This is a genomic window from Cellulomonas sp. (genome assembly GCF_015234515.1).
GTDB lineage: Bacteria > Actinomycetota > Actinomycetes > Actinomycetales > Cellulomonadaceae > Cellulomonas.
Window position 1 is genome coordinate 1 of sequence record NZ_JADGMY010000030.1, and the last position, 50,427, is coordinate 50,427.

Below are 50,427 nucleotides of genomic sequence, written 5' to 3' on the forward strand. Positions count from 1 at the left end.
CACGCGGCCTGAACACCCCTACCGAAACGGGTCAACCGAAGTCGGGGCAGTCCCGGTAGAAGCCCGGGAAGAGGTGGATGTCGTCGAGGCTGGCTGCAGTGTCCGACGCCGCCCCGTTGCGCCAGCCATAGAGCGTCTCCAGCTCCAGCGTCGTGGGCAGGCCGGCCGAGTCGAGCTTCGACCTCACGGCGTCCGCTGAGAGGCCACTCCGCAGCGACGTCATCAGCGCGTCTCGGCCGAGATTCCGTAGAGCCGTCTCGATGATGGCCAGCGAGTCCGAAAGGTTGTCAGTCATCACGGTCCAGACCTCACATCGAAGGGATCGCCTGGCACGATCCCACATCTCGGGAAGAACGAGCTCAACACGCCGCCGCGGACGGCCCGCCGTCGCCCGGCGCGGGGCCGGAGAATGTGCAGCGCTCGCAACCCTCTCGGCGTCATCGGCACGCCTGCCGCGTCAGCGCCTCCCGCGGAGCGTCCCGGGTGACGCCGTACCGGGCGGACGACCGCGCGGACCAAGCGTCGCACGCACGACGCCGACTGTCGGCGCGGCCCCGTAGGGTCCACCGCATGCAGCTCGCGACCTGGAACATCAACTCGATCCGAGCACGGGTGGACCGTGCGGTGGCCTTCCTGGAGCGGACGGGTGTCGACGTCCTCGCGCTCCAGGAGACGAAGGTGAAGGACGAGGCGTTCCCGCGCGAGCCGTTCGAGGCCCTCGGGTACGAGGTCGCCACGCACGGGTACTCGCAGTGGAACGGCGTCGCGATCGTCTCCCGCGTCGGCCTGGACGACGTCGAGCGCGGCTTCCCCGGGCAGCCGACGTGGGGCGACCCGGCGACCGCCGAGGCCCGCGCGATCGGCGCGACCTGCGGGGGCGTGCGCCTGTGGAGCCTGTACGTGCCGAACGGGCGGGAGATCGCCGACCCGCACTACACCTACAAGCTCGACTGGCTCGCCGCGCTGCGCGATGCCGCGCAGAGCTGGCTCACGGCCGACCCGCAGGCGCAGGTCGCGATGGTCGGCGACTGGAACATCGCCCCGCTCGACACCGACGTGTGGGACATCGAGCGGTTCGCCGGCCGCACGCACGTGACCCCCGCGGAGCGCGACGCGTTCGAGGCGATCGCGCACGCCGGCTACAGCGAGGTGTCGCGCGTCCACCTGCCCGGCGAGCACACGTACACGTACTGGGACTACCAGCAGCTGCGTTTCCCCCGCAACGAGGGGATGCGCATCGACCTCACGTACGCCAGCCCGGCCCTCGCGGCGCGCGTCAGCGGCGTGCGCATCGAGCGCGACGAGCGCAAGGGCAAGCAGCCGTCCGACCACGTGCCCGTGGTGCTCGAGATCGACGCACCGTGACCGTGCGGCACCGCAGATCGGGTGGTATCGCCGCACGGGCTCCGCGACGCGCCCGCGCTCGGCTAGGTTGCCGTCCATGACGTCGACGCCCGACGACCGCGCACCCGAGCCGACCGAGGGGTCGGGTACCGAGTCCGTGCCGGAACCGCCCGCTCCGGAGGGACAGGCGTCGGCACCCGGCCCCCAGGTCCCGCCACCCGGCGAGAACCCCGCACCGCCGACCGCACCCGATTCCGCGTCGTGGGGGACGCCCGCGTCCCCGGTCTACGGCGGCGGCACCCCGGCACCGGCGGCCGGTGACACCCAGCCCATCTCGACCGGGCTGAACGACACCCAGCCGCTCGCGTGGGGCGCGCCGGTCCCGCCCGCGCTCGTCCCCGGCGTCGCCGCGCCCTTCGCGGCACCGACCGGCACGTCGACGAGCACGTCGCCCTACGGCGCCCCCGTCGCCGCAGGACCGCCCGTCCCACCGGCGCCGTCCGGCCACGATCCGTACGCAGCGCCGGTACCCGTGTACGGGACGCCCCCGGCGCCCGGCGCGGGCCAGCCGCCCTACGGTGGCCAGCCGGGCTACGGTTCCCAGCCGCCGTACGGCGCCCAGCCGGGCTACGGTTCCCAGCCCTCGTACGGCGCACCCGCCTACGGCCCCCCGGGTCAGCCGCACGGCTACCCCCCGGCCGCCCCCACGGACGGGCTCGCGGTCGCGTCGCTGGTCACGTCGGTCGGCGGGCTGGTGCTCCTGGCCGGTGCACCCGGTCCCATCGGTGTCGGGCTCGGTATCGGGGCGCTCGCGCGCATCCGCCGCACCGGCGCGCGCGGCCGCGGCATGGCGATCGCGGGCATCGTCGTGGGCGTCGTCGGGACGATCGTCATCACCGCCGTCGTGCTGCTGCTCCTCGCGATCGCCCAGTGGGGTGCGACCACCGCGGAGCAGGCGAACGACGCCCTGGGCGGCCAGGACCTGGACCAGCTCATGGACGAGCTCGAAGGGCTCGAAGGGCTCGAGGGCGGCGGCAGCAGCGGCGGGTCGTCGTCCGAGGATCTCGACCAGCTTCTCGGCGAGCTCGAGAAGCAGCTCGAGGGCCTGGGCGAGGAGCAGCTCGACGTCCTGCCGTCGTACGCGCTCCCCCAGGACGTCGCCGCCGGCACGTGCTGGGAGTCCGTCCCGGAGTACTACGACCTGTCGGACGCCGTGGCCGTCCCGTGCACGCAGGAGCACGAGGCCGAGGTCGTGGCCGTGCTGACCGCGACCGGCGCACCGGCGACGGACCTCACGGCGGACGACCCCGTGGTCTCGGCCGCGTACGGCGAGTGCGAGACCGCCGTCGGCGCGATCGACCCTGGGCTCCTGGCGTGGGGCGTCCTCGACGTGTGGCTCCCCCACCCCGACCAGGTGGCCGCGGGCCAGGCCGTCGGGTACTGCGTCTACGAGGACGTGTCCGGCAGCGACGCGTCCCTCGTGGCACCGTCCGGGATGTCGTCCTGAGCTCCGCCGACGACGCGCGGACGCCCGCCACGGGTGCCGCGGACATCCCCGAGGACCCGAACCCGCCGACGCACTACGCGGCCGGCTGGGAGGCCGCGGGGGCTGAGCGCGTGCGCGCGCGTCGCCGGGTGGCCGTCGCGTCCGCCGCGGTCGGCGCCGTCGCCCTGCTCGCGGGCGGGACGGTCCTGGGGACGCGGGCCGTCACCGACGCCCGCAGCCGCCCGCTGCCCGCCGACGTCACCGCGGCGACCGAGGCCTACGCCGTGCAGCTCGTCACCGGGTCGTGCCTCGCGGACCTCCCGGGCGACGGCGAGGTCGAGCGGGTGGACGTCGTGCCGTGCGGCGACCCGCACGCGGCCCAGGTCGTCGCGCAGTACGGGTTCGACCCTGCCGCCGTGTGGCCGGGGCAGGAGGCCGCGCACGCGCGGGTCGCGCGGGCATGCGTCCTGAGCGACGACGAGGTCGCGGCCGGCGTGCGCGTGGTGACGTGGGCCCCGACGCCCGCCGGCTGGGCGGCCGGTGACCGTACGGGCCTGTGCCTCGCAGTGCCGCCGAGCCCGGTGACCGGCTCGTTCGTCACGGTGAGCGCGCCTCCCGGAGGGTGAGGGCCGTCAGCCCTCCGTGGTGAGGCGCGCCGCGCGGCGACGCTCGCCGCGGCTCCCCGTCCGCGTCCACACGAAGCGCAGGACCACCAGCGCGATGACGGCGTACACGACGGCGTTGAGCACGTCGCTGTAGCGGCCGATGTCGTCCCACTGCGAGCCCAGCACGTGCCCGGCCCACACCAGGCCGCCGTTCCACACCAGGGACCCCACCGACGTGTAGAGCACGAACCGCGCGAGGTTCATGCGCTCCACGCCCGCCGGTATCGAGATGAGGCTGCGGACGACCGGCACGCAGCGCCCGACCAGGACGGCGAGCCCACCGTGGCGCGCGAACCACTCCTCGGCGTGGTCCAGGTCCTCGACCTCCATGAGCGGGATCCGCTCCAGCCAGCGCCGCAGGCGCGCGCGTCCGAGCCACGCACCCAGCCCGTACAGCATCAGGGCACCGATGACGGCCCCGAGCGTCGCCGCGAAGATCGCCCAGCCCAGGGACATGCCGCCCTGCGACGCGACGTACCCCGCGACGGGCAGCACGACCTCGGACGGGATGGGCGGGAACAGGTTCTCGAGGGCGACGAGCATCCCGACGCCGACCGGCCCGAGCGTGTCGATGACCGACACCACCCATCCCGCGAGGCCCGTCAGCTCGGCGTCGGGCACGGGGGCAGCGGTGATGAGGTGCACGCCACCGGATGCTGCCACGACGTCGCCCGCCCCGCGCGCCGTGGTCGGCGTGCGGGGCGGGCCGTCGGTGCGGTGCGGACCGTCAGCGTTCCGCGCGGACCGTCAGCGCGCCGTCGCCGAGGTCGACGTGCAGGGTGTCGCCATCGTGGATCTCACCTGCGAGCAGGCCGCGGGCCAACCGGTCGCCGATCTCCTTCTGGACCAGGCGACGCAACGGGCGCGCGCCGTACGCGGGGTCGTAGCCCTCGATCGCGAGCCACTCGCGCGCGCCGTCGGACACGTCGAGCGTGAGCCGGCGGTCGGCGAGCCGACGCGCCAGCGACTCGACCTGCAGGTCGACGATCCGTCCGAGCTCCTCGAGGGTCAGCGCGTCGAAGAGCACGATGTCGTCGAGCCGGTTGAGGAACTCCGGCTTGAACGCCGCCCGCACAGCACCCATGACGGCCTCGCGCTTCGCGGTCTCGTCGAGCACCGGGTCCACGAGGAACTGCGAGCCGAGGTTCGACGTCAGCACGAGGATGACGTTGCGCATGTCCACGGTGCGGCCCTGGCCGTCGGTCAGGCGGCCGTCGTCGAGCACCTGCAGCAGGATGTCGAACACCTCGGGGTGCGCCTTCTCGACCTCGTCGAGCAGCACGACGGAGTACGGGCGACGGCGCACGGCCTCGGTGAGCTGCCCGCCCTCCTCGTAGCCGACGTACCCGGGGGGCGCGCCGACGAGCCGCGCGACCGAGTGCTTCTCGGAGTACTCGGACATGTCGATGCGCACCATCGCGCGCTCGTCGTCGAACAGGAAGTCCGCGAGCGCCTTGGCCAGCTCGGTCTTGCCGACGCCGGTGGGCCCGAGGAACAGGAACGAGCCGGTGGGCCGGTCGGGGTCGGAGACGCCGGCACGGGCGCGTCGGACCGCGTCGGACACGGCGGCGACGGCCGCGCGCTGCCCGATGAGGCGCTTGCCCAGCACCTCCTCCATGCGCAGCAGCTTGGCGGTCTCGCCCTCCAGCAGCCGGCCGGCGGGGATGCCGGTCCACGCGGCGACCACCTCGGCGACCTCGTCCGGGCCGACCTTCTCGGCGATCATCGGCGCCTCGGCGGGCTCGTCGTCCGAGACCTCGGAGGCCTCCGCGGCGGCGATCTCCTTCTCGACCGCGGGGATCTCGCCGTAGAGCAGGCGACCGGCGGTGGCGAGGTCCCCCTCGCGCTGGGCGCGGTCGGCGTCCGCCCGCAGCTGGTCGAGGCGCACGCGCAGGTCACCGACCCGGTTGCGGCCGCCCTTCTCCTTCTCCCAGCGGGCGTTGAGCGCGGCGAGCTCCTCGCGACGGTCCGCGAGGTCCGCGCGCAGCCGCGCGAGGCGGTCCTTCGACGCGGGGTCGTCCGCGGTGGCGAGGAACTGCTCCTCCATCTCCAGGCGCGTCACGGCGCGCTGCAGCTCGTCGATCTCGACGGGTGAGGAGTCGAGCTCCATGCGCAGGCGCGACGCGGCCTCGTCGATGAGGTCGATGGCCTTGTCGGGCAGCTGGCGCCCGGTGATGTACCGGTCGGAGAGGGTCGCCGCGGCGACGATCGCGCCGTCGGAGATCTCGACGCGGTGGTGCGCGGCGTACCGCTCGCGCAGGCCGCGCAGGATCGCGATCGTGTCCTCGACGGACGGCTCCCCGACGAAGACCTGCTGGAACCGGCGCTCCAGCGCGGGGTCCTTCTCGATGCGCTCGCGGTACTCGTCGAGCGTGGTGGCGCCGACGAGCCGCAGCTCGCCGCGCGCCAGCATCGGCTTGAGCATGTTGCCCGCGTCCATGGCGCCCTCGCCGCCCGCACCGGCGCCGACGACGGTGTGCAGCTCGTCGATGAAGGTGACGACCTGCCCGTCGGACGCGGTGATCTCGGCCAGGACGGCCTTGAGCCGCTCCTCGAACTCGCCGCGGTACTTGGCGCCCGCGACCATCGACGCGAGGTCGAGCGAGACGAGCGTCTTGCCGCGCAGGGACTCCGGGACGTCACCGGCGACGATGCGCTGGGCGAGGCCCTCGACCACGGCGGTCTTGCCGACGCCGGGCTCCCCGATGAGCACGGGGTTGTTCTTGGTGCGGCGGGACAGCACCTGCACGACGCGGCGGATCTCGGCGTCGCGGCCGATCACCGGGTCGAGCTTGCCCTCGGCGGCCAGCTTGGTCAGGTCGACGCCGTACTGCTCGAGCGCCTTGTAGGTGCCCTCCGGGTTGGGGCTGGTGACGCGCGCGGACCCGCGCACGTTGGGCAGCGCGGCGAGCAGCGCGTCGCGGGACGCACCGGCGGCGCGCAGCGCGTCGGCCACGCCCGACTGCCCGGCGGCCAGGCCGATGAGCAGGTGCTCGGTCGACACGTAGTCGTCGCCGAGAGCCCGTGCCTCGGCGTTCGCGGCCTCGAGCGCCGCGGCGGTCTGGCGTGACGCCGACGGCTGCGCGACGGACGCGCCGGACGACGAGGGCAGCTGGACGAGCATGCCGCGCACGGACCGCCCGAGCGCGGCGCGATCGGCGCCGACCGCGTCGAGGAGCCCGTTCGCCACCCCGCCCTCCTGCCGGAGCAGCGCGTCCAGGATGTGCGCGGGCTCGAGCTGGGGGTTGCCGGCTGCGGTGGCCGACTGGATGGCGTCGCCCAGCGCCTCCTGCGAGCGGGTGGTGAACTTCGCTTCCAACGAAACCTCCGGTGCGTGCGTGCGTGCGTCGCGCGTGATCTGGTCTGTCGATCACAACAAGATCCGAAGTTGAGTCTATTCCGCTCAACTTCATCGGCGCACGCGGCCGAACCGTCACCCACGCGTCACACCCGCGTCGCCGACAGGACACGTGCCGCTCCTAGCGTCGGTGCGACCACCGAGAGAGAGAGCAGGGCACCGATGACCCTCACCATGACGCTCGTCCGCCACGGCCGCACCCACTTCAACGCCCGCCGCATCCTGCAGGGCCGCTGCGACTCCCCGCTGACGCGCGACGGCCGCGCCGGCGTCCGTGCCACCGCCCGCCACCTGGCTCGCACCCCGTTCACCGCCGCGTGGGCGTCGCCGTCGGGGCGGGCCGTCGCCACCGCCGTCGAGCTGCTGCGCCCCCACCCCGACGTCCCCCTGCGCACTGACCCCGCTCTGCTGGAGTACGCCTTCGGCGTCTACGAGCAGCGGCCCGAGCGCGTCCTCGACGAGGTCGTCGCGTGGCCGGACCTCGTCACCGACGTCCTGGCGGGGACCCACCCCGGCCTTCCGGGCGGCGAGCCGGGGGCCGACTTCATGGACCGCACGCGCGACGTCTTCGCCCGCATCGCGGACACGCACCGCGACGGCCACGTGCTCGTCGTCGGCCACGGGCTCGCGCTCGGCGCGTACCTGGCGACCGTCGACGAGGTCGGGCTCGTGCCGCTGCCCAACGCGTCGGTCTCGACCGTCGAGGTCGCGCCGGACGGGACCGCGCGCATCACGAGCCTCGCGGTCGACGTCGCCGGTCAGGGCCACGTCGCGGCACGGCCGATGCGCACGCCGACGCCCGTGCCGTCCGTCGCCTGACCTCGGCCGTCCGGCGCCGACCCTCCCACCACCGCTCCGACGGCCCGGCCCTGGCACGATGGTCGGGTCGTCGGACGCGGGAGGTGCCATGGAGGTGCTCGACCACGCGGAGCGGGGCTGGTACCTGCTCGCGGACGACGGGCGGCTGCTGCTCGACGTCCACGTCAGCCACGGCCCCGTCAGCTCCTCGCTCGTCATCTCGCTCGACGACACCGAGCGCAACGCGTACCGCGCCGAGGGCCCCGCGTACCTCGACCGCCTCGCCGCGCAGATCCAGGACTCCGCGCCACTGGCGCCCGGGTCCGCCTCGCCGTACCGGGCACGGGACCTCACCGCCGAGGTCGGCGACGAGCTGACGCGCAAGGTCGTCGCGTGGCGGGAGCAGCACACGACGGACCCGGACGCCTCAGCCTGACGGTGGCTACGCTGCGTCCCATGCTGCGCGACCCCCGCCCCGGGACCCGTCCGACGACCTCCGACGACGGTCCGCACCGTCAGCTCGACCAGCGGGCGCCCGCCGCGGCGTGGGGCGAGCTCGTGGCGCGCGTGCTCGCGCTGCCGGGCGTCGTCGAGGGCCACAGCCAGGTCTCGCCCGCGTCGTCGCGCGCGGTGTTCCTCACCGACCTGCGCGACGAGCTCGCCCCGCAGACCTCGCTCGCACCGGGGCAGCGCCTCGAGCCCGTGCACCTGCACGGCGTCGAGGACACGAGCGTCCACCTGACGCTCCCGGCGGAGCGGTGCGACGAGCTCGTCCGGCTCGGCTGGGCGGAGCCGCACCAGTACGCCGACTTCGGCACCGAGGTCATGGTCTACGGCCCGCGCGACGCGCACGAGGTCGAGCAGGTCGTCTCCGTGGTCGAGGAGAGCCTGGCGTTCGCCCGCGCGGGCGTGCCCGGCGCCGCCTGACACCGCTCACCCGCCTGCGCTTCGGGGGCGGGGGGCGGCGTGCGAGGATCGGCGCGTGGCCGACGACGACGCCTCCACCAGGGCTTCCAGCACCGTGCGCGACCGGTGGGACGACGAGCGCGCCGACGTGCTCGGCGAGCGGTGGCGGGCCTGCACCCTGCACCTGCGGCCCGACGCGGTCACGCGCCGCACGGGCGTCGACCCGCAGGCCACGCTGGTGCGCCGGGTCCCCGACCCGGGCGCCCCGCCCACCCGCCGCGCGGTCCTGTACCTCCACGGGTTCGTGGACTACTTCTTCCACCCCCACGTCGGCGACGCGCTGGCCGCGGCCGGGTACGACACGTACGCCCTGGAGCTGCGGGACCACGGCCGGTCGATCCGGCCCGGCCGGCCCCCCAACGAGAGCACCGACCTGGGGGTCTACGCCGAGGAGATCGACGCCACCGTCCGGCTCCTGCGGGCCGACCACGACGTCGTCATCCTGCTCGGCCACTCCACGGGCGGGCTGATCGCGGCGCTGTGGGCGGACGCACGGCGCGGCCTCGGGCTCGTCGACGCCCTCGTGCTGAACTCGCCGTGGCTCGACGTGCGGGGCTCCCGCTACGAGCGGCAGCTGCTGGCGCGCGCCGTGCACGCCGCCGGTCGACCGCTGCCCCGGCTCAAGGTGCGCGAGATCGCGCCCCACTACGGGCAGGCCCTGCACCGCGACACCGGCGGCGAGTGGGACTTCGACCTCGCGTGGAAGCCGCACCGCGGGTTCCCGGTCCGCGCCGGGTTCGTCCGCGCCGTCCGCGCCGCGCAGGCCCGGGTGGTCCGCGGCCTGGCGGTCGACGTCCCGGTGCTCGTCCTCGCGTCGGACGCGGCCGGACCGCACAAGCGCGCGCACGACGCACTGCTCAGCACCGACTCCGTCCTCGACCCCGCGCAGATCGCGCGCCGCGCCCCGCTGCTGGGCCACGACGTGACCTACGTCGAGGTCGCGGGCGGCGCGCACGACCTCGCGCTGTCCGCCGCGCCGGTGCGCGAGCGGTACCTGCGGGAGGTCACGGACTTCCTCGCCGCGCGCGTGCCGGGCTGACGTCCGGCGGCACGAGGGACGGCTCCTCGGGCTCGGCGAGCGACAGCACCACCCCCACGACACCGGGGATGGCACGCACCTGGTCCTCGACGAGCGCGAGCTGGTGGGACGCCTCGACCTCGTCCGGCTCGCCCGCCAGGTCCACGGCACCCGTGAGGAACACGCGCCGGGCGCCGGCGATCTCCAGACGCAGCTTCGTCACGCGCGCCACCTGCGGCATCGCCAGCAGCCGGCGCAGGGCCGCCGCCTGCAGCGCGGGGTCGACGGCCTCCCCGACGATGAGCTGCAGGTTGCGCTGGATCAGCACGAACGCCACGAAGCCCAGCAGCAGGCCGACGAGGATCGACCCGACCGCGTCGGGCACCGTGGAACCCGTCACCTCGTGCGCCGCGATGCCCGCGCTCGCGATGACGATCCCGATGAGCGCTGCGGCGTCCTCGGCGAACACCGCGCGCACCGTGGGGTCGGACGTGGCCAGCACCTGCTCCAGGACGCCACGGTCCCGCCGCCGGGCCTCGGCGCGGCTCTGCCGCAGCGCCTGCAGGAACGACACCCCCTCGAGCACCAGCGAGATGCCCAGCACGGCGTACGCGACGACGAAGTCCGACGCGGGCTCGGGGTCCGCCAGCTCCTGGATGCCGTGCGTGACCGACACGCCGGCCCCGACCGCGAACAGCCCGATCGCCGCGAACATCGACCACACGTAGACCTCGCGCCCGTACCCGAAGGGGTGCGTCGCGTCGGGGGCGCGGGCCGCGCGGCGCTGCGCGACCAGCAGGAACACCTCGTTGCCCGTGTCGGCCCACGAGTGCGCGGCCTCCGCCAGCATGGACGCGGCGCCGGTGATCACCGCGGCCGCCGTCTTGGCCGCGGCGATGAGCACGTTCGCCCCGAGCGCGAGGACCACCGTGCGCGTCGACTCGCCGCCGCCCTCCGGCTCGTCCCCCGCGACGAGCGGGGCCAGCGCGTCGGGACCGTCGGCCGCGTCGGGTGCCATGGCACCGGACTAGCACGTGCGCCCGCTGTGCGCGACGCGGGCCGTGGTGGTTGGCTGTGCTCGCCCTGCCGCGGACGACGTCCGCACCTCGACCCTCCGGAGGACCTCCATGACCGTCACCCCGACCCCGTGGCCTGCCGGTGTCCCCGGCTGGGCGGACATCACGGTGACGGACCTCGGGCCGACGCAGCGGTTCTACGGCGGGCTGCTCGGCTGGCAGCTGAGCGCCGGGCCGCCCGAGTCCGACGGGTACGTCATGGCGACGGTCGACGGGTACGTCGTCGCGGGGATCCGGGTGTCGGACGTGCCGCAGCCCGCGGCGTGGTGCGTGTACCTCGCGACGGACGACGTCGCGGCGAGCGTCGCGCGGGCCGTCGACGCGGGGGCGACCGTCGCCCTGGGCCCGGTGTCCGTGCTGTCACTGGGCCGCATGGCCCTGCTGAGCGACCCGACGGGCGCGCTCGTGGGCCTCTGGGAGGCCGGCGACCACACCGGCTGGGAGCTCACCGACGCCCCCGGGTCCTTCGTGTGGGCCGAGCAGATGTCGCACGACCCGGCCGCGGCACGCCGCTTCTACACCGCGCTGTTCGGCTACGAGCAGCAGGACATGAGCGCACCGGACTTCACGTACACCTCGCTGTCGATCGGCGGGGCTCCCGCGGCGGGGATCGGCGGGTACGGACCGGGCGCGGGCGACGTCCCGGCGGCCTGGACCTGGTACCTCGCGGTGCAGGACGCGGACGCGATCGCACCGCGCGTCGCCGAGCTGGGCGGGGAGGTCGTCAGCGGGCCGGAGGACACCCCGTACGGGCGGATGCTCCTGGTCCGCGGCCCCGCCGGCGAGGTCCTGGCCCTGCTCCAGGCACCCGACGAGGACATCGTCGCCTGATCCGGTGCGTAGGGTGGACGCCGTGCAGTACCCGATCGACGTGTTCACCCACCGTGCGACGCGCGCCCACGACCCGGTGCGCACCTTCAAGTCCCGCCGGTCCCCGCTCGGGGTCGACCGGGTCGACGCGCTCGAACGACTGTTCCCGCGGTGGGGATTCTCGGTCGAGGACCCGAGCGCGCCACCGCCCCGCACGCCCGACGGCCTGCTCGACACCGTCACGCTGTTCGGGCGCGCGGCGCCGCTCGTCGTCGAGATCGGGTCCGGCATGGGCGACGCGACCGCCGCGATGGCCGCCGCCGACCCCGACCGCGACTGGCTGGCGGTCGAGGCGCACCTGCCCGGCCTGGCGGCGCTGCTGCTGCTCATCGAGCGCCACGGCCTGACCAACGTGCGCGTCGCGCACGGCGACGCCCTGCAGCTGCTGCGTGCCGACGTCGCGCCGGGCAGCCTCGACGCGGTGCACGCGTTCTTCCCCGACCCCTGGCCCAAGGTGCGCCACCACAAGCGTCGCCTCGTGCAGCCCGAGCACGTCGCGCTGCTGCGCGACCGGCTGCGCGTCGGTGGCACGCTGCACGTCGCGACCGACTGGGCGGAGTACGCCCAGCAGATGCGCGACGTGCTGACCGGCGACCCCGACCTGACCGGCGGCGTCGTCCCGCGTCCCGCGCACCGGCCCGTCACGCGGTTCGAGCAGCGTGGGCGGGACCTCGGCCACGAGGTCACCGACGTGATCGTGCGGCGCGTCCGATGAGGCTGCTCCTGGTCCCCGGCACCAGCCCCGACCGGTGGGCACGGGTGTGGCGTGAGCGCCTGCCCGACGACCCGCTGGAGGTCGTGCACGCCGGGGCGTCGGGCGCGGTCGACGCGGTGCTGCGTGGCGACGTCGACGCTGCCGTGCTGCGGCTGCCCCCGGCCGGCGTCGAGACGCCACCCTCGGGGCTGCCCACGACGACGCCGAGCACGGCGACCGGCTGGGCCGTGGTGCCGCTGTGGACCGAGCAGACCGTCGTCGTCGTGCGCAAGGACCACGTGCTCACCGTGGTCGGGGAGGTCGACGTCCCCGACCTCGCGGGCGAGACGCTGCTGGTCCCCGGTGACGACGTCCTCGGGTGGCAGCCCCCGGGCGTCGAGGTGCTCGACGTGCCCGACGTGCCCACGGCCGCGGACCTCGTCGCCAACGGCGCGGGCGTCCTGCTGGTGCCGCACTCTCTCGCGCGCCTGCACGACCGCCGCGGCACCGCCGTGCGCGTCGTCCCCGACGCCCCGGGCTCACCGGTCGTGCTCGTGTGGCGCACGGACGACGAGCACCCGCACGTGCAGGAGCTCGTCGGCATCGTGCGGGGCCGCACCGTCGGCAGCTCACGCGGGACCAGCACGCAGGCCCCGGCGCCGTCCCCCGCGAAGGCACCGGTGCAGGCCCGTCGCGAGCCCCGGAGCGGCCGCCCGGCGCCGCGCCGCACCCCGCCGCGCAAACGCCGCTGACCCGTCGGACGGCGCAGACGCGTGAGCTCCGTGACCGCCCGTCCACGAGCGTGGCGCACGAACGGGCGACGCCCGGCCGGTCACCTGGGTGACCGACCGGGCGTCGCGATGGTGCTGCTGCGTCAGCTCGCGAGGCGACGACGCGCCAGGACGAGCGCGCCCCCGGCTGCGACGAGCACGAGGCCGCCGAGGACGCCCACCCGGGGGTCGACACCGGTGACGGCCAGCTGCCCGGCGCCGGCCGCGAGGACCTCGACGTACTGCCAGCCCAGGAGCGTGCCGTCCGCGCGGTACAGCGCGACGCGGTGCGTACCGGCCGCGACGGACGCGGGGACCGTCAGGCGGAGCGTGCCGTCAGCGGCCACCGTCGCGACACCGAGGTCCGTCGGCACCGAGAACATGAAGCCGCGCAGGACCGCACCGGCCGGGAGGCCGGACAGGACGAGCCCGCCGCCCGCGGAGACGTTCGCCGGGCCCGTGAAGCCGCCGCGGGTGGCGTCCGTCAGCTGCCCGACGACCGGGCAGGTCCCCGCGAACGGGGTGATGGTGACCACCTGGTAGATGATGGTCTCCCACTCGGGGTCGATCAGCGCCCACGCACCGAGGTCCGTGAACTCATCGTCGCCCCCGGGGAACGCGAAGACGTGGTACTGGCCCGGCACGACGTCGACCAGGCCCGCGTCACCGGGGTTCTCGGAGGACCCCTCGACGTCCTCCTCGCTGAGCGCGTAGAGGGAGCCGCCCTCGTTGATGATGAGCCAGTCCACCGTGGCCGCCGGCGTGATGGCGATCCGGCCGGTGTTCACGACGTCGAGACCGGTGCAGGTGGGCTGCGTGACGGTCAGAGCCGGGACCGGGACCTTTCCGGCGCCGGGCGTGGCCGTCGGCTCGGCGGTCGGCGTGGCCGTCGGCTCAGCGGTCGGCGTGGCCGTCGGCTCAGCGGTCGGCGTGGCCGTCGGCTCGGCGGTCGGCGTGGCCGTCGGCTCGGCGGTCGGCGTGGCCGTCGGCTCAGCGGGGACCGCGGTCGTCGGCTCGGCGGTCGGCGTGGCCGTCGGCTCAGCGGTGGCCGACGGGCCGGGGTCGACCGTGTCGGCCTGGACTGCGACGGCGCTGCCGCCGAGGACGAGGACGGAGAGCGCGACGACGGCGGCCACTCTCCGCAGGGGGTTCGGGCTCACAAGGTTGCTCCTTCGTAGTCCGCCCGAGGGCGGACGAGTGGCGTGTGTCACGGCTCGGCGAACGCTACGGGTGCGCATCGACCCAGGTCATCCCGCAGAAAGCGCCCGTACCGCCCGATCCGGGAGGAGCCGGTCGGTTCACAGGAGTGAACTTCTCGGCCGACCACCCGTGACGTGCCTGCGGACACGACGCAACGGCCCCGCCGCCCGCGACGAGGTCGCGGGTGACGGGGCCGGGGCGGACGGGCGGGTCAGCGCGAGACGAGCGGCTGCGAGTGCCAGATCCGGTCGATGTAGTCCCACATCGCGCGGTCCGAGGAGAAGAACCCGGACCGGGCGACGTTGAGGATCGCGGACCGGGTCCACGCCTCGGTGTCCTGGTACGCCGCGTCGACGCGGGCCTGCGCGTCGAGGTACGACTGGAAGTCCGCCAGGACCAGGAACCGGTCCTCGTACAGCAGGTTCGACACGATGGGCTCGAAGACCGTGCGGTCGCCGCCGGCGAACGTGCCGGACGCGATGCGGTCGATCGCCCGGCGCAGCGTCGGGTTCTCCTCGTAGAACTTGGAGGGCTGGTAGCCCGCGGTGACGAGCTCCTCGACCTCCGGCTCGAGCAGCCCGAAGAGGAAGAAGTTCTCGTCTCCGACGAGCTCGCGGATCTCGACGTTCGCGCCGTCGTCCGTGCCGATCGTCAGGGCGCCGTTGAGCGCGAACTTCATGTTCCCCGTGCCCGACGCCTCCTTGCCCGCGAGCGAGATCTGCTCCGACAGGTCCGCCGCCGGGATCAGCGTCTCAGCCAGCGTGACGTTGTAGTTGGGCGGGAACACGACGGTGAGCGCGCCCTTGACGCGCGAGTCCTCGTTCACGGTGCGGCCGACGTGGTTGATCAGCGCGATCGTCTGCTTGGCCATCTTGTAGCCGGGCGCCGCCTTGGCACCGAACGCGAACACGCGCGGCGGGATCGACGTCGGGTCCAGCTCGCCGCTGATGATCTGCTCGTAGAGCGACACGATGTGCAGCACCTTGAGCGTCTGGCGCTTGTACTCGTGCAGGCGCTTGACCATGACGTCGAGCATCGCGTCGGCGGGCAGCGTGATGCCGTCACGACGCTGCAGCAGCACGCTCAGGCGCTGCTTGTTGTGCGCCTTCACCGCACGGAACTTCTCGCGGAACTCCTGGTCGTCGGCCAGCGGCTCCATCTCGCGCAGCCGCGCGAGGTCCGTGACCCAGCCGGGGCCGATCGCGTCGGTGATCAGGTCCGAGAGCGCGGGGTTCGCCAGGCGCACGAAGCGGCGGGGCGTGATGCCGTTGGTGACGTTGGTGAACTTGTCCGGCCAGTACTCCGAGAAGTCCGGCAGGACCTTGTCGCGCAGCAGCTGCGAGTGCAGCGCGGCGACCCCGTTGACCTTGGAGCCCGCGATCGTCGCGAGGTACGCCATGCGCACGGAGCGCTCCGGGTGCTCGGCGATGATCGACATGCGCCGCAGACGCAGCTCGTCGCCCGGGTAGCGCTGCGCGACCTCGGCGAGGAAGTCGTCGTTGATGCGGTAGATGATCTCGAGGTGGCGCGGCAGCAGCTTGCCCAGCAGCGCGACGGGCCAGACCTCCAGGGCCTCGGGCAGCAGCGTGTGACAGGTGTACGCGAAGCACTTCTGGGTCACGGCCCAGGCCTCGTCCCAGTCCCACTTCTTCTCGTCCACCAGGATGCGCATGAGCTCGGGGACCGCGATCACCGGGTGGGTGTCGTTGAGCTGGAAGATGATGCGCTCGGGCAGGCGGTGCAGGTCGAAGTCGCCGGGCAGGACGTTCTCGATGAAGTCGCGGATCGAGCAGGCGACGAAGAAGTACTGCTGCTGCAGGCGCAGCTCCTTGCCCTGGGGCGTGGAGTCCTCCGGGTACAGCACCTTGGAGATGTTCTCGGCGAACGTCTGCGAGCGCACCGCGTCGACGTACTCGCCGGAGTTGAAGATCGCGAGGTCGAACGCCTCGGTGGCCTGCGCGCTCCACAGCCGCAGCGTGTTGACCCGCCCGTTCTGGTAGCCCGGGACCATGTAGTTGTAGGGCACACCGAGCACGTCCCACGCCGGGATCCAGCGGCTGCGCTCGACCCCGTCGTCGTCCGTGTACCGCTCGGTCGACCCGCCGAAGTGCACGGTCACCGCCGACTCCGGGTGCGGGAACTCCCACGGCGCCCCGAGGGCCAGCCACGAGTCGGCCTGCTCGACCTGGAAGCCGTCGACGAACGTCTGGCGGAAGATCCCGTACTCGTAGCGGATGCCGTAGCCGATGCACGGGACGCTCATCGTCGCCAGGGAGTCGACGAAGCACGCGGCGAGGCGCCCGAGGCCGCCGTTGCCGAGGCCGGGCTCGACCTCCTGCTCGCGCAGCGTGGCCAGCTCGATGCCGAGGGAGGCGAGCCCCTCCTCGACGATCTCAGCCATGTCGGTGGCCAGGAGCGCGTTGTCGAGCTGACGCCCGAGCAGGTACTCCGCCGACAGGTACGCCACCGACTTGGCCTGCGCGTCACGCTGGCGACGCACGGTCTCGAGCCAGCGCGCCATGAGGTACTCACGGACGGTGCGAGCGAGTGCGAGGTACTGGTCGTTGACGCTGGCGCGCTCCATCGTCACGCCCTGCCCGTAGTGCAGCTCGCGGAGGAACTCCCTGACGAAGCCCTCGACGGAGTGCTGCGGGGCCGTCACCGGCGCGCTGCTGTTGGCACGGTTCTCAGTCACTTGCGCAACGGTAGTTCCCTGCTGCCGGTGAATCCAGGCGAGGGGCCGGCGCAATCCCCCACGTCGTGGGCCAACCGCGTGTCTCTCGGCGTGTCCATGTGCCCTGTCTCACGTGCTGCACCCCGGCACGGCGGGTCGATCCGGCAGGAAACGCCCGATCGGGCCATGCTGGGACGATGGGCGAGACCACCCAGCGGTCAGGCACGCTCCAGCTCCACGAGAGCGCGCTCGAGGCGGCGGCACGGCACGTCCGGGCGGACGAGGACGTCCTGCTCCTGGGGGACGTCGGCTCCGGACGCACCACGCTGCTCGCCGCGCTCGCCGAACGCCTCCGCGGCACCGGGACCGCTGTCGTCACCCTCGCGGGGCACCGCGGCGCTCGTGACCTCCCCCTCGCGGCCTTCGCCACCCATCCCACGATGCGCCCGCGCAGCGGCGCGCGGTGGGGCCTCCCCGAGGCCACGACCGTCCTGGCGGAGGCCGTGGGCAGCGGTCCGGCCGTCGTCCTCGTCGACGACGTCCACCTCCTCGACGGCGCCTCGGCCGCGGTGGTCGCCGCAGTCGCACGACGCCACGCCGGCCGGGTCGGCCTGGTCCTGACCGCACCCTCGGGGACCGACGTGGACGCCGCCGCCCCCGACCTGGCACGGGAGGCCGTCGTCGTCCGGCTCGGCCCCCTGGGGGTCAGCGCGACGTCCGCGCTCCTGGCCGACCGCCTCGGCGGCCAGGTCGAGGGGCACCTCGCGTCCGTCGTGGCCGGGCGCTCCGGTGGCAACCCGCGCGTGGCGGTCGCGCTGGTCCGCGCGGCGGTCGACGCGGGCGTCGTCGCACGCGTGAGCGGCCGGTGGGCGCAGACGGGGGCCCTCGAGCTGGTGCGCGCGGACGCCGTCCCCCTCGGGCTCCTCGCCGACCTGCCGGAGACCTCGCGGCGCGGTCTGGACGTCCTGGCCTGGTTCGGCCTGGTCGACCTCGCCACCGCACGGCGGCTCGTCGGTGCGGACACCCTTGCCGCGCTGGACGCCGCCGGGCGCGTCGCCGTCCACGAGGGCGGCCGCGAGCCGATGGTCACGGTCAGCCCGCCCGCGCTCGGGCAGGTGCTGCGCCTGCGCCTGTCGCCCCGTGCCCACGCCGACCTGCGGGCGCTCGCGGACGGGACGCTCGGGACCGGCGTGCTGCCCCCGCCCGCTCTCGCGCTGCCCGCCGCCGCCGACCTCGACGGGGAGGACGCGGCGGCAGGGGCCGCCCCGCAGCAGGTCGCGATCCTCACCGAGTCCGTGCGGACGCAGGCGTCCGCGCGGTACCGGACGTGGCTCGAGAAGCGTGACCTGGTGAACGCGCTCGCGCTCCTGCGGTTGCGACTGCTGGACAACTTCACGTCGATCGACGTGGACGAGATCCTCCAGGGGACGGTCCCCTCCCCCGCCGACGACCCCGACGACCTCGGCTCGTACGTGCTGCTGCGTGGCCAGTGGGCCGCAGCCACGGGCGGCACCCTGCGCGACGGCATGACGCGTGACCCCGGACCCACGGGGCGGCTGGTGCTGCCCGAGCTGGAGGACAGGGTCCTGCACGCCCTCGAGCGGCTCTACGCCCTCGAGCCGTCCACGGTGGGCGTCGCCGACCTCGAGGGCGCGCACGTGCCGGCGCCGCTGCGCGACTTCGTGCTCGTCCTGCAGGTGCAGGCGGCCGTCGAGACCGGCGCGCCGGACCGCGCGCTCGAGCTGCTGGACGGCTGGGGCGGCTCGCGGCGTCAGCACGCGATCGGTCACCAGCTCGACGCGCTGCGGGGCGACGCCCTGCTGCTCGCCGGGCAGGTCGACGACGCGATCGACTGGTGGCGCGAGCGGCTCAGCGCGGCGTACGACGACCTCAGCATGCTCGGGGTGCGGCTGGCCGCGCGCGGCCTCGCGACGGGCCTGTTCGTCCAGGGCGACCACGAGGGCGCGCGCCGGACGCTGAGCGTCGTGCTGCAGATGGGCCGGTGCGGTCCCGTCCAGAGCCCGTACGACGAGCGGATCCTCGCGCTCGCGGCGACGCTACGAGCGCGCCGCGGCGAGACCGACCTCGCGGCCGCCCTGCTCGACGAGCTGCGGGCGACCCCGCGCCCGTACCTGCCGGCGCTCGACTTCGCCCTGCCGTGGGCTACCGCGGAGGTCGCGTACTTCCGGTCCGGAGGCACCGAGCCGCCCGACGGCGAGCCGCTGTGGGCCGCCGGCGAGGAGCAGCTCGCGGTCGGGCGGCTCGCCAGCGCCGCACTGTGCTGGTCCTTCGCGCCCCTCGAGCTGCCCCCGGACCGGCTGGCCCGGCTGGAGGAGCTGTGCTCGCGGACCCGGCTCACGATCGTGCGGCCGCTCGTCCACCTGCACCGCGCGATCTCGCTGGGGACGAGCACCGAGGTGCTGGCGGCCGTGGCGATGATGCGCGTCCCCGGACCGCTGGTGCACGTCGCGCTCGACGTCGCCCGGCGGCGCGCCGTCGAGGAGGGGCGAGGCGACCTCACCGAGGAGCAGGTGCGTGCGGTCGCCGGGGCGACCGTCGCCGAGTCCCTGGGCCGCCCGCAGGCCCGGTCGGCGCCGCTGACGGGCCGGGAGGCGGAGATCGCGGCGCTGGCCCGCGAGGGGCTGAGCAACCGGCAGATCGCCTCCCGCCTCTACCTGTCCGTGCGGACGGTCGAGAGCCACCTCTACCGGGCGATGCAGAAGCTAGGGGTGTCGGACCGGGCGCTGCTCGGCGAGCTCGACGGGGCCGTGCGCGTCGCGGGCTGAGACGGCCGCCGCCCGGCGGCTGCGTCCCGAGCGGTACCAGAGGCTCGCCGCCCAGACGAAGAACCCGCCGGCCACCAGGACGACCCCGACGTGCCGGTCCTCGACGTTGACCGCCGAGTTCACGTGCCCGAGGTGGTGCACGACGTACCAGACGCGCGCGCGGACCTGGAAGTCCTGCACCGGCAGGTCCGGTGCGTCGTTCGCGTCGCCCTGCGTCGTGAACGTCACGCCCCCGTCGGTGCGGTGCGTGATCCCCGTGACGCGGTGCGTGATCGCCGTGGGGTCCTCGGGGTTCGGCAGGTAGGTGATCACGTCGCCGATCCGGACGTCGGCCGGGTCGACGGGACGGACGACGACGAGGGACCCGACCGGCAGCGTCGGCTCCATCGAGCCCGACAGCACGGTCAGCGGCACCGCACCGGCAAAGCGCGGGACGAGGATCGTGACGGCGGCGACCAGCAGGACCACGCCCAGCACGCCGTAGCCCAGGCCGACGCCGACGCTGCGCGCGGCGACGCGCCACCGGCTCTCGGGGCGCACGGCGACGGGCTGGTCGGGTGAGGCGGCGGGCTGGACGGGTGCGGTCACGGGCTGGTCGGCGACCGGCCGGGCCGGTGCGGCGACGTGCCGGGCGCCCGCGGTGACGGGCCGGACGGGTGCGGTGACGGTCATCGGTCCTTCTCCTCCTCGCGGAGCGCGACCGGAGGAGTCACGTCGGCGGTGTCGGCGTCCGGGCCCTCGTGGGGCTCCGGCAGGGTGGTGACGTCGGCCGTGGCCGGGTCGTCGGTGGCGTCGTCGGTGGCGGGCTCGTCGGTGGCGGGGTCCTCGGTGGCGGGGTCCTCGGTGACGTCGGAGCCGTCGTCGGTCGTGGGCTCGTCGCCGGCCAGCGGCTGGTCGTCGGTCGCGGGCTCGTCGCCCACCTCGTCCTGCGGCGCGGGGTCGTCGCCGACCACCGGGGCGTCGAGCACGGCGTCCGCGTCCAGCGCGGGACGGAACTTGGCGGGGATGAGGTAGGTGGTGAGGTTCGGGGCGTCGGCGTTGAAGCCGTCCCAGGCGGTCACGCGCCCGACGTCCCAGCCGGCCACGCTCTGGGCCATCGCCCGCGCACCGCGGAACATGTCGGTCATGTCCTCGACGTTCGAGGTGTTCCAGCCGCCGATCCAGGAGTTGAAGGACGTCGCGCCGTGGAACATCCCCGACATGTCCCGCACCTTGGCGGTGTCCCAGCCACCGACGTAGCCGTTGAAGGACGTGGCACCGGCGAACATGTGGGACATCGACTCCACGTTCGCGAAGGCTGGGCCGGCGAAGTCCTGCTTGAGGGAGCGGGCGTTGGAGAACATGTGGTCCGTGGTGCGCAGCGTCGACGGGAGGCCGTCGACCCGCAGCAGGTTGATCGCGTTGTGGAAGGCGTACGACGCGTCGACGGTCCCGACGCCCTCCTGCCAGTTCTGCACCTGCACGAGCTCCTGCATGTCCGCGACGGTCTGCGCCGGGGACCCCAGGCTGCCGACGCGGCCGTTGATCAGCACGGTCGCCTGCACGGTGCCCGGCGGGTAGGTGTGCGCGTTCCTGCCGGGGACGAGGCGCGTCGTGGCGGCGCCCTCGACCCACTGGACCGTCGCATCGACGTCGTCGACGTAGATGACGACGGTGCGGTCGACGCCCTTGGTCAGGTCGTAGCCCATGCGCAGCAGGCCACCGGCGGCGGGGCCGCGCGTCGTGAGCGTGCCGAGGTCGCGCGACGCCGTGTCCTGCCAGCCGTGGCCGTTGCCGAGCTGCAGGTCGAGGCGCAGGGAGAAGGAGCGGTCGCCCGACGGCAGGCTCGACCCGGCGGCGACGCGCACCGTGACGGGGACGCGCTGCGGCGTGGCGGAGCCGACGACCGGGACGTCGTCCGACGTGACGGTCACCCGCCCCGCGAGGTCGGCGGGCAGGGACGCGGCGACGTCGGTGCGCAGCGTCGCGCGCAGGTTCTCACCGGTCGCGGTGAGGTCGACGGTCGTGCGGTAGAGGACCACCCGGCCGGGCTCGAGGCGCCCGGTCGCGGGGTCGAACGCCGCGCCCGACTCGTGCTGCCACGAGCCCGGGCCGACGGCGTCGATCGTGAGGGCCCCGCTGGCCAGGGTGCCGTCGAGCGGCGCCTGTGCGCGCCACGCCGCGTACGTCGCCGTGCCCGGCAGTGCCAGGACGATCGCCGCCGCGGCGACGGCCGCGAGGAGCGCGGCGCGCAGCGGGCGCAGGGGACGGACGTGGTGTCGCACGGTGCTCAGCTCCTGGGTCGCGGGGATGGGTGGTGAGGTCGGGCGGTGGAGCCGCCGGCGGCAGGTGCGCGCGTTGGGGGGAACGGGCCTGCCGCCGACGGCGGTCGTGGGGGTCGCAGCCGGGCTCAGGCCGACGGCGCGACCTGCTGCAGGTTGATGCTCGTGGCGCCGAGGTCGAAGCCCAGGCCCATCTCGCCGGTCGCGGACTCGTCGAACGCGATCGTCACGGTCGCGTCGACGGACGTCGTGCCGGGGCGGAAGCCGTCCGCGGGCACCCCGTCGAGGGTGACGTCGACCGTGATGCTCTCGGAGAGCGAGTCGATCGGCAGGCCGGCCGGCCCGACGACCTGCGGGACGACGACGAGGTTCTCGCCCTCGGCGACCACCGCGATGGTCGAGGTCCCGACGATGACGTCGCCCGGGACCATCTGGAAGCCGTCGAGGTCCTCGATGAGGTTCTCGTGGCCGGGCGTCACGTCGTTCCACGTGATGTCGCCGAAGTCGGCGGTGAGCGAACCGGTCTGCAGGCTGCCCTCGCCCAGTGCGCCCTCGGCGTTCCAGAGTGCGAAGGTGCCCATCCCGCCGAGCAGGACAGCGACGCCGGCGGCGGCGGCGACGGCACCCTTGACGGCGCCGCGGTGGGTGGTGGTCGTGGAGGTCGTGGTCGCGTTCATGGCTCGTGCCCTTCGTGTCCGTGGTGCCGGGGCGGTTGCTTCCGACACCCAGAACACTGGCAAGGCAGGGGCCACGTAGTGCGGGCCGGGGGTGGCTTGAGTAGGTAGCCGCGGCGCCCTGACCAGCGGCGATGCCGAGAGCCGGGCGGCGATCGCCGTAGTGCGGCGGCTACTGGTGGGCTACGTGCGCCGCGTCAGCGCGAGGTCTGCCGGTACCGGGCGATCGCGAGCGGCGCGAACACCACGAGGATCACCACGACGCAGCCGAGCGTGTACAGCACCGGGTGCTGCATCGACCACGCGTCAGGCACCGGGGCACCGGGGTTGGTGTTGCCGAACAGCTCGCGGCACGCCTGCGTGAGCGTCGAGACGGGGTTCCACTCCACGACGCGCTGCAGCGGCTCGGGGAACGAGTCCAGGGGCACGAAGGCGTTGGAGACGAACGTCAGCGGCATGATGACGATGAACGACGCGTTGTTGATGACCTCGACGCTGGGCACCAGGACGCCGACGAGCGCCATGATCCAGCTCACGGCGTACGAGAACGCGAGCAGCAGCCCGAACGCCGCGGCCGCCTCCAGCACCGTGCCGTGCACGCGCCACCCGACGAGCAGGCCGGTGAGCGCCATGATCACCAGCGACAGCACGTTGTAGACCACGTCGGACGCCGTGCGCCCCGCGAGCACGGCCGACTGCGACATGGGCAGCGAGCGGAAGCGGTCGAGGATGCCCTTCTGCATGTCCTCGGCGATGCCGGCGCCGGTGAACGTGGCCCCGAACACGACGGTCTGCGCGAAGATCCCCGGGATGAGGAACTCGCGGTAGCTCACGCCGTCGCCGGGGTCGATCGCCCCGCCGAACACGTACGCGAAGAGCACCACGAACATGATCGGCGAGATGAGGACGGCCACGAGGATCTCGGGGACGCGCAGGATCTTCAGCAGGTTGCGCTTGGCGACGACGTGCGTGTCGACGACCGTGCGGGCGAGCGAGCTCATCGGACCTCCTGCGCGGTGTCGTCGACGTCGGCCGCCCGGCCGGTCAGCGTGAGGAACACGTCGTCGAGGGTCGGCCTGCGCACCCCGGCCTCGAGGACGACGACGCTCGCGGCGTCCAGCCGGTCCAGCGCCTCGCGCAGCGCCCGCGAGCCGTCGTCCACGGCCACCGACAGCGCGCGCCCGTCGCCGGCGACGTGGACCTCGTCGCCGGACGACACCGCCGCGAGGACCGTGCGGGCCGTCGCGGACCCGGCCGCGTCGGCCAGCAGCACCTCGACCCGCTGCCCGCCGACCTGCGCCTTGAGGTCGTCCGCGGTGCCGCGCGCGATCGCCCGCCCGTGGTCGATCACGACGATCGCGTCCGCGAGGCGGTCGGCCTCCTCGAGGTACTGCGTGGTGAGCAGGATCGTCGTGCCCGCGCGCACCAGGTCGGCGATGACGTCCCACATCTGCAACCGGCTGCGCGGGTCCAGGCCCGTCGTGGGTTCGTCGAGCACCACCACGGGCGGCTCGGCGACCAGCGCGCACGCCAGGTCCAGCCGCCGGCGCATGCCGCCGGAGTACGTCTTCGCGGGTCGACCGCCCGCCTCCGTCAGGTCGAACGCGTCCAGCAGGGCCCCGGCGCGGGCACGCGCCCGGCGGCGCGGGAAGCCGTAGAGGCGGCCGATCATCTCGAGGTTCTCGGCCCCCGTGAGGTTCTCGTCGACCGCGGCGTTCTGCCCCGACAGGCCGATGCGCCGCCGCACCTGCTCGGGCTCGCGCAGCACGTCCGCACCGGCGACGTGCGCCGTGCCGCCGTCGGGCCGCAGCAGCGTCGTGAGGATCCGCACGGCCGTCGTCTTGCCCGCGCCGTTGGGTCCCAGCAGCCCCATGACGGTGCCCTCGGGCACCTCCAGGTCCAGCCCGCGCAGCGCCTCGACCTGCCCGTACCGCTTCGTCAGCCCGGTCGCCGTGATCGTCGCCGTCATCGCGCTCCCCGTGGTGTCACCGTCGCCCGTCCCTACCGACCGACGTCGGCGCACGGACTCGTCGCCCTGGGGCAGATCGTCCACCCGACCACCGACAGACGCCCCACAACCCCATGACACCGGGCCACGGGCGCGACGAGCATGGGATCGTCCCGATGAGTCCGGCCCGCGCGCCCGGTCTATCCCGCGACACCCCCGGACCCACACACCCCGAGGCCGCCATGACCACCCCCACCGCACCGACCCGCTGGCGCCGCGACGTCACCGTCTTCCTCACGGGTCAGACGTTCTCGCTGCTCGGCTCGATGCTCGTGCAGTACGCGATCATGTGGCACCTCACGCTCGAGACGCGGTCGGGGACGGTGATGGCCGTGTACGCGGTCGTCGGGTTCCTGCCGCAGGCGGTCGTGTCGATCTTCGGTGGCGTGTGGGCCGACCGGCTCGACCGCCGCGCGCTGGTCATCGGCGCCGACGCGGCCATCGCCGCGACCACCCTGGCCCTCGCGATCCTCATGCTGTCCGGCTACGACGACCTGTGGATCCTGTACGTGGCCGCCGCGATCCGGTCCGCCGGCGCCGGCATCCAGACGCCCGCGGTGGGGGCGCTCCTGCCCCAGATCGTGCCGCCCGACAAGCTCATGCGCATCAACGGGGTCAACGCCACGATCCAGTCGGCCATGATGCTCGTCGCGCCCGCGCTCGCCGCCGGCCTGTACGCGTGGGCGTCGATCGAGGCGATCTTCTTCGTCGACGTCGTGACCGCGCTCATCGGCATCGGCCTGCTGCTGCTCGTCCCGGTGCCGCGCCTGGTGCGCGGCGACCAGCAGGCGGGCGTGCGCGGCTACCTCGCGGACCTGGCCGACGGCGTCCGGTACGTCGCGACGACGCCGTTCGTGCGGTGGGTCCTGGCGATGTGGGGCGTGGTGTTCGTGCTCATCGTGGCGCCGTCGTTCCTCACGCCGCTCATGGTGGTGCGCTCCTTCGGCGAGGAGGTCTGGAAGCTGACGGTCAACGAGCTCGCGTTCAGCGTCGGCATGACGCTCGGCGGCGTGGTGGTCGCGTGGTGGGGCGGCCTGCGCAACCGCGTCCACATGGTCATGGTGACGACCGCGCTGTTCGCGGTGCTCAACGTCGGCCTGGGCCTGTCGACGAACATGTGGGTGTTCTTCGGGTTCATGTTCCTCATCGGCCTGGGCGTGCCGTTCTTCTCGACGCCCACCATGACCGTGCTGCAGGAGCGCGTCGAGCCCGAGCGCCTGGGCCGGGTGTTCGGCTTCGTGGGCATCGTCATGGCCGTCGCGATGCCGCTCGGCATGGCGGTGTTCGGTCCGCTGGCCGACCGCTACTCGGTGGAGTCGCTGCTGGTGGCCGCGGGCGTCGCGCTGATGCTCGTCGTGGTCGTCGGCGTCGCGCTGCCGTCAGGACGGCGCGCGATGGCCGAGGCACAGGCCCCGGATCCCGAACCGGCGACCCCCCCGTCCGACGAGGAGCCGGCACGTCAGCTCTGACGTCGCCCCCCGGCGCCCTCCCTGACCCCCTCCCTGACCCCCCTCCCCGACCCCCTCCCTGACGGCGAACTCGACCTTCGGCGGCTTCTCGGCGTTCGAAAGCCGCCAAAGGTCGAGCTCGGCGGATGGGTTGGGGTGGGTGTGGATGGGTGGGGGGTGGGTGTGGGTGGGTTGGGGGGTGGGTGTGGGGGGTCGGTGAGTCGGCGGGTCAGCCGGCCAGGCGGGTGCGGACCAGGGCGCTGAGCGCCTTGCCGTCGGCGCGCCCCTGCGCGCGGGCGTTCGCCTCCTTCATGACCGTCCCCATGTCCTTGAGCGACGACGCCCCGGTGTCGGCGACGACCGCGTCGACCAGGGCGGCGAGCTCGTCGTCGCTCAGGCGCGTCGGCAGGTACTCGTCGACGATCTGCGCCTCCGCCGTCTCGGTCGCCGCCCGGTCGGCGGCTCCCGCGTCGGCGTAGATCTGCGCAGACTCACGGCGCTTCTTCGACTCGCGGGCCAGCACCTTGAGGATCTCGTCCTCGCTGAGCTCGCGCGCGACCGTGCCGGCCTTCTCCTCGTGCCGCACGGCTCCGATGAGCTGGCGCAGGGTGCTGGTGCGCAGGGTGTCGCGCGCCTTGAGGGAGGTGGTCAGGTCGGCGGTCAGTCGGTCGAGGGTGCTCATGGGCACATCCTCCCCGGTGTTCCGGTGCGGGCGCCCGCTGTTTCCTCCTGGCGGTGCGCTCACCAGGACGCGGCGACGACGTCCGCGAGCTCGGCCGCCGTCAGCGCGACGGGGTTGCCCCGCGTGGACGACGCGGCCAGGGCGTCGGCGACGACGGCAGGGACGTCGGCCGCGTCCAGGCCGAGCGCGCCGAGGCCGGGGACACCGATCGCCGCGGTGAGCTCCGCCAGCCACGCGACCGCGTCGTCCGCCCGGGCGCCGGCCCGGCCCGTCAGGGCCGCCGCCGCGTCGTCGTACCGCGCGAGGCCCGGCCCGCCCGCGTCCGTGCGCCGCAGCGCCGCGACGTTCGCCGCGGTCGTCGCGGCCAGCACCGCGGCGCACACCTGCCCGTGGGGCGCGCCGAGCCGCCCGCCCAGCGCGGCGGCCAGACCGTGGACGGCACCCAGCTTCGCGTTCGCGAGCGCCATGCCCGACAGCAGGGCCGCGACCGACAGGTCGGTGCGCGCGTCGACGTCGTCGCCGTGCTCGACGGCCCGTCGCAGGCTGCGTCCCGCACGCACGAGGCCCTCACGCGCGAGCGGGTCCGTCAGGGCCGTCGCGTACGGCGTCGTGAACGCCTCGAGGCACTGCGTCAGCGCGTCGGCACCCGACGACGCGGTGAGCGCGGGCGGGCACCCGAGCGTGAGCAGCGGGTCGACCACCGCGACGGCCGGCAGCATCGCACGCCCGCGCAGGCTGGCCTTCACGCCGCGGTCCGGGACGCGGACCGGCGCGTTGGCGGTGACCTCGGCGCCCGTCCCGGCCGTGGTGGGCACCGCGACGACGGGCAGCGCCACCTCCCCCAGGGGCAGCCCCCGCCCGACGACCTCCAGGTGGTCCAGCACGTCCGTGCCGCCGCGCGCCAGCACCGCGACGCACTTGGCGAGGTCGAGCACCGACCCGCCACCCCACCCGACGACGACGTCCGGGCGCACCTCGCGCGCGACGGCGACCGCGGCCCGCACGGCGTCGACGTCCGGCTCGCCGCGGTGCCGGTGGACGGCCGCGGCACCCAGCGCACCGACGTCGGCCGACCGTCCCGCGACGACCAGGACGCGGCTCCCCAGCGCGGTGACGAGGTCCGGCACCTGCGCCACCGCCCCGGCACCCAGGACGATGCGCCCCGCGGTGGCGAACGTGCTGGCTGCGGGCAGGCCGGGAACGGACGGTGCCGTGCTGGTCGACATGCTCCGAGGCTAGGGCCCGACGCGACGGGCGGTCACCGGTGCAGCTGCTGGCGCCAGTCCGGCGGGACGCGACCCTCGGGCCCGGGCGTCGGCTGGTCCAGGGGGTGCGCGAGCGGCGGCGCCAGCTCCGGGCCCTCGGCGTACGTGCCCGCCTCGTAGTCCCACCACCAGTCCTGCCCCGGCTCGTACGAGCGCATCAGCGGGTGCCCGGTGGCGCGCCAGTGCGCCGTCCCGTGCTGCCCCGGTGAGCTGTCGCAGCAGCCGACGTGCCCGCAGGCGGCGCACCGGCGCAACGCCACCCACCAGCCGGACTCCTGCTCGCACTCGACGCAGCCGGGGCCGCTGGGCGGGATGCTCGGGTCGATCGCGGGAACGCTCATGGTGGTCACCTCCGGGTGCCCGTCCAGTGTGCGCCTGCACGCCCGGTCCGCATCCGGTGCGCGTGGCGGCGGACCGCCGGTCCCGTACGCCGGTCACGAGCCGCACGTCATCCCGCAGGGGGACGGGACATCGCCCGACACCCCCGCCGTGGGTGGAGCAGCCCGCAGCGACGTGCCACCGTGGCCTGCGCACGTCGAGACCTCGGGGGGAGTTGCCCGCCCCACCCCCACGCCTAGCGTCGCTGCCGTGCCCTTGACCAGCAACGACGTCCTCCTGCACGACCCGCGTGTCGCGGCCGTGCCGCTCGCCGAGAGCGGCGAGCCCCTCGTCGGCACCTGCCTGCCCCGCCTGCCCGGCAGCGGTGGACCGCAAGGGTCCCGCGTCCGGGCGACGGTCGCCCGGCGCCTGGCCCTGGCGCGCGCCGCACTGCCCGCCGGCATGCACCTCGTCCTCGCCGAGGGGTGGCGCAGCCCTGCCGCCCAGGCCGAGATCATCGCCCGGTACCGGTCCCGCGTGCGGCTCGACCACCCCACCGCGACGGACGACGAGGTCGACCGGCTCACCAGCCGCTACGTCGCGCCCTTGGCCGTCGCGCCGCACGTCGCCGGCGCCGCCGTGGACGTGACCCTCGTCGACGACACCGGCCGGGAGCTGGACCTGGGGTGCCCGCTGGACGCCACGCCGGAGGAGAGCGACGGCCGCTGCTTCACCGACGCCCCCGTCCCGCCCGCCGCCCGCGCCCTGCGCACCGCGCTGTCCGCGGCCATGACCGGCGCAGGCTTCGTCAACTACCCCACGGAGTGGTGGCACTGGAGCTACGGGGACCGCTACTGGGCGCTCGTCACCGGCAGCCCGGCCGCCCTCTACGGGCCGGTGACGGCGTGAGCACGACGCTCTGCCCGCCGGGCGCCGCCCCCGTCGCCGTGGCCCGCACCCGGCCCGTCCTGACCGTGCGGCTCGACGCGGTCGCGCACAACACGCGCCTGCTGGCCGCGTCCGCACGGCGGCTCATGGCCGTCGTCAAGGCGGACGGGTTCGGGCTCGGCGCCGTCGACGTCGCGCGCACCGCGCTCGACAACGGCGCCCAGGCCCTGGGCGTCGCGACCCTGGCCGAGGCGGTCGAGCTGCGCCTGGCAGGTGTCGGCGCACCCCTCCTGAGCTGGCTCGACGCACCGGGCGCCGACATGTCGGACGCGGTGCTGCACGGTGTCGACGTCGCGGTGCCGAGCGCCGCGCACCTCGACGCCGCCGCGTGGGCGGCACGCCGGCTGGACCGCGTCGTCGACGTCCACCTGTTCCTCGACTGCGGCACCGCACGTGACGGCTGCCCACCCGAGCTGTGGCCCGCCCTGTGCGCGGCTGCCCGCCAGGCGGAGCGCGCCGGGACCGTGCGGGTCGTGGGCATCATGGGGCACCTGGCCTGCGCGGCGGGCCTCGACGCCGAGGCCAACGCGGCCGCCACGCGGCGGTTCGTGCGCGGCGTGGAGCACGCGCACGCCGCGGGGCTGCGTCCCGTGCTGCGCCACCTGGGCGCCACGGCCGCCGTGCTCGGGCTGCCGGGCACGGCCTTCGACCTGTCGCGCGTCGGCGCCGGCCTGGTGGGCATCGACACGACCGGACGGCACCCCGTGCTGCGCGGAGCCGCGCACGTGACCGCGCCCGTCGTGCAGGTGCGCGACGTCGGCGCCGGTATCGGCGTGGGGTACGACCACACGTACCGGACGTCGGCGCCCACGCGGCTGGCGCTGCTGCCCCTCGGGTACGCCGACGGGCTCCCGGTGAGCGCGTCGGGGCGTGCCGAGGTCCTCGTGCACGGTCGGCGTCGTCCGCTCGCCGGGCGCGTCTCGATGGACCAGGTCGTCGTCGACGTGGGCGACCTGCCCGTGCAGCCCGGGGACGTCGTGACCGTCATCGGCACCGACGGCCCGGCACCCACGCTCACCGACTGGGCCGGCTGGGCGGGCACCCTCCCCCACGAGCTGCTCACCGGCCTGGGGCGGCGGCTCGTGCGCCGCGTCGTCCCGGCACCCCCGACACCCCCACCGACCGTCCCCGAGGAGCACCCGTGACCACGTCCGACCTGCAGCACCGCGCCCCGACCCCGCCGCACGCGCCCGTGTGCCGCGTCGCCGTCGTGGGGGGCGGCGCCAACGCCGAGCACGACGTGTCGCTCGCGAGCGCCGCAGCGGTGCGCGACGCCCTGGCGCCCACGCACGACGTCGTCGCCCTCACCATCGGACGGGACGGCACGTGGTCGGGTGAGCACGGCACCCTGTCCTTCGCGGAGGCGGTCGCCGTCGTCGCGACGTGCGACGTGCTGCTGCCCGCGGTGCACGGCCCGCGCGGCGAGGACGGGACGCTCGCGGCCCTGGCCGACCTGGCGGGCGTCGCGTGCGTCGGATCCGGCGTGCGGGCCGGGGCCGTCGGCATGGACAAGTGGGTGACCAAGCTGGTCGCCGCCGCGGTCGGTGTCGCCGTCGCCGACGGCCGGGTCGTGCGGGACGTCGCCGAGGCGTGCGCGGACCCGCGCCTGCCCGCGGTCGTCAAGCCCGTGGCGTGCGGGTCCAGCCACGGGGTGCGTCGCGTCGACACGCTCACCGAGCTCCGCGAGGCCGTCGCGGCCGCCCTCGAGCTGGACGACCGCGCCCTCGTCGAGGAGGTCGTGGTCGGCCGGGAGATCGACGTCGCGGTCCTGCGCCGCGCGGACGGCACGACCGTGGTCTCCCCGCCGCTGGAGATCGGGCACGCCGGCGCCGTGTTCGACACGGCCACCAAGTACGACGGCACCGCCCGGTTCGTCGTCCCCGCCGTCCTCGACGCCGCGGACGCCGAGCGGCTCGCGGCGGACGCGCGCACCGTCGTCGACGCGCTCGGCTGCGAGGGCGTCGCCCGCGTCGACTTCTTCCTCACCGCGGACGGCCCGGTGCTCAACGAGGTCAACACGATGCCGGGGCTCACGGCGCACTCGCAGGTGCCGCAGATGTTCGCGGCGGTCGGCATGACGTATCCCGAGCTGGTGGCCGAGCTCGTGGCGCAGGCCCGGGCACGGCACGCGTCGCGCGCGTGGTGAGCGCACGCGTCGGCGCGTGGGACGCGCTGCGGGGCGCCGCCATCGCGCTGGTCATGCTGCGGCACGCGTGGCCCGACGTGTTCCCGGGGGCGGGCGTCGTCGGGGTGGTCATGTTCTTCGCGCTGTCCGGGCACCTGATCACGGGGCTGCTGGTGGACGAGGCCGCCGCCACGGGCCGGGTGGACCTGCGTCGCTTCTGGCTGCGGCGGGCGCGGCGCCTGGTGCCCGCGCTGCTCGTGCTCGTCGTCGGGTTCGTGCTGGTCACCCTCACGCTGGACCCGCTCGGGGACAGCGGGACCCTGCCGCGGACGGTCGCGGTGTCGCTCACCTACACCGCCAACCTGCCGTACGTCGGCCTCGTGGGTGTGAGCCCTGCGATCTACCACCTGTGGACGCTGGCGACCGAGGAGCAGTTCTACCTGCTGTGGCCGCTGGTGATCGTGCTGGCGGTGCGCGCGCGGCGGCTGCGGACGGGGCTGGTGCTGGCGGGGCTCGCGTCGGCCGCACTGTGCGTCCTGACGGTCGTGTGGTTCCGTGACGACCCCGACGCCGCGTACCCGCTGGCGACGTCGTGGATCGGGTGCTTCGTGATCGGTGCGGCGTCCCGCGTGACGCAGGACCGGTGGCCGGCGGCCTGGCGGGGCCGGCACGCGGTGGTCGCCGCCCTGACGCTGGTCGTCGCCCTGACGGCCACCGACCTGCGCGGGCACGCGGCGACGTACCTGGTGGCCGGGCCGGCGGTGGCGGTCGCGACCGTCGTGCTCATGCAGGCGTGGCGCGGCCACGTCACCCCGGCACCCGTGTGGCGTCCGCTCGTCGCGCTCGGCACGGTGTCCTACGCCGCGTACCTGTGGAACTACCCGCTGACGCTGTGGCTGCGCCCCGTCCTCGACGACGCCGCGGGCCTGGTCGCCCTGCCCGCGACCGTCCTGGCGGCGACGGCGAGCTGGTGGCTGGTGGAGCGACCGGTGCAGCGGCGCGGCCGGCCGGCCGTTCCCCGCGTCCACGTCGGGTAGCCCTGGACCACGACGTCCTCGATGCCGACGGCCGGTTGGTGTGCCGGATCCCCCGAGCATCCCGCGCCGGCGGAGTCCTCAGAATCACATGCCGGGGTGACATTCGTGTTTCCGGACAAGAATCGTCGGTATCGCGCGCGCGTCATTTGTTTCGAGCGCGTTAACCCCGGCCACAGTTGGATAACAACGCGTTGCATGCCCCCTGCAACTATTTCTCGCCACCGCCGGTTCACCTACTCTCACCGCGTCCACACCACGGACCGCGACGCGCCACCCCACCCCGCGGCGGGCGTCATCCGGCGGACACCGACACCGCCTTCGACCGGAGGAACTCATGACAAGCAGGCGCCTCGCAGCTCTCACCGCCCTCGGCCTGACCGGGGCGCTCGCCCTGACGGCCTGTGCGTCCGACGCGGACCCGCAAGCCGCGCCGAGCGACGCGAGCGGCGGCATCGTCACCGTCCACAACGGCGAGCCGCAGAACCCGCTGATCCCGACCATGACCAACGAGGTCAACGGCGCCCTCGCGGTGCAGAACCTGTTCGCCGGGCTCGTGTACTACGACGCCGAGGGGGGCGTGCACAACGAGGTCGCCGAGTCGATCGAGTCGCCGGACAACCAGACCTGGACGATCACGATCGCCGACGGGTGGACCTTCGGCGACGGCACCCCGGTGACCGCCGAGAGCTTCGCGAAGGCCTGGGACTACGGCGCCGCACTGGACAACAAGCAGAGCCTGTCGTACTTCTTCGAGCCCATCACCGGCTTCTCGTACGACGAGAACACCTCCCTGATCGAGGCCGGCGGCCTCGTGGTCGAGGACGACAGCACGCTGGTGGTGTCCCTGGCGCAGCCGGAGTCGGACTTCCCGATCCGCCTGGGCTACGCGGCGTTCTTCCCGCTCCCGGAGTCGTTCTTCGAGGACCCCGAGGCGTTCGGCGAGGCACCGGTGGGCAACGGCCCGTACGTGCTCGAGTCGTGGGAGCACGACTCGAGCATCTCGTTGGCGCCGAACCCGGACTACACCGGCAACCGCGCACCGCAGAACGCGGGCCTCGAGCTCGTCGCGTACACCGACGAGGACTCGGCGTACAACGACCTGCTGGCCGGCGAGCTCGACATCATCAAGAACGTGCCGTCGTCGGCGTTCGCGACGTTCGAGGACGAGCTCGAGGGCAGGTCGGTGAACCAGCCGGCGGCCGTCATCCAGGTGATGACCGTCCCCGAGTGGCTGCCGGAGTTCCAGGGCGACGCCGGCATGCTGCGCCGCCAGGCGGTGTCCCACGCGATCGACCGGGCGGCGGTCACCGAGACGATCTTCTCCGGGTCGCGCACCCCCGCCACGGACTTCACGTCCCCGGTGATCGACGGCTGGACCGAGGACATCCCGGGCAACGACGTGCTCGACTACGACGCCGACCTCGCCGCCGACCTGTGGGCACAGGCCGAGACGCTCGCGCCGCTGGGCGACTACACGCTGCAGATCGCCTCGAACGCCGACTCCGACCACCAGACCTGGGTCGACGCGGTGTGCAACAACATCCGCACGGTGCTGGAGATCGGCTGCGAGTTCTTCCCGTACCCGACCTTCGACGAGTACCTCGACGCGCGCGACTCCGGCACCGTGCCGGGGCTGTTCCGGGGTGGCTGGCAGGCCGACTACCCGGCCATGAGCAACTTCCTCGGCCCGATCTACGGCACCGGGGCGGGCTCGAACGACGGCCAGTGGTCCAACGCGGCCTTCGACGCCAAGCTCGCCGAGGCGAGCGGGGCCACCGAGCCGGACGACGCGGTCGAGCTCTACATGGAGGCCGAGGCCATCCTGTTCGAGAACCTGCCCGGCATCCCGCTCTGGTACAACAACGCCACCGGCGGCTGGGCCGACACGGTCGACGACGTCGCGTTCGGCTGGGACTCCGACCCGATCCTCTACCAGGTCACCAAGAGCGAGTGACGCCGCGCGGCCCCGGTGCCCGTCCCCTTCGGACGGCACCGGGGCCGCCCTCGGTACCGGGTCGGACGCGACGGAAGCGACATCACCCATGCGCTGGTACATCGGCCGCAGGCTCCTGCAGGTCATCCCCGTCTTCCTGGGAGCGACGCTCCTGCTCTACGCCTTGGTCTTCCTGCGCCCGGGTGACCCCGTCCTGGCCCTCGGCGGCGAGCGCGGGCTCCCCGAGTCGGTGCAGGAGCAGATCCGCGCGGAGTTCCACCTCGACGAGCCGTTCCTCGTGCAGTACCTGCTGTACCTCAAGGGCATCGTCACGTTCGACCTGGGCGTGACGTTCACGGGCCGCGAGGTCTCGGAGGTCATCGCCCAGGCGCTGCCCGTGACGTTCCAGCTGGCGGTCATGGCCCTGGCCATCGAGGCCGTCTTCGGCATCGGGTTCGGCCTGGTCGCCGGGATGCGCAAGGGCGGGCTGTTCGACTCCGGCGTGCTGGTGCTCAGCCTGCTGCTCATCGCCGTCCCGACCTTCGTCGTGGGCTTCGTCCTGCAGATCGTCGTCGGTGTGAACCTCGGCTGGCTGCCGGTCACGGCAGGACGCGATCCGGACTTCGTCAGCCTGCTGATGCCGGCGACCGTGCTCGCGGCGACGTCGTTCGCGTACGTGCTCCGGCTGACCCGGACGTCCGTGCAGGAGAACCTGTCGGCGGACTTCGTGCGCACCGCCCGCGCCAAGGGTCTGTCCCGCTCGCAGGTGACCGGGAAGCACGTCCTGCGCAACTCCCTGATCCCCGTCGTCACGTTCCTCGGCGCCGACCTCGGCCAGCTCATGAGCGGCGCCATCGTCACGGAGGGCATCTTCAACATCCACGGGGTCGGCGGCACCCTCTTCGACGCGATCACGCGCGGCGAGAGCGTCACCGTCGTGGCCCTCACCACCGTGCTGGTGCTCGTCTACATCGTCGCCAACCTCGTGGTCGACCTGCTCTACGCCGCCCTCGACCCGAGGATCCGCTATGCCTGACACCCCCGTGCCCACCGGTGTCGTCCGCACCGCCCGCACCGCCCCGCGCCCGGGCCAGGAGCACGTCGCGCAGCCGCTCGACGACGGCGACCTCGGCGCCGTCGACGCGGTCGTCACGACGAGCGCGCCCGTCGGCTTCTGGCACGAGGCGTGGCGGGACATGCGGCGCCGACCCCTGTTCTGGGCGTCGGCCGTGCTGATCACCACGGCACTGCTGGTCGCCGCGTTCCCCGGCATGTTCACGTCGATCGGCCCGCGCACGTGCGCACTGTCCGACGCCCTCGCCGCACCGCGTGGCGGGCACCCGTTCGGGTTCGACCGGCAGGGCTGCGACATCTACTCGCGCACGATCCACGGCGCCCGCGCGTCGGTGACCGTGGCGCTGCTCACGACCGGCCTCGTCGTGGTCGTCGGGACCCTGACGGGCGCCGTCGCGGGGTACGTCGGCGGCTGGGCCGACACGGTGCTGGCCCGGCTGACCGACATCTTCTTCGCGATCCCGCTGGTGCTCGCCGCGATCGTCATCATGAGCCTGGCGAGCGACCGCACGGCGCTGACCGTGGCGCTCGTGCTCGCGTCCTTCGGTTGGCCGCCGATCGCGCGCATCGCGCGCGGCACCGTCATGTCGGTGAAGAACAACGAGTTCGTGACCGCCGCCCGGTCCCTGGGGATGGGCCGCGGCGGGATCCTGTTCCGGCACGTGCTGCCCAACTCGGCGGCGCCGATCATCGTGTACGCGACCGTCGCGCTGGGCACGTTCATCGTCGCGGAGGCGACGTTGAGCTTCCTCGGCATCGGGCTGCCGCCGTCCACCGTGTCGTGGGGCGGCGACATCTCCCAGGCGCAGGGCGCCATCCGCACCGACCCCGGGATCCTGCTGTACCCGGCCGGGGCCCTGGCCCTGACGGTCCTCGGCTTCGTCATGATGGGCGACGTCGTGCGCGACGCCCTCGACCCGAAGGCACGAACACGATGAGCACCCCCACGCCCCGCACCCCCGCCGACCCGACGGTGCCGCTGCTCGAGATCCGCGGGCTGGAGGTGACGTTCTCGACGTCCGGCGGCCCGGTGCAGGCCGCGCGCGGCGTGGACCTCACCGTCTACCCCGGGCAGTCCGTCGCCATCGTCGGCGAGTCCGGCTCCGGCAAGTCCACGACCGCGCACGCGGTCATCGACCTGCTGCCTGGCACCGGCCGGGTCACCGCCGGCAGCATCCGGTTCGCGGGTCGCGAGCTGGTCGGGCTCGCGCGCCGCGACGTCGAGGCCCTGCGCGGCGACCAGATCGGTCTCGTCCCGCAGGACCCCATGTCGAACCTCAACCCGGTGTGGAAGGTCAGCTCCCAGGTCGACGAGGCGCTGCGGGCCAACGGGTTCCGCGGGTCACGGGCCGAGCGGCGGGCGCGCGTCACCGAGCTGCTCGCCGAGGCCGGCCTGCCCGACGCCGAGCAGCGCGCGGACCTGTACCCGCACGAGTTCTCCGGCGGCATGCGCCAGCGTGCCCTCATCGCGATCGGCCTCGCCGCGCGCCCGCGCCTGCTCATCGCCGACGAGCCGACGTCCGCGCTCGACGTGACGGTGCAGCGCCAGATCCTCGACCACCTCGACGTGCTCACCTCCGAGCTCGGCACCGCGGTCCTGTTCATCACGCACGACCTCGCGCTGGCCGCCGAGCGCGCCGAGCACCTCGTCGTCATGTACCGCGGGCAGGTCGTGGAGTCCGGCCCGGCGCGGCAGATCATCGCCGAGCCGCAGCACCCGTACACGCGGCGGCTCGTGGCGTCCGCGCCCTCGCTGTCGTCGCGCCGCATCCAGGTCGCGCACGAGCGCGGCGAGCAGGCCACCGACGACCTGCTGGCGCGGCACGCCGACGAGCCCGAGCCGCAGCGCGACGAGATCGTGGTGGCGTCGCACCTGACGAAGGTCTTCCGGATGCGTGGGCGGGCGGCGCAGGGCTTCACCGCGGTCGACGACGTGAGCTTCTCGCTCGCGCGCGGGCGCACGCTCGCCCTGGTCGGCGAGTCCGGCTCGGGCAAGTCGACCGCGGCGAACATGGTGCTCGGCCTGCTGGAGCCGACGTCGGGGACCGTCCAGTTCGACGGGGAGGACGTCGCTCGGCTGAGCGGGCGGCGCGCGCTCGCGTTCCGCCGCCGGATCCAGCCGGTGTTCCAGAACCCGTACGGGTCGCTCGACCCGCAGTACTCGGTCTACCGGAGCCTGGAGGAGCCGCTGCGGCTGCACAGGGTCGGCGACCGCCGCTCGCGCGAGGCGCGCGTGCGCGAGCTGCTCGACATGGTCGCGCTGCCCGCGGCCACGATGCGCCGGTTCCCCAACGAGCTGTCCGGCGGGCAGCGCCAACGCGTCGCGGTCGCCCGCGCGCTGGCCCTGCAACCCGAGGTCGTCGTGCTGGACGAGGCCGTCTCCGCGCTCGACGTGCTGGTGCAGGCGCAGGTCCTCGAGCTGCTGGCCGGGCTGCAGCGCGAGCTCGGCCTGGCCTACCTGTTCATCACGCACGACCTGGCCGTGGTGCGGCAGATCGCCGACTCGGTCGTCGTCATGCGCGCCGGGAAGATCGTCGAGCACGCGCCGACCGACGAGGTGTTCGACTCCCCGCGCGAGGAGTACACCCGCGACCTGCTCGCGGCGATCCCCGGGGCAGGGCTGGCGGTGCCGACGGCCGGCTGAGCGCTGTCGACACGGTCGGGGTCGTCCGGGACTCCCACGCGACCCGCGTCCGCGCCATGCTGGTCACCCGGCCGCCAGGCGCGCGGCCCCATCGGAGGGCAGGACGATGAGGACGATCCGAGGCACGGCACTGACGATCCTGCTGGGCGTGGCGCTGGCCGGGTGCGCCGGCAGCAGCGGGAGCACGGGCAGCACCGATCCGGGCGACGTCGCACCCACACCCGCACCGTCACCGTCCGCGACGGCGGACGCGGTCCCGTCCGTCGCCGAGACCACGTTCCCGGGCGCACCCGGGGACGTCACCGAGGGCGAGACCGCCGTCGTCGCCGGCGACGACGCCCGCCACCTGCAGGTGGTGACGTACGGCAGCAGCACGTGCCCCGTCCTGCCGACGGCCGTCACGTGGGACGACAGCACCGAGGTGCTGAGCATCACGCTGAGCGGGCCCGAGATGTACGACCGCCCGTGCACCATGGACTTCGTCCCCACGACGAGCGTCGTCGCCCTGCCCGACGACGCGCCGGACGCCGCCGGGCTGACCGTGGAGGTGGCAGGGCGCAGCCTCGTCGTGGAGTGAGAGACGCCGCGGCGCGGGGGTCGCGGCCGGGGTGGTCGACGGTCAGGCGAGCACGATGCGCGCCCGGCGGACCGTGATCTCCTCCTCGCACGCCGTCGCCCACTCGCGGCGCGGGCCCCGCATGGTCGGTACGGGAGCGAGGAACAGCGCCACCACCGTGCCGCGCGCGTACGCGCCGCGCGGGGGGACGTCGTGCGCACGCGCCTTGGCGTACGTCTTGCCGAACGCCGCGAGGTGCGCCTCGAGGAGCGCGCTCAGCGCCCGACGGGCAGGCCCGGGCAGCAACGACATGTCGACCTCTCTTCCGTCCCCGTCCTCGCGACGGCCCGCTGGTGGAAGCGGCGAGTGTCCCGCTGGCCGCTGTGCACCGGGCGCGTGGGGCCCGCCGAGGGCGCCGAACTGGTCCACGACTTCGTCCGGGGCCCCCTCTCCCCGACGGGTGGCAGCGGGCGACCCGCAGTCCGCGCGGGAACGACGAAGGCCCAGCACCGTGGGGTGCTGGGCCTTCGATCGATCTGCGCGCCCGAAGGGACTCGAACCCCCAACCTTCTGATCCGTAGTTATGGGGCGATCGAAACGGCTCATCCCAGACCGGTCGAAGCGGTCCCGTCTCTGCAGGTCAGCCGACTGTCGCCGCGTCGCCGCAGCCCGCCTGATGTCGCCCTGAGCCATCGCAGGTACGCACACCGAACGCACACCCCGGGCGTGGCCAGTCGCGTGGATCGACCTCACTAGCCCGGCGGATCCGGGATCAGCCGGGACCGCCCTCGGCCATCTCGTCCTCGGCTTCGCACCAGTGGTCCCCGGCGTGGTCTGGCTCCAGGCGGCAATGAACACCGCCCAACTTGCGTCGCCCGTACGGGAAGTACAACGCATCGCACCAGTTGTTGTCGGTCAACAGTTCACAGTCCCTTCGTTGGGATGCGTTGGCACGGACCAGCAGTCATGGGCAGTCCGAGTCGCAACTGGTGCAGTGCCATCCGTTGCGGTTCTCGCACCAGACGAAGGTCTTCGCGCCACAGTCCACACACTTGCCGTGTGGGACGTGTTCGAGGTCCACGGGTCGCACTACTTCTTCTTCGCTGCTTCCTTCTTGAGCTTCGCCATTCTCTCCAAGAGGTTGGCCTTCTCGGTAAGGCGCTTGGCTTCAGCCCGGAGCTCCCGGGGGGTGCGGTTCTTGGCTCCTGGAGTACGTCCCATGTCTCCTCCTGTGTGGGTAAGCATATGATTTATCTGTAATTCTTCCTTCACCGATTCACTGTAATGCTCACGCCGGTCCGGCACCAGGGCCTGCTCGGTGATCTACCGCCGCGGATCGGGCGATGCGAGTGCGTCACCGAAGGGTCCGGGGAGGTCCAGGACGTGACGTCACCAGTTACGCCGGAGTCGGAGTCGGTAGGCGCTACGGCAACGGTGAGGCGCCGCCCGGAGGGCATCTCCCCCTCCGCGAGCAGGAAGCCATCCGCCCTGCCGACGCCCGCAGTCACCTGAGCTTGTGCTCGTCCCTACGGGCACAGACGGGCCGGACCGAAGCGGGCACGCAGCGGCGGGTACCCGCCTCGGGCGCCGGCATCGCGACCGGGATCGCCAGATCTCACCGCGGGCTAGCGTGCCGTGGCGACCTCGCGGTCAACGGGATCGTGAACGCCCCCGGCATCACCGTCGGGCAGTTCTTGTAGTCGTGGATCGACCAGGACGCCCACCTCGCGTCCCTGCGTCCGTCGACGCGCTCGGAGTACGTGCGCTACACCCGCAAGTTCCTGATCCCGCGACTCGGGCGCCACCGACTCACGAAGCTGACCGGCCGCGAAATCCGGGCTCTGCTGGACACCATGGCGAAGGACGGGGCGGGCGAGGCGACCCGACGGCTGACCCTGGCCTCACTGCGATGTGCACTGGATGCCGCCGTCCACGCCAACCTCATCCCGTCGAGCCCAGCCATCGGCGTCAAGGCTCCGAAGCCCTCGGGCAAGGGCGGTGCCGGCCTGTGGCCGCTCGAGCAGTTCGACATGTTCCTCAGTGCGACCTCCGACCACCGGCTCCGGCCCCTGTTCGAGCTCACGGCGCGGCTCGGCCTGCGTCGAGGCGAGGTCTGCGGCTGCGGTGGGAGGACGTCGACCTCCTAGCGCGGATCGTGACGGTCCGGCGCAGCCTCGTCATGGTGGGCAGCACAGTCCGCGAGGGCGACCCCAAGACGAGTTCCGGCTCCGACCGCGAGATTCCATTCGGCGAGCACGTCGCAGACGTCCTGGAGCAGTGGAAGGCCACGCAGGACGCCGACCGACAGCAGTGGGGGACGCCTGGCGAGGAACCGGCCGGCTCTTCACCCGGGAGGACGGGTCCGACCTCCGACCCGACGTCGTCGGGAAGCTCTTCACGAGGCTTTCGAAGGAAGCCTTCCTACCCCCGATGAGGTTCCACGACCTCCGTCACCTCAGCGCGTCCGCGATGATCGCGGCGGGAGTCGCGCTCGAGATCGTCAGCAAGCTGCTGGGCCACTCGTCCATCGGCGTGACGAGCGGCATCTACTCGCACCTGCTCCGGCCCGCGGGCGTCGACGCGGCCGCCCGAACGACGCCTTCTGGGCCTCGAATCGAGCCTCCAACGGTGGTGCCGCCCCTGACCGGCGCGCGAGTGCTCCTGCGTAGGCATCTCCGACGCGCCCGTCATCACGTCAGGGACAGGCGCCGCCGGTCCACGGGCAGATCGACGGGTCATACCAGCCGCCAAGACGCACCCGGATGAACTCAACGTTCGGCGCCCAGTCCGGATTCAGGACTCGTGCCACCGTCAGGATCGAGACGTCGGCTACACCGGCGAGTTTCAGCGCCGCAGCCGCCGACTGTGCGTGCCCGCCGCGGACCCACGAGTCGTCGATGAGGATGACGTGTGGCCGATACGGAGGCGGCGTCACGACGAGGAAGTTCTCAGGGCGGAGCTCGCGGACGCTTACGGGGTTCGGTGACGGCGCCAGCACGATCTCATGCCCCGGTTTCGCAAGCGCCTGCAAGAGCACCCGAAGCGGCTGAGGTCTGTCTGGACGTCGGGTCGACGGAACCACAGCCCATCCGATGTCGGCCGGATTCCCGGCCAACTTGGCGTCGCATGCGCCATGACCCTGGAGCCCGATGGCCAGCAATGAGCTCATCATGTCCGACAGCGACGGCCCCGGGTTGTCAGCCTTGTAGCCCCTCACGAGCTTGTACGCCTGCGAGTCATACTCGACGGCGTACACGAGCGAAGCGACGCGGTCAGCGGTCCGGTGGGCACTGCTGGCGTGGCCCGAGCAGGGGATGCACCGCTCGTACCCATCAACCGGCGCCGCGCACACTGCGCAGGTGACCCTGTGCTCGCGAATCGTGTTGCGCAGGTATCCACCCGCCTGGCTGACCACCAGGTCTGCGACGCGCTGGACCCGCGGCGGCAGGACGCGAGTCATGCAGCGGACGGAGCCAAGTCCCGCAGGGCGGCCCTCAGGGCCTCCTGCTCACCCAGAACCTGCTCGATCGCGGACTGCAGCTCACCGGTGCCCGCCACGACGTACACGCCACGACGTTCCGCCAGCGCCGCTCCCCATTGGGTCGTCTCAGCGACCGCTCTGGCGAGGATCACCGGGCGCCCGTGCTGAGTCGCGAGCCGAGCCTGGATTCGGGTCCCGCTCGTCTCCCCGGCCTCTACAACGATCGTCGCGTGGCCGTACCCGGACATCGTCGCGTTGCGCATCGGGAAGTTGTACTTGGTAGGTGGTGCGTCTGGGAGGAACTGCGAGAGCACGAGCCCACGTTCCTCGATCTCGCGCTGAAGGGCACGGTTCTCGGCCGGGTACGACTTCCGGATGCCTGTACCGATGAACGCGACGGTCCGTCCACCGGCAGCAAGGGCTGCTCGATGGGCCGCGGAGTCGATGCCGGCTGCGAGACCGGCGATGACAGTGAGGCCCTTCTCGACGAGGAGCTCTGCGGCGGCCGCCGCCATGCTCAGCCCGAGAGGCGATGCATGCCTTGAGCCGACCACCGACATGCCCCGGTCGTCAGACAAGAGGTGACCGGACGCAAACAGGAACGGTGGCGTCTCGCGGATGTCCAGCAACCGACGCGGGTAGTCGGGGTCCATGACGGTGACGAGCCGGAGACCCATGCGTTCCCACTCGACCAGATCAGCTTCCGCAGACTCGAGTGCCGCAACCACCTCGGGATCGGGCAGCAGGCTCTGCGACGTCCGCTCTTCCAGCAGGCACGTCGCGCTCCCGAGGAAGGCGACCTCCGTCGCTAACTCGGGCCACGTCGACTTCCCAGGCCGGATCTTGAGCAACGCGAGGAGAGCGGCTCGCTCAGCGTGGACGTCGTGGGCCATGCCGCCAGAGTATGCCTCCAGGCACCGACACCCCCGTCGAGGGGGCCAGGTGTTGGAGACGACATGCGCCGGTCGTCCTACCAGGCGACGAGGGACCACCCCGCCGCGCCGAAGCGGCGCGCCCGGCTACTGCTTGTTCGCCGGTGCAGGTACGCACACCTAACGCACACCGGCCGCCCCAGTTGGGACGGCCGGTGAGCGTTACTGCAGGTCAAGCACTGCGCGCCCGAAGGGACTCGAACCCCCAACCTTCTGATCCGTAGTCAGATGCTCTATCCATTGAGCTACGGGCGCACGGCCCTCGCGGGCCGACCAGAACGATACAGGCACGAGGGCCGGACCCAAAACGCGAATGGTGCGTCGTCGGCCACATCCGGGCTCCGCCGGGCCCGCCACGCTTCCGCTACCGGACGGTAAGGGGCCGTTCGGGCCGCGTTTCACCCGCGCACGCTCGGCCGACCGGGTGGCTCGTCACGGTCGCGGGGCGCGGGAGTGCACATGTGTGTCACCGTGACGGCTCGCCGCGGGTCCGACGACGTCCCCGCACGTCACGAGCATGCAGGAGGGCACGGTGGTCGGTCGCCATGACCGCAGCGGGGTACGGGAGGCGCGCGCAGAACCGCTCACGAGGGCCTGGGCTGTGACTGGCGTCGAGGCCGGGCCGTGAGCGCACGGGAGGTGCACGACGCCCTGCACGGCTGGGCGGCCCGGCTGGTCTCGCTCGGCGCGATCGTCGTCACACGCCTGCGCCCCGGCCTCACGTGGGTCGAGGCCCAGGACCTGGCGCACGAGCACGGCTACGACCTCACGGAGGAGGTCGCGGCGCTGTGGACGTGGCGCGACGGCGTGGGAGCGCGCCCAGGGCGTCCTGCCGCCCACCTCGCGCCCGGGCAGGACTTCGCGTCGCTGGACGAGAGCCTGCGTCACTCCGGCGACTACCTGCGCGCCTCACAGGCCGAGGAGCGCGCCGGGACCGCGGTCGGGACACCGTGGCAGCCGCACTGGGTCGTCGCCGTGCACGGCCACGCGATGCCGCTCGTCCTCGACGGGTCACGTCCTGGCCCGGACACCTTCCGCCACGACCCTGCGGCCGACCCGCTCGTCGTCGCCCACTCCACGCTCCCCCAGCGCATCGCCCGGTGGCACGACATGCTCGACACCGGCACGTGGCGCATCGCCCGCGACGGCACGTGGGACGTCGACCTGTCCCACCTGACCGAGTCGCCGCACACACCCCGGACCGACGTCACGTAGGGGTGTCAGCCGCCCGGGCCGTCAACTGCTGGGGCGCAGCTGCGACGCGGGGACGATCTCCTGCACCTGTGAGCTGCTCGACCAGCGCAGCTGGATCGTGGCGTTGCGCAGACCGTCGAAGTACTCGAGCCGGATCGGCACGGCCTGACCGGCCTGCAGCGCGATCCTCCCGGTGTCCACCCGTTCGGCGTGGTTGCTCCACTGGTTGATGACGAGCGTCCCGTCGACCCAGAGGCGGACGCCGTCGTCGCTCGTCGTGGAGAACGTGTACGTCTGCGAGTAGCGCGGCACGATCGACCCCGTCCACCGCACGGAGAACGTGTCGGCCCCGATGCCGGCGATCGGGGCCGCGGTCCCCCACGTGAAGGCGATGGTCGGGTCGACGCGCGTGACGCTGGTCCCCGTCAGGTCGGAGTTGTCGAAGTACGTGCCGCTCAGCCCGCCCCCCTGGGACGGCGACAGCGACGCCGTGAGGGTCGTCGCGCTGGTGGGGGTGGTCCACGTGCGGGTCGCGGCCGTCGAGCCGTCGGACCACCGGTCGAACACGTAGGGGACGCCCTGCGCGTCGCTCTGCGCCGGCACCCCGAGCTGCAGGTCGAAGCCCGCCCACGAGGTCACGGTCGTCGGTCCGGTGACGGTCTGGCCGTTGACCGTGAGGGTGCGGCCGGCGGGCGACGTGCCGAGCGTGACGGCGACCTTGCGCGGCTGGAGGTCGCGCGTGACGGTCGTCGAGACGCCCTGCGAGTCGGTCGCGGTCAGGCTGACCCGCAGGTAGCTGTTGGCCGCCGCGGCGAGGTCCTCCGGGCCGGGCGCGGTGAACGTCGTGCCCGTGCCGGTGACCGGGCCGAGGAACGGGTGCGTGTGGGCGTCGTGGACGCGGATGACGGTCCAGCTCAGGCGCGTGCCGGGCAGGGTGCCGTCCTGCGCGTCCGTCGCGGAGCCCGACAGCTGGATCGTCTGGCCGACGCTGAACGTCGCCCCCGCGGCCGGTGACGTGATGGTCGCCACGGGCGCGGTGTTGCCCGAGCTGATGCGCACCGTCACCGGTGAGGACGTCGCGCCCGCGGCGTCGCGGACCCGCAGCGTCGCCGTCCACGACCCGGCCGCGTACGTGTGGCGGACCGTGGGGGTCGTCGTCGTCGCGTCTGCCGTGCCGTCGCCGAAGCTCCACAGGTACGTCAGCGCGCCGCCGTCGGGGTCGCTGCTGCCCGAGCCGTCGAGCGTGGTGGTGAGCGGCGCGGCCCCGGTCGCCGGGCTCGCGGTGACCGCGGCCGTCGGCGGGCGGTTGGCGGTGCCCGTGTACGCGATCCGCCGGATCTCGCCGCCGTTCGCGTACGTCGTGTAGTAGAGCGCCTGGCTCCCGGCGTACGGACCGAACTCCAGGTGCACGGCGCCGCCCAGACCCGAGGCCAGGTCGGTGCGCGTGCCGCCGGACAGCATCATGATCCGGCCGCACACGTAGTCGGCGAAGAGGTACCCGTTCTCGTACGCGGCGGGCCACACGCCGTTCGGCACGAACGCCCCGCCGGTGATCGAGCCGCAGCCGGTGGACCGGGTGTAGTCGTGGATCGGGTCGGTCATCCCCGCCGGCAGCGAGGCCCCGCAGTTCGTCGCGGACCCCGTCTGGGCGCAGTGCCCCTCCCGCACGGGCCAGCCGTAGTCCGCGCCCGCGGTCCCGAGGTCGATCTCCTCCCACGCGTTCTGCCCCACGTCGTTCACGTGGAACACGGTGCCCGCGGCGTCGGGGTCGAACGCGAACCGGAACGGGTTGCGCAGTCCCCACGCGTAGGTCTCGCGGCAGATCGTCCCGGCGGCCACCGGGGCCAGCCGGCAGCTCGCGGTCCCGGCACCCAGGAACGGGTTGTTAGGAGCCGGGGCGCCCGTCGTCCGCTCGACGCGCAGCACCTTGCCGTTGAGCGTGTGGCGGTCCCGCGACGCGTCGTTGTTGCCGGCGCAGCCGCTGTCGCCCGCGTAGTCGCAGCCGCTGTCGCCCGTGGTGACGTACAGGTAGCCGTCCTTGCCGACGTGCAGGTCACCGGCGTTGTGGTTGCCTGCCGAGGAGTAGATGCCGTCCAGCAGGATGGTCTCGCTCGCCGGGTCCACCGTGTTGTCGTCGCGCAGCACGAAGCGCGAGACCCGGTTGGTCGGTGCACCCGCCGGGTTGGCGCCCTGGCTCGTCGGGCACGACGAGCTCGTGCCGCGCGCCGTGTAGAACAGGTAGATCGCACGCGTCGCCGGGTCCGGGTCGACAGCGACACCGAGCAGGCCGCGCTCCGAGTTGGTGCACAGGCGCCCGGCGAGGTCGAGCGCCGGGGTCGAGAGCAGCGAGCCCGCCGCGGTGCGTACCCGGAGGCGTCCGGCCTGCTGCGCCACGAGCATCCGCCCGTCCGCGGTGAACGCGATCGCCGTCGGGTTGTCGACGTCCGCGACCAGCGCGTCCGTGAATCCCGTGGGAACCGTGGCGGCGGACGCCGGCGGCGACACCACCGCCGTCACGCCCGCTGCGAGCAGCGCGGCCACCAGCACCTGCACGACCCGACCCCTGCTGCGCATCGCGACCCCCGTCTTCGTCGACGCTCCTCGTGCGACGAGCATGCATGCGCGCGGGTCGGGACGCAACGGGGCAATTCGGATGACGCCGACGATCCCCGCGCCCCCGCAGGTGGGCGCTCATGGGCGACCCTGGGGCCGTGGACACCCCCGACCTGCGCGTCCGCTTCGACGTGGACGACGCCGCCCTGACCCGACTGCACGCCCGCGCCTTCGGCAGCGCGGTGCCGACGGACGCGACGCCGTGGTCGGCACGCCTTGAGCGGTACGGCGTGAGCTGGGTGGGGGCGTTCGTCGACGACCGGCTCGTGGGGTTCGTCCACGCCTGCTGGGACGGCGGTGCGCACGCGTTCCTGCTGGACGCCGTGGTCGAGCCGGCGCACCAGGGGCAGGGCACCGGGCGCCGGCTCGTCGAACGGCTCGTCGTCGAGGTGCGCGCCGCGGGCTGCGCGTGGCTGCACGTCGACTTCGAGCCGCACCTCGAGGGGTTCTACCGGACGTGCGGGTTCGGTCCGACGGCTGCGGGCCTCCTGCGGCTGTGACCGTGGGACGACGAAGGCCCGGTCCCAGAGGACCGGGCCTTCGCGATGCGGAGACGGTGGGATTTGAACCCACGGAAGGGTTGACCCCTTCACGGCCTTAGCAGGGCCGCGCACTAGACCTGGCTATGCGACGTCTCCAGGACGTGGGCCAATGTACCGGCCGGGGGTCGCGGGACCAAAGCGTGAGGTGGGACGACGCGCGGCCCGCGAGCTCAGTGCTCGAAGCCCCACTCGCGGTCGGTGCACATCCGGGCCACGGCGAGCCCCACGGCGAGCGCCGTGACGACGAGCGCGGCCGACACCCCGTACGTCAGGGCCTCGCTCACCTCGCCGTTGCTCAGGTAGTACACGGCCCGGTACGCGGGCACGCCCGGGACCATGATCGTGACCGCCGGGACGTACACGGTGATGCGCGGGATGTTCAGGCGCGGCGCGATCCACGCGGCGAGCAGCCCCACGAGGAACGCGGCGACCGCGGCCGCGGCCTGCGGCGGCCAGTCGAACTGGGCGACGGCCTCGATGCGCAGGACGTTGGGCAGGGTCGCGACACCTGCGGCGACGAACGCCATGCGCCACGGGCTGTTGAACATCAGAGCGAAGCCCAGGACGCCGACGAACGACGCGAGCAGCCGCAGCAGCGTCATCGACGCGGGGTCGAGGGCCAGCGCGAGCGGCGGGTCGGGGCTCAGGCCGACGACGATCGACACCGCCCAGACGGCGAAGGCCGCCGACACGAAGATCATGAGCGCCCAGGTCAGGCGCGCGACCCCCGCCGAGAAGTCGAGCTTGGCGAGGTCGAGCGCACCCGTCGCCAGCGGGAACCCCGGGACGAGGAACAGGGCCGCGGCCACGTACCCGGCCTCGTGGACCCCGCCGGTGAGGCCGAGCAGGTGCAGCGCCTGCACGAACCCCAGGTACGACAGGCTCGCGAGGGTCGCCGCGAGCATCGTGACGCCGAACTGGTTGAAGCCGCGGTGCAGCATGACCCGCCGCAGCGCCTGGCCCAGCCCGGCACCGACGAACGCACCGAGGACCTCGATCACGCCGCCGTTGTTGAGGAAGGCGAACGCCGCGCACGCGACCGCCGCCCACAGCGCGTTGAGCGCGACGGGGTACAGCGGCGGCTTGGCGGTGATCCGGTCGATCTCGGTGGTGAGCTCGTCGACCGTGACGGGCGCACGGGCCTCGACGCGCTGCGCGAGCAGCTCGAGCTCGGCCAGCCGGTCGGTGTTGACGCCGACGGCGCGGACCTCGGTCACCTCGGTGCGGAACGAGCGGCCACGGTGCGACGTCGTCGTGATCTCCGTGAGCGTGACGTGCGCCTGGTGCCGGTCGATGCCCAGTGCCGCCGCGACGCGCGCCATCGACGCCTTCACGCGGTACGACCCGGTCCCCGACGCGAGGCTGAGCCGCCCCACGCGCAGCACCGCCCCCGAGCGGCGGATCAGCTCGAGCTCGTCGTCGTCAGGTTCGGTCGGCACGAGGCCATCATGACCGGACGCGTCGGTCGGCTGCGGGACGTCCGCCCCAGGGAGGTGCCGGGACGAGGGGGTTCGTGGCGACGGTCACACGCCCGCCGGCGGGCCACCCGCAGCGGGTGAGGCGGTCAGGGCAGCTCGTCGGACGCGCGTCGCTCCTGGTCGCGGGCCCGGTCGGCCGCCTTCGTCGCGCGCTCCAGCTCCCGGGCGGCCGCGCGCACCACCTTCTCGTGCTCGCGGGCCCGCGCGCGTGCCGTGACCAGCGCCTCGTCGACGCGGGGCAGTGCGGCGCGGGCGTCGGCGAGGCGTCGGCGGACGTCGGCGAGCGCGCGGACGAGCTCCTCCTCCGCGGCGTACGCGGCCGTCGACGCGGTCTGGGCGTCCTCCAGGGCGACGACCGCCTGCTGCTCGGCCGCCGCGCTGTCCTCGTGCCGGGTACGCGCACGCTCGAGGTCCGCGTCCGCCGCCTCGCGCGCTGCGACGGCCTGCTCGTGCCGCCGCCGCAGCCGTTCGCGCTCACGCTCCTGCCGCTCGCCCTCGCGCGCCTCGGACGTCGTCCGGGCCGACGCGCGGTCCGGTGACGTGGTGGCGCCGTCGGCGTCGGCGTCGCGACCTCCGCCAGAGGCGTCACCGCCGGGAACCCCCGCTCCGGCGTCACCACCGCGACCCCGGGCACCTGGCGCAGCGGCGCGACCGCGCGCCGCTCCGGCACGGCTGCTCCCCCCCGACGCACCCTCCGCACCGGTACCCCCGTCGACCGGCTCCCCCGCGCGCCCGCTCCCGCGCGCAGAGGAGTGTGAAGCGTTGGTGCCGGAATCCGGCAACAACGCTTCACGGTCTGGTGCGTCGGCCGGGCCGGCGGAGCCGAAGCCGACGTGCTCGGTGCCGTGCGTGAGGGTGCCGGCGGCGACGGCGTCGGCGACGCGCGGGTCCGCGAGCGCCGCCGTGAGCGTCTGCTCGACCTCCTGCGCGGCGGCGGTCGACACCTTCTGCCCCGCGTCAGCGGCGAGCCGGCGGGCCCGCGTGACCAGGCCGGACACCAGCGCGCGACGCTGCTTGCCCAGCTCGCGCAGCGCCGGCCCGTCGAGCGACCGTTCGGCGTCCCGCATGCCCTCACCCAGGTCGCGCAGCGCGTCGGCGAGGGAGGCGTCGTCCCGGACCAGCAGGTTCACCGCCCAGGCGGCGACCGTCGGCTTGCGGAGGGACGCGATGCGCCCGGCGAGCTCCTTGTCCTTCGCCGCCTTCGCGGCCCGGACGGCGGCGTCCCGACGCGCGACGAAGTCGTCCAGCGTCCCCCCGTACAGCTCGTCGACGACGTCGTCCATCCCGGCCACACCCCCAGCCTGCCGTGCGGCGACGCCCCCGCCCACCACCCGGGGGCGCGAGAGTGCAATCCAGCGCACCCCCGGTCACTGGATCGCACTCTCACCACCAGGGACGGACCACCGCGGAGCGCCACCGCCCACCACCCGGGGGCGCGAGAGTGCAATCCAGCACACCCCCGGTCACTGGATCGCACTCTCACCACCAGGGACGGACCACCGCGGAGCG

Annotated in this window: 46 protein-coding genes and 2 tRNA genes; 25 read left to right on the forward strand and 23 right to left on the reverse strand. The window is 73.7% G+C overall.

What is annotated here, in order from left to right; all coding sequences use genetic code 11:
- Nucleotides 1–31 precede the first annotated feature (31 nt).
- Entirely contained in the window at nt 32–295 is a 264-nt protein-coding gene (locus IR158_RS16545; protein WP_291814773.1) for a hypothetical protein, read from the reverse strand.
- Between the two features lie 275 nt (nt 296–570).
- Here IR158_RS16545 and IR158_RS16550 point away from each other — a divergent pair, with 275 nt between their 5' ends.
- The 3 genes from IR158_RS16550 (at nt 571) to IR158_RS16560 (ending at nt 3,456) form a co-directional block, all read left to right on the forward strand.
- The gene (locus tag IR158_RS16550; RefSeq protein ID WP_291814776.1) at nt 571–1,365 is read left to right on the forward strand and encodes an exodeoxyribonuclease III; all 795 of its coding nucleotides are present in this window, start codon (nt 571–573) and stop codon (nt 1,363–1,365) included.
- Between the two features lie 76 nt (nt 1,366–1,441).
- A complete protein-coding gene (locus tag IR158_RS16555) occupies nt 1,442–2,851 on the forward strand; it encodes a DUF4190 domain-containing protein (protein WP_291814779.1) in 1,410 nt (469 codons plus the stop codon).
- A gap of 110 nt (nt 2,852–2,961) precedes the next feature.
- The gene (locus tag IR158_RS16560) at nt 2,962–3,456 is read left to right on the forward strand and encodes a hypothetical protein (RefSeq protein WP_291814782.1); all 495 of its coding nucleotides are present in this window, start codon (nt 2,962–2,964) and stop codon (nt 3,454–3,456) included.
- 6 nt (nt 3,457–3,462) lie between these two features.
- On the opposite strand, the gene IR158_RS16565 is transcribed toward IR158_RS16560, so the two are convergent.
- Both IR158_RS16565 and clpB read right to left on the reverse strand, forming a co-directional pair.
- Nucleotides 3,463–4,140 carry a DedA family protein gene (locus tag IR158_RS16565; protein ID WP_291814784.1) on the reverse strand — a complete coding sequence of 226 codons (678 nt, stop codon included), beginning with the start codon at nt 4,138–4,140 and terminating at the stop codon, nt 3,463–3,465.
- Between the two features lie 82 nt (nt 4,141–4,222).
- Nucleotides 4,223–6,814 carry an ATP-dependent chaperone ClpB gene (clpB, locus tag IR158_RS16570; protein WP_291814786.1) on the reverse strand — a complete coding sequence of 864 codons (2,592 nt, stop codon included), beginning with the start codon at nt 6,812–6,814 and terminating at the stop codon, nt 4,223–4,225.
- Between the two features lie 201 nt (nt 6,815–7,015).
- On the opposite strand from clpB, the gene IR158_RS16575 reads away from it, so the two are divergent.
- The 4 genes from IR158_RS16575 to IR158_RS16590 all read left to right on the forward strand — a co-directional run bounded on the left by IR158_RS16575 (nt 7,016) and on the right by IR158_RS16590 (nt 9,656).
- Nucleotides 7,016–7,672: a histidine phosphatase family protein gene (locus IR158_RS16575; protein WP_291814789.1), complete on the forward strand. Its 657-nt coding sequence runs from the start codon at nt 7,016–7,018 to the stop codon at nt 7,670–7,672.
- Nucleotides 7,673–7,760: 88 nt separating this feature from the next.
- Nucleotides 7,761–8,087 (forward strand): hypothetical protein, encoded by a 327-nt coding sequence (locus tag IR158_RS16580; RefSeq protein WP_291814793.1) that lies wholly within the window; start codon nt 7,761–7,763, stop codon nt 8,085–8,087.
- Between the two features lie 20 nt (nt 8,088–8,107).
- A complete protein-coding gene (locus IR158_RS16585; RefSeq protein WP_291814796.1) occupies nt 8,108–8,578 on the forward strand; it encodes a luciferase family protein in 471 nt (156 codons plus the stop codon).
- A 94-nt stretch (nt 8,579–8,672) separates the two neighbouring features.
- On the forward strand, nt 8,673–9,656 hold the full coding sequence (locus tag IR158_RS16590; protein ID WP_291815034.1) for an alpha/beta hydrolase: 984 nt from the start codon (nt 8,673–8,675) through the stop codon (nt 9,654–9,656).
- Here the strand turns inward: IR158_RS16590 and IR158_RS16595 are convergent.
- Entirely contained in the window at nt 9,622–10,653 is a 1,032-nt protein-coding gene (locus tag IR158_RS16595) for a cation diffusion facilitator family transporter (RefSeq protein WP_291814799.1), read from the reverse strand. The genes IR158_RS16590 and IR158_RS16595 overlap by 35 nt on opposite strands.
- A 109-nt stretch (nt 10,654–10,762) precedes the next feature.
- On the opposite strand from IR158_RS16595, the gene IR158_RS16600 reads away from it, so the two are divergent.
- From IR158_RS16600 to IR158_RS16610, 3 genes are read left to right on the forward strand one after another with little or no spacing between them, the layout of a single operon-like run.
- On the forward strand, nt 10,763–11,542 hold the full coding sequence (locus IR158_RS16600; protein ID WP_291814801.1) for a VOC family protein: 780 nt from the start codon (nt 10,763–10,765) through the stop codon (nt 11,540–11,542).
- 22 nt (nt 11,543–11,564) lie between these two features.
- Nucleotides 11,565–12,296, forward strand: a complete 732-nt coding sequence (gene trmB / locus IR158_RS16605; RefSeq protein ID WP_291814804.1) for a tRNA (guanosine(46)-N7)-methyltransferase TrmB — start codon at nt 11,565–11,567, stop codon at nt 12,294–12,296.
- Complete coding sequence (locus tag IR158_RS16610) at nt 12,293–13,027, forward strand: LysR substrate-binding domain-containing protein (protein WP_291814807.1); 735 nt, start codon at nt 12,293–12,295, stop codon at nt 13,025–13,027. Before trmB ends, IR158_RS16610 begins: the two co-directional genes overlap by 4 nt.
- A gap of 122 nt (nt 13,028–13,149) precedes the next feature.
- Here IR158_RS16610 and IR158_RS16615 read toward each other — a convergent pair whose 3' ends face one another.
- Both IR158_RS16615 and IR158_RS16620 read right to left on the reverse strand, forming a co-directional pair.
- The gene (locus tag IR158_RS16615; protein WP_291814810.1) at nt 13,150–14,205 is read right to left on the reverse strand and encodes a PT domain-containing protein; all 1,056 of its coding nucleotides are present in this window, start codon (nt 14,203–14,205) and stop codon (nt 13,150–13,152) included.
- A gap of 251 nt (nt 14,206–14,456) precedes the next feature.
- Nucleotides 14,457–16,940, reverse strand: a complete 2,484-nt coding sequence (locus tag IR158_RS16620; protein WP_291814813.1) for a glycogen/starch/alpha-glucan phosphorylase — start codon at nt 16,938–16,940, stop codon at nt 14,457–14,459.
- 176 nt (nt 16,941–17,116) lie between these two features.
- Between IR158_RS16620 and IR158_RS16625 the strand changes: the two genes are divergently transcribed.
- Nucleotides 17,117–19,705, forward strand: coding sequence for a LuxR C-terminal-related transcriptional regulator (locus IR158_RS16625; protein ID WP_291814814.1), 2,589 nt, complete (start codon nt 17,117–17,119; stop codon nt 19,703–19,705).
- Here the strand turns inward: IR158_RS16625 and IR158_RS16630 are convergent.
- From IR158_RS16630 to IR158_RS16650, 5 genes are all read right to left on the reverse strand, one after another.
- Nucleotides 19,643–20,377, reverse strand: a complete 735-nt coding sequence (locus IR158_RS16630; protein ID WP_291814816.1) for a signal peptidase I — start codon at nt 20,375–20,377, stop codon at nt 19,643–19,645. The two genes, IR158_RS16625 and IR158_RS16630, sit on opposite strands and share 63 nt — an antisense overlap.
- Nucleotides 20,374–21,969, reverse strand: a complete 1,596-nt coding sequence (locus IR158_RS16635; RefSeq protein ID WP_291814819.1) for an alternate-type signal peptide domain-containing protein — start codon at nt 21,967–21,969, stop codon at nt 20,374–20,376. Before IR158_RS16635 ends, IR158_RS16630 begins: the two co-directional genes overlap by 4 nt.
- 125 nt (nt 21,970–22,094) lie before the next feature.
- Nucleotides 22,095–22,643 carry an alternate-type signal peptide domain-containing protein gene (locus IR158_RS16640; RefSeq protein WP_227578015.1) on the reverse strand — a complete coding sequence of 183 codons (549 nt, stop codon included), beginning with the start codon at nt 22,641–22,643 and terminating at the stop codon, nt 22,095–22,097.
- A gap of 194 nt (nt 22,644–22,837) precedes the next feature.
- Nucleotides 22,838–23,641, reverse strand: a complete 804-nt coding sequence (locus IR158_RS16645; RefSeq protein WP_291814823.1) for an ABC transporter permease — start codon at nt 23,639–23,641, stop codon at nt 22,838–22,840.
- Nucleotides 23,638–24,609: an ATP-binding cassette domain-containing protein gene (locus IR158_RS16650; protein ID WP_291814825.1), complete on the reverse strand. Its 972-nt coding sequence runs from the start codon at nt 24,607–24,609 to the stop codon at nt 23,638–23,640. Before IR158_RS16650 ends, IR158_RS16645 begins: the two co-directional genes overlap by 4 nt.
- Nucleotides 24,610–24,830: 221 nt before the next feature.
- Here IR158_RS16650 and IR158_RS16655 point away from each other — a divergent pair, with 221 nt between their 5' ends.
- Complete coding sequence (locus IR158_RS16655) at nt 24,831–26,117, forward strand: MFS transporter (RefSeq protein WP_291814827.1); 1,287 nt, start codon at nt 24,831–24,833, stop codon at nt 26,115–26,117.
- Between the two features lie 208 nt (nt 26,118–26,325).
- Here the strand turns inward: IR158_RS16655 and IR158_RS16660 are convergent, their stop codons facing one another.
- Genes IR158_RS16660 through IR158_RS16670 form a run of 3 tightly spaced genes read right to left on the reverse strand, consistent with a single transcriptional unit; the run spans nt 26,326 to nt 28,384 of the window.
- Complete coding sequence (locus IR158_RS16660) at nt 26,326–26,778, reverse strand: GatB/YqeY domain-containing protein (protein WP_291814829.1); 453 nt, start codon at nt 26,776–26,778, stop codon at nt 26,326–26,328.
- A gap of 59 nt (nt 26,779–26,837) precedes the next feature.
- Complete coding sequence (locus IR158_RS16665; protein ID WP_291814831.1) at nt 26,838–28,004, reverse strand: iron-containing alcohol dehydrogenase; 1,167 nt, start codon at nt 28,002–28,004, stop codon at nt 26,838–26,840.
- A 32-nt stretch (nt 28,005–28,036) separates the two neighbouring features.
- On the reverse strand, nt 28,037–28,384 hold the full coding sequence (locus tag IR158_RS16670; protein WP_291814833.1) for a UBP-type zinc finger domain-containing protein: 348 nt from the start codon (nt 28,382–28,384) through the stop codon (nt 28,037–28,039).
- 247 nt (nt 28,385–28,631) lie between these two features.
- On the opposite strand from IR158_RS16670, the gene IR158_RS16675 reads away from it, so the two are divergent.
- From IR158_RS16675 to IR158_RS16715, 9 genes are all read left to right on the forward strand, one after another.
- Nucleotides 28,632–29,270 (forward strand): M15 family metallopeptidase, encoded by a 639-nt coding sequence (locus IR158_RS16675; RefSeq protein WP_291814836.1) that lies wholly within the window; start codon nt 28,632–28,634, stop codon nt 29,268–29,270.
- Nucleotides 29,267–30,454 carry an alanine racemase gene (gene alr / locus IR158_RS16680; RefSeq protein WP_291814839.1) on the forward strand — a complete coding sequence of 396 codons (1,188 nt, stop codon included), beginning with the start codon at nt 29,267–29,269 and terminating at the stop codon, nt 30,452–30,454. The genes IR158_RS16675 and alr overlap by 4 nt, the downstream gene beginning before the upstream one ends.
- Nucleotides 30,451–31,455, forward strand: coding sequence for a D-alanine--D-alanine ligase (locus tag IR158_RS16685; RefSeq protein WP_291814840.1), 1,005 nt, complete (start codon nt 30,451–30,453; stop codon nt 31,453–31,455). The genes alr and IR158_RS16685 overlap by 4 nt, the downstream gene beginning before the upstream one ends.
- Nucleotides 31,452–32,471 carry an acyltransferase gene (locus tag IR158_RS16690; protein WP_291814843.1) on the forward strand — a complete coding sequence of 340 codons (1,020 nt, stop codon included), beginning with the start codon at nt 31,452–31,454 and terminating at the stop codon, nt 32,469–32,471. Before IR158_RS16685 ends, IR158_RS16690 begins: the two co-directional genes overlap by 4 nt.
- A gap of 334 nt (nt 32,472–32,805) precedes the next feature.
- The gene (locus IR158_RS16695) at nt 32,806–34,425 is read left to right on the forward strand and encodes an ABC transporter substrate-binding protein (RefSeq protein WP_291814846.1); all 1,620 of its coding nucleotides are present in this window, start codon (nt 32,806–32,808) and stop codon (nt 34,423–34,425) included.
- A gap of 88 nt (nt 34,426–34,513) precedes the next feature.
- Complete coding sequence (locus IR158_RS16700; protein ID WP_291814849.1) at nt 34,514–35,440, forward strand: ABC transporter permease; 927 nt, start codon at nt 34,514–34,516, stop codon at nt 35,438–35,440.
- Nucleotides 35,433–36,416 (forward strand): ABC transporter permease, encoded by a 984-nt coding sequence (locus tag IR158_RS16705; RefSeq protein WP_291814852.1) that lies wholly within the window; start codon nt 35,433–35,435, stop codon nt 36,414–36,416. Before IR158_RS16700 ends, IR158_RS16705 begins: the two co-directional genes overlap by 8 nt.
- A complete protein-coding gene (locus IR158_RS16710) occupies nt 36,413–38,122 on the forward strand; it encodes an ABC transporter ATP-binding protein (protein ID WP_291814854.1) in 1,710 nt (569 codons plus the stop codon). The genes IR158_RS16705 and IR158_RS16710 overlap by 4 nt, the downstream gene beginning before the upstream one ends.
- 106 nt (nt 38,123–38,228) lie before the next feature.
- Nucleotides 38,229–38,699: a hypothetical protein gene (locus IR158_RS16715; RefSeq protein ID WP_291814856.1), complete on the forward strand. Its 471-nt coding sequence runs from the start codon at nt 38,229–38,231 to the stop codon at nt 38,697–38,699.
- A 42-nt stretch (nt 38,700–38,741) separates the two neighbouring features.
- Here the strand turns inward: IR158_RS16715 and IR158_RS16720 are convergent, their stop codons facing one another.
- Both IR158_RS16720 and IR158_RS16725 read right to left on the reverse strand, forming a co-directional pair.
- Nucleotides 38,742–38,990 (reverse strand): hypothetical protein, encoded by a 249-nt coding sequence (locus IR158_RS16720; protein WP_291814858.1) that lies wholly within the window; start codon nt 38,988–38,990, stop codon nt 38,742–38,744.
- 777 nt (nt 38,991–39,767) lie between these two features.
- Nucleotides 39,768–39,950 (reverse strand): hypothetical protein, encoded by a 183-nt coding sequence (locus IR158_RS16725; protein ID WP_291814861.1) that lies wholly within the window; start codon nt 39,948–39,950, stop codon nt 39,768–39,770.
- 488 nt (nt 39,951–40,438) lie between these two features.
- Here IR158_RS16725 and IR158_RS16730 point away from each other — a divergent pair, with 488 nt between their 5' ends.
- Nucleotides 40,439–40,825, forward strand: a complete 387-nt coding sequence (locus IR158_RS16730; RefSeq protein WP_291814864.1) for a hypothetical protein — start codon at nt 40,439–40,441, stop codon at nt 40,823–40,825.
- 163 nt (nt 40,826–40,988) lie between these two features.
- A complete protein-coding gene (locus IR158_RS19375; protein WP_366928459.1) occupies nt 40,989–41,444 on the forward strand; it encodes a tyrosine-type recombinase/integrase in 456 nt (151 codons plus the stop codon).
- Here the strand turns inward: IR158_RS19375 and IR158_RS16735 are convergent.
- From IR158_RS16735 to IR158_RS16745, 3 genes are all read right to left on the reverse strand, one after another.
- Complete coding sequence (locus tag IR158_RS16735) at nt 41,374–42,138, reverse strand: hypothetical protein (protein WP_291814867.1); 765 nt, start codon at nt 42,136–42,138, stop codon at nt 41,374–41,376. The genes IR158_RS19375 and IR158_RS16735 overlap by 71 nt on opposite strands.
- Nucleotides 42,135–43,052 carry a DNA-processing protein DprA gene (locus tag IR158_RS16740; RefSeq protein WP_291814870.1) on the reverse strand — a complete coding sequence of 306 codons (918 nt, stop codon included), beginning with the start codon at nt 43,050–43,052 and terminating at the stop codon, nt 42,135–42,137. The genes IR158_RS16735 and IR158_RS16740 overlap by 4 nt, the downstream gene beginning before the upstream one ends.
- Nucleotides 43,053–43,273: 221 nt before the next feature.
- A tRNA-Arg gene (locus IR158_RS16745) sits at nt 43,274–43,346 on the reverse strand.
- 369 nt (nt 43,347–43,715) lie between these two features.
- On the opposite strand from IR158_RS16745, the gene IR158_RS16750 reads away from it, so the two are divergent.
- Nucleotides 43,716–44,306, forward strand: coding sequence for a hypothetical protein (locus tag IR158_RS16750; protein WP_291814873.1), 591 nt, complete (start codon nt 43,716–43,718; stop codon nt 44,304–44,306).
- Nucleotides 44,307–44,327: 21 nt separating this feature from the next.
- Here the strand turns inward: IR158_RS16750 and IR158_RS16755 are convergent, their stop codons facing one another.
- Nucleotides 44,328–46,859, reverse strand: a complete 2,532-nt coding sequence (locus IR158_RS16755) for a PQQ-dependent sugar dehydrogenase (protein WP_291814876.1) — start codon at nt 46,857–46,859, stop codon at nt 44,328–44,330.
- 137 nt (nt 46,860–46,996) lie between these two features.
- Here IR158_RS16755 and IR158_RS16760 point away from each other — a divergent pair, with 137 nt between their 5' ends.
- Entirely contained in the window at nt 46,997–47,398 is a 402-nt protein-coding gene (locus tag IR158_RS16760; RefSeq protein ID WP_291814879.1) for a GNAT family N-acetyltransferase, read from the forward strand.
- Nucleotides 47,399–47,446: 48 nt separating this feature from the next.
- Here IR158_RS16760 and IR158_RS16765 read toward each other — a convergent pair.
- The 3 genes from IR158_RS16765 to IR158_RS16775 form a co-directional block, all read right to left on the reverse strand.
- Nucleotides 47,447–47,536, reverse strand: a tRNA-Ser gene (locus tag IR158_RS16765).
- 74 nt (nt 47,537–47,610) lie between these two features.
- Nucleotides 47,611–48,879 (reverse strand): threonine/serine exporter ThrE family protein, encoded by a 1,269-nt coding sequence (locus IR158_RS16770; RefSeq protein WP_291814882.1) that lies wholly within the window; start codon nt 48,877–48,879, stop codon nt 47,611–47,613.
- 125 nt (nt 48,880–49,004) lie between these two features.
- Nucleotides 49,005–50,201, reverse strand: a complete 1,197-nt coding sequence (locus tag IR158_RS16775; protein WP_291814884.1) for a hypothetical protein — start codon at nt 50,199–50,201, stop codon at nt 49,005–49,007.
- Nucleotides 50,202–50,427 lie beyond the last annotated feature (226 nt).

Coding starts and splice junctions, on each gene's coding strand:
- IR158_RS16545 (WP_291814773.1), bottom strand. CDS start 295: ATGACTGACAACCTTTCGGACTCGCTGGCCATCATCGAGACGGCTCTA.
- IR158_RS16550 (WP_291814776.1), top strand. CDS start 571: ATGCAGCTCGCGACCTGGAACATCAACTCGATCCGAGCACGGGTGGAC.
- IR158_RS16555 (WP_291814779.1), top strand. CDS start 1,442: ATGACGTCGACGCCCGACGACCGCGCACCCGAGCCGACCGAGGGGTCG.
- IR158_RS16575 (WP_291814789.1), top strand. CDS start 7,016: ATGACCCTCACCATGACGCTCGTCCGCCACGGCCGCACCCACTTCAAC.
- IR158_RS16580 (WP_291814793.1), top strand. CDS start 7,761: ATGGAGGTGCTCGACCACGCGGAGCGGGGCTGGTACCTGCTCGCGGAC.
- IR158_RS16585 (WP_291814796.1), top strand. CDS start 8,108: ATGCTGCGCGACCCCCGCCCCGGGACCCGTCCGACGACCTCCGACGAC.
- IR158_RS16595 (WP_291814799.1), bottom strand. CDS start 10,653: ATGGCACCCGACGCGGCCGACGGTCCCGACGCGCTGGCCCCGCTCGTC.
- IR158_RS16600 (WP_291814801.1), top strand. CDS start 10,763: ATGACCGTCACCCCGACCCCGTGGCCTGCCGGTGTCCCCGGCTGGGCG.
- IR158_RS16610 (WP_291814807.1), top strand. CDS start 12,293: ATGAGGCTGCTCCTGGTCCCCGGCACCAGCCCCGACCGGTGGGCACGG.
- IR158_RS16625 (WP_291814814.1), top strand. CDS start 17,117: ATGGGCGAGACCACCCAGCGGTCAGGCACGCTCCAGCTCCACGAGAGC.
- IR158_RS16630 (WP_291814816.1), bottom strand. CDS start 20,377: ATGACCGTCACCGCACCCGTCCGGCCCGTCACCGCGGGCGCCCGGCAC.
- IR158_RS16640 (WP_227578015.1), bottom strand. CDS start 22,643: ATGAACGCGACCACGACCTCCACGACCACCACCCACCGCGGCGCCGTC.
- IR158_RS16645 (WP_291814823.1), bottom strand. CDS start 23,641: ATGAGCTCGCTCGCCCGCACGGTCGTCGACACGCACGTCGTCGCCAAG.
- IR158_RS16650 (WP_291814825.1), bottom strand. CDS start 24,609: ATGACGGCGACGATCACGGCGACCGGGCTGACGAAGCGGTACGGGCAG.
- IR158_RS16655 (WP_291814827.1), top strand. CDS start 24,831: ATGACCACCCCCACCGCACCGACCCGCTGGCGCCGCGACGTCACCGTC.
- IR158_RS16660 (WP_291814829.1), bottom strand. CDS start 26,778: ATGAGCACCCTCGACCGACTGACCGCCGACCTGACCACCTCCCTCAAG.
- IR158_RS16665 (WP_291814831.1), bottom strand. CDS start 28,004: ATGTCGACCAGCACGGCACCGTCCGTTCCCGGCCTGCCCGCAGCCAGC.
- IR158_RS16670 (WP_291814833.1), bottom strand. CDS start 28,384: ATGAGCGTTCCCGCGATCGACCCGAGCATCCCGCCCAGCGGCCCCGGC.
- IR158_RS16695 (WP_291814846.1), top strand. CDS start 32,806: ATGACAAGCAGGCGCCTCGCAGCTCTCACCGCCCTCGGCCTGACCGGG.
- IR158_RS16700 (WP_291814849.1), top strand. CDS start 34,514: ATGCGCTGGTACATCGGCCGCAGGCTCCTGCAGGTCATCCCCGTCTTC.
- IR158_RS16705 (WP_291814852.1), top strand. CDS start 35,433: ATGCCTGACACCCCCGTGCCCACCGGTGTCGTCCGCACCGCCCGCACC.
- IR158_RS16710 (WP_291814854.1), top strand. CDS start 36,413: ATGAGCACCCCCACGCCCCGCACCCCCGCCGACCCGACGGTGCCGCTG.
- IR158_RS16715 (WP_291814856.1), top strand. CDS start 38,229: ATGAGGACGATCCGAGGCACGGCACTGACGATCCTGCTGGGCGTGGCG.
- IR158_RS16720 (WP_291814858.1), bottom strand. CDS start 38,990: ATGTCGTTGCTGCCCGGGCCTGCCCGTCGGGCGCTGAGCGCGCTCCTC.
- IR158_RS16735 (WP_291814867.1), bottom strand. CDS start 42,138: ATGACTCGCGTCCTGCCGCCGCGGGTCCAGCGCGTCGCAGACCTGGTG.
- IR158_RS16740 (WP_291814870.1), bottom strand. CDS start 43,052: ATGGCCCACGACGTCCACGCTGAGCGAGCCGCTCTCCTCGCGTTGCTC.
- IR158_RS16755 (WP_291814876.1), bottom strand. CDS start 46,859: ATGCGCAGCAGGGGTCGGGTCGTGCAGGTGCTGGTGGCCGCGCTGCTC.
- IR158_RS16775 (WP_291814884.1), bottom strand. CDS start 50,201: ATGGACGACGTCGTCGACGAGCTGTACGGGGGGACGCTGGACGACTTC.